This window comes from Paenarthrobacter sp. CCNWLY172, assembly GCF_037402035.1.
Classification (GTDB): domain Bacteria; phylum Actinomycetota; class Actinomycetes; order Actinomycetales; family Micrococcaceae; genus Arthrobacter.
Window position 1 is genome coordinate 1 of record NZ_JBBEGB010000018.1, and the last position, 56,052, is coordinate 56,052.

A 56,052-nucleotide genomic window follows, 5' to 3' on the forward strand; every position below is an offset into this window, starting at 1 on the left:
CAGGAACGCGCTGCACGGCCCGTGCCACCGTAAACCACCAAATCATCAGGACGCTCAGCGACCTCAGGATCCAGATTATTCATCAACATGCGCAGCGGCGCCTCGGTCTGCCAGGACTTGGCAGTCAACTCCGTACCCCGGGCAGCCTTGACCGGGCGGGCTCCAGTAGTGAAATCGGCAGTCATTCTTTACTCCTCTAAAAGCAACCGGCAAAAGCGAACAGCTGGATTAGCCCAGGTTCTTTGTCTTGAGCCATTCCTTGGCGATTTCGCCGATGTCCTCGAACTTGGCCACACGGCCGTTCATCTTGATGAGATCCTCGGTGGTCAAGGCAGCGGAGACCTTATCCAGCGTTTCCTTGATGGTGTCCGTGGACTTCTTCTCGTTGATGACCGGCACGATGTTTTCAGAGAGGAAGAGGTTCTTGTTGTCTTCAAGCGCCACGAGGTTGTTTTCCGCCAGTGCAGGATCGGTGCTGAAGAGGTCGGCTACCTGTACCTGACCGGAAAGGAGAGCGTTCAGCGTGAGCGGACCACCGGCGTCGAGCGCTGAAAATTCCTTGAACTCCAGGTTGTAGACAGACTTAAGGCCGGCAACGCCGTTGAGGCGGGTCTTCCACTCCGGCGGGCCGCCCAAAACGAGTTCCTTGGCAACGGGCTGGAGGTCTTCGATGGTCTTCAGCTTGTACTGTTCGGCGATTTCCTTCTTAACCGTGAGGACATCCTTGTCCTCCGCTTCGGAAGGAGTCAGTACTGTCAGGCCGGCCGGGATCTTGGTGGCCAGTTCCTTGGCGACATCCTCGGATGAAACGGCCTTGGTGGCGGAGTCGAGGTACTGCAGGAGTGCGCCGCCGTATTCCGGCATGAGGTCGATGGAACCGTCCTTCAGTGCGGGGATGGTCACCTCGCGGCTGCCGATGCTCGGCTTCTCGGTAACCTCGACGCCTTTGGCCTTAAGTGCTTCGGCGTAGATCTTGGCGATCAGCTGGCTTTCCGGGAAGTCCGCGGAACCGACGATAATGCTGTCCCCCGAAGCACCCGCTGCGGCGGTATTTGACGAGCTCATGGGGTCCCCGCCGCCACAGGCGCTCAGGGTGATGGCAGCAACGGCTGCCAGGGTGAATCCGGTGAGGTACTTCTTCATGTCAACTCTCCTGGGATGGGTGCTGCAAGGCATGCAGCGGCCAGATGGGGGTGGGGTGGAGGTGAATCCGCGCGGAACCACGCGCGCGGGTGTTGATTAGACCGTGACGGGGGTCTTCACGGGTTCGGCCACAGCGGCCGACTTAATGGTGCGCCGGGTCAATCCGGGTGAGACAACGCGGCGGGTGATGAAAGCGAGAAGCTGGTCGAAAAACAATGCCAGCAGGGCGACAAGGACCGCCCCGGCCACCATTTGGCCGTAATCGTTCTGGGCCTTGCCGTCGATCAGGAGGCGACCCAGGCCGCCAAGTGAAATGTACGCGGCGATGGTTGCCGTTGAGATGATCTGCAACAGCGCGCTGCGGACACCGGACAAAACCAGCGGAAGGGAACACGGCAACTGGACATCCGTCAGGATTTTCATGGTGCGGAAGCCCATGCCCTTTGCGGCGTCGACGGCGGCAGCATCCACTGCGCGGACGCCGGCATAGGTGTTGGTCAGGATTGGCGGAACTGCCAGCAATACCAGCACGATGAGGCTGGGAAGGACGTAGCCCATGCGGGAAGGGAAGGCGGGCGAAATGAGCAGGACCAACAGGATCAGCAGACCCACACTTGGAAGTGCCCGGAGGGCGTTGGCAAGGCCGGCGATCATGAACACACCCTTGCCGGTCACTCCAATGTAGATACCCAAGGGCACCGCGATGATGGCCGCAATGGCCAAGGCAATAAGCGAGTACAGGAGATGCTCAGCGATCAACGTTGGGATGCCGTCTGCGCCGCTCCAGTGCGCGGGGTCGAACAAGTAGTTCACGATGCCACCACCTTGGGGGTCCACGGTGTCAGCCACCGGTTGATGAGGATGATCAGTCCGTCCAGGATCATGGCCAGGACCACGCACAGCACGATGCCGGCGATGATCGGGGTGTAGAAACGGAGCTGGAAGCCCTGCGTGAAGAGCGAACCAAGCTGCGGAATGCCCAGCAGCGCAGCCACGGAGACGAGACTGACGTTGGAGACGGCGGCGACACGCAATCCTGCGCAAATCACCGGGACACCGACGGGAAGTTCAACCTTCAGGAGGCTTTGATAGCCCCGGTAGCCCATGGCTTTGGCTGCCTGGACGGTGTCTTCAGGAACGGAATCCAAGGCATCGGCGACTACGCGAACCAGCAGTGCCACAGTGTAGATGGTCAGTGCAGCCACAATGTTGAGCGGGTCCAGGATTTTGGTACCCAGGACCAGCGGGAGCAGTACAAACAGCGCAAGGGAAGGAACGGTGTACAGCAGACCGGCGACACCCACCAAGAGTGGGTAGATACGCCGGCTTCGGTGCGCCCACCAGCCAAGGGGCAGCGCGATGAGAAGCCCCAGGATCAGCGGGGTGACGGCCAGCAGGACATGCCAGCCGAGCAGGAAAACGATGTTGTCGAACTGGCGGCCCAGCCATTCGAAGTTCATCAGATCGTCTCCAGGTGGGGCTCGGCCTCGATGGCTTTGACCACGTCTGTTGCAGAAACGGTCCCGACCAGTTCGCCATGCTCGTTGACAACCACGCCGCGGCGGCTCGGGGAGGAAAGGGCGGCATCCAGCAGCTGGCGCATGGTGCCCGATGCTGCTGCCGGGATCCCGCTGAGATTCAGGTTCTCCCGCTTCACCTCACCGTTGAGAAGCTGCGGCTGAGCCCAACCTAGAGGCTTCCGGTCGCCGTCGACTACCAACACCCAAGCACCCAGCGCCTTGGCGCGGGCTTCATCCGCGGAAGCACCGAGCTGAACTACAGCTTCCTCGCCAATGGTCACCGTGCCTGCTGTTTTCGTAAATCCGAGCGATCGGTAGCCACGGTCACGGCCTACGAAGTCGGCCACGAACTCGTCAGCGGGGGCGGTCAGCAGTTCGGAGGGGGACGCCATTTGCGCCAGCTTGCCGCCCACGCGCATGACGGCAACCTGATCCCCGAGCTTGAGGGCCTCGTCGATGTCGTGGGTGACCATGATGATGGTCTTGCCGATCTCGCGCTGCAGGCGAAGGAACTCCTCCTGGAGCTGGGCGCGGACTACAGGGTCAACTGCGCTGAAGGGCTCATCCATCAGCATGAACGCAGGGTCCGAGGCGAGCGCCCGGGCAACACCAACGCGCTGCTGCTGTCCGCCGGAGAGCTGCCAGGGATAACGCTTGGCGAAGCTGGCGGGCAATCCAACGCGCTCCATCAATTCGAGCGCCTTGGTGCGGGCCTTTTGGCGGCTTTCCCCTAGAAGGAGCGGCATGGTGGACACATTGTCAACGATGGTCTTGTGCGGGAAGAGTCCGGCGTGCTGGATGACGTAACCGATCCTGCGGCGGAGCAACGCTGCGTCCATGCCGGAAGTCGGCTGATCATCGAGGTAGATGGTGCCGCTGGTGGGTTCGATGAGGCGGTTGATCATCCTCAGGGAAGTGGTCTTGCCGCATCCGGAAGGACCAACAAGAATGGTCAACTTTCCGGTGGGAGCCTCCAGGTTGAGGCCGTCGACTGCCACCGTACCGTCAGGGTACGCCTTGGTGACATTTTCAAATTTGATCATTTCTTTTCCATGCTTTCCTGGGGCACTTCATGGTTTCCGTCGGGTTCCACGAGGATGTTGTCGGCAACCTTCACCAGTTCCTCGCCAAATGTCTGCGCCTTCGCCTCGTCCAAGCGGTAGCTGGGCACCACGATGCTGAGGGCTGCCACTGTTCGGCCGCCGATCACAATGGGTGCGGCGACGGCCGTGATGTCGTCTTCAACGCCGCTCCGCACAATCGCGTAGCCGCGGCCGTTCTGCCCGCCGGTCAGCACCTTGCCGGCGGCGGAGCCCTCCAGCGGGATGCTCCTGCCAACCCAGCTGGTGTGCCGGACAGAGCGGGTACCTTCTACGATGGCGATGTAGATTCCGGTGTCCCCAGCACCGGGAATGCTCAAGTAGCAGGATTCGCCCGTATCAGCCACAAGCCGCTTCATGTGCGGCGTGCAGAGCGACACCAGGGACTCCTGCCCCAAAGCCAGCGCTCCCAACTGAATGACACTTGCTCCCGGGCGGAAATTGCCCCCGGGATCCCGCGTCACGAATCCGCTGCCTTCGAGGGTTCGGAGGAGGCGGAGCGCGGTACTGGCTGACAGATCAACCACTCGCGCTGCGTCACTCAGGCTGATGGAGCCGTCAGTGCAGACTGCACTGAGGAGGGCCAATGCCCTCTCGACTGTTCGGGTGGAAGAATCCGCTGCCACTGCCTGACCTGCTTTCAAGTGGTCTACATCACCATGTCTTGCCACTTAGTAAAAATCAATTTTCATCAAATGGCAAGAGTTTTTTGAAAAATGAGAGACAGGGCCGGTTACATGACGCCGAATGCCCCGCAGGAGGGCGGGGCATGTTTCCGCGGTGTAAATACTCGCGCGAACCCTTGCCATGGGTTGGCATCTGGTTTTTACTTGGTGGCAGTCTTGAATCGGAGGAAAACGTGGAAACCGTCAATCAACTCTTGTCCTCAATCCAGGATGTGGGCCGCGACGCGGTGCGCGGAGGATACTCAAGGGCCGTCTTCACGACGCCTGAACTGGACCTCAGGCAGTGGTTCGTCGAACAAGCACAACACTGCGGCCTCGACGTCGAGACGGACCGCAACGGGATACTGTGGGCCTGGTGGGGCCAACCCCAAGAGGGCGCACTTGTCACTGGAAGCCACCTCGATTCAGTACCCGGCGGCGGAGCATTCGACGGACCTCTCGGCGTCGCCTCCGCATTGGCCGCCATCGATATCCTCAAATCCCGGGGGCTCCAGCCCCCAAGGTCACTGGCAGTCACCGTTTTTCCTGAAGAAGAAGGATCGCGCTTTGGCGTTGCCTGCCTGGGATCGCGACTCCTCACGGGTGCGATAGACACTGACAAGGCCCTGAACCTGCGGGACGTGAACGGTGACACCTTTGCCGACGTCGCCAGCGCCAACGGCTTGGATCCCCGTCACATGGGCCCGGATCCGGACGCCATGGCGCGCATCGGCGACTTCGTCGAACTCCACGTCGAACAGGGAAAGGGGCTGGGGCAGGATGGCCCCGCCATCGCTGTAGGGAGTTCCATCCTGGGGCACGGTCGCTGGAAAATCAGTGTCAGCGGTCAAGGAAACCATGCCGGCACCACGCTTATGACGGACCGCGCCGACCCGATGGTCGCGGCCGCGCAGATCGTTCTCGCCATTCGCGAAACGGCAGCCAGGCAGCCGGACGCCCGAGCCACCGTAGGCCGCTTGACGCCGGTTCCGGGCGGAACCAACGTCATTGCTTCGCGCGTGGATCTTTGGCTGGACGCCCGTCATCCCGACGACGCCGTGACTGCTCAACTCATCGAGGGAATCTACCATGCAGCCCAGGATGTCGCAGCCGCGGAAGGTTGCACCGTAACGCTGACGGAAGAGTCGTACAGCGACACTGTGCACTTTGATGCCGGCCTAAGCCGTCGCATCACCGAGTTACTGCCAGGCGCACCCGTCCTGGCAACCGGCGCGGGGCATGACGCAGGTGTGCTGGCCGGCTACGTTCCCTCCGCCATGGTTTTTGTCCGCAATCCCAGCGGCATTTCGCATTCACCGGAGGAATACGTGGCCGATGAGGACGCCTCAGCCGGCGCCGTCGCGCTCGCTGATGTTTTGGAGGGACTCCTGTGAACGCCTTCTGGTGCGAGACCGCCATCACCACAAGCGACGACGGCAACAGCGACGGCGGCCGTAGACTTCCAGAGGTTGCCACCGGCGTACGTGTCGAAACCAGCAATGGCCGCATCTCTGCCATCCACACCGGCGTTGAGCCCCTGCCCGGTGACACAACTCTGGCGGGCGTCGCCTTTCCCGCAGCAGCCAATGCGCATTCCCACGCCTTCCACAGGATCCTTCGTGGAAGAACCCATGATGGACATGGAGATTTCTGGGTGTGGCGGGAGCAAATGTACCGGAGCGCGTCCGAGCTGACTCCGGAGAAGTACCAGAAGCTTGCCACAGCCGTCTTCGCCGAAATGGTGGTCAGCGGATTCAGCAGCGTGGCCGAATTCCACTACGTTCATCACCAACCCGGAGGCACGCCCTATGCGGAGCCTCATGCCATGGAGCTGGCCCTTGCCCGGGCGGCCGTGTCTGCCGGGATCCGCCTCACCCTTCTGGACACGCTGTATCTGACGGGCGGAATTGGCACCCCCCTGAGTCCCGACCAAGCCAGGTTCGGGGACGCGGATGCACAGGCCTGGCTGGACCGGCTGGCATCCCTTCGGACTGCGATGGCAGAGGAGTTTCCGCCCGACGTGGTGGGCGTCGGCGCTGCCCTGCATTCCGTCCGGGCGGTGCCGGAAGAGGCCTTGAGGATCGTTGCCAAGCATCTGCCCAGGGACATTCCGCTTCACATCCACCTGAGCGAACAACCCGCTGAAAATGACGCATGCATGGCGGCCTATGGCACCACTCCGACCGGACTCTTGGAACGCCACGGCCTCTTGTCCTCCAGACTTTCAGCTGTCCATTCCACGCACTTGACTCAGGAAGACATAACTTTGCTCGGCGGAGCATCCACCACCGTGGTGATGTGTCCGAGCACGGAAGCCGATCTCGCAGATGGGATCGGCCCTGCCCGGGAACTCTGCGACGCCGGAGCCACGATCGCACTGGGCACTGATCAGCATGCAGTGATCGACCCCTGGATTGAAATGCGCACCTTGGAACATGGGGAACGGCTGGGCAGCGGGCAGCGCGGAAGGTTTTCGCCCGGGGAACTGCTGGGCGCGGCCACTGAAGGAGCCACTCGTTCCATGGCCACCCCCGTAGCCCCGCAGGCCCTTCAAGTGGGTGGGGTCTGCGACATCATGGTCATCAACCCCGCCTCCACCCGGACCGCGGGATCCCGGCCCATGCAACTGGCTTTCAGTGCGACGGCGAGTGATGTCACGCAGGTAGTCATCGGTGGCGAACTGATCGCCTCGACCGGGGTGCACGCACGCCTTGGGGCTCCAGGGGCCCTCCTGACTGAAGCACTTAAGGAGTTCTCCTAACGCCGCCGGTACATCCGGAAGGTGGCGACGGCGGGGCGTCATTTAGCCCCATAAGGGGACGGCCCGTCGTCGCGCATTGCGTTCAAGTAGTTCCGCCAATAGCGCCCTTTTTCGGACCAAAGGGCACTCGGAGGAGCCGCCCAGCAAACACACAGCCACCAAACAGGCGCACATACGTTAATAACCTGAATGCATGTCACGTCGGTCACTTGACTGGAACTGGAGCGATATGACGTGCCACACTGTGTAGCGCGAGTGCACCGGCGTCCCCGTCGGAACAGCCGACGACGTCCCGCACCTCGCTCCCACAAAACCATTCCCCAAGGGAGACCCATGTCCAGTTCCAGCACCGAAGGCGCGCCCCCCGTTTCGCGGAAAGTGATCGGCCTGGCCGTCGCCGGCGCGGTGGGCGGTTTCCTCTTCGGCTTCGATTCCTCCGTGGTCAACGGCGCCGTGGACGCGATGGCGGACGAGTTCGTCATGAGCGAGGCACTAACCGGCTTCGCCGTTGCTGTTGCATTGCTGGGGTGCGCCGCCGGCGCCTATTTTGCCGGCAAGATCGCCGACCGCTACGGACGCATCCCGGCCATGAAGATCGGCGCCCTGCTCTTCCTGGTGAGCGCCGTCGGCACGGGCCTCGCCTTCAGCGTATGGGACCTGATTTTCTGGCGGCTCGTCGGCGGTCTGGGCATCGGCCTTGCCTCGGTCATTGCTCCCGCCTACATCTCCGAGATTTCGCCCCGCCACGTGCGCGGGCGTCTGGCTTCGCTCCAGCAGCTCGCCATCACCACAGGCATCTTCGCTGCGCTGCTCTCTGACGCAGTTCTTGCCAACTCGGCAGGCGGCGCCGGCGGCACACTGTGGCTTGGTATCGAGGCGTGGCGTTGGATGTTTATCGCCTGTGCCCTTCCGGCGGCCGTCTACGGCTGGATCGCTTACCGTTTGCCCGAGTCCCCTCACTTCCTGGTGCTCAACGGCAAGGAAGACCAGGCCCGTACCATCTTCAACAAGCTGATCCCCGGCGACGACATCGAGCGGCACATCCGCGAGATCCGCGAATCCATCCAGCAGGAAAAGCTGTCCACCAAGAAGGGCTCCCTGCGCGGCAACAGGTTCGGCCTGCTGCCAGTCGTGTGGATCGGCATCATCCTGTCCGTGCTGCAGCAGTTCGTCGGCATCAACGTCATCTTCTACTACTCCACTACGCTGTGGAAGGCTGTCGGGTTCCAGGAAAAGGACTCCCTCACGATCTCCGTCGCCACATCCGTGACCAACATCCTGGTGACCCTCGTGGCTATCGCTTTGGTGGACCGCATTGGACGACGACCTATCCTGCTCACCGGCTCCATCGGCATGGCTGCTTCCTTGGGCGTGATGGCGCTGGCCTTCTCTTCGGCAACCGGTTCCGGCTCGGAGATTACTCTTCCCGGCGCTTGGGGCCCTGTTGCCCTGGTTGCCGCCAACGTGTTCGTGATCAGCTTCGGCGCCTCGTGGGGTCCGCTCGTGTGGGTGCTGTTGGGTGAGATCTTCCCATCCCGCATCCGCGCCCGCGCCCTCGGCCTTGCTGCCGCCGCTCAGTGGATCGCGAACTTCGCCATTACGCTCAGCTTCCCCATCATGGCAGCAGGTTCACTCCCCCTGACGTACGCCATGTACGCTGCGTTCGCTGCGGCGTCGTTCTTCTTTGTAATGTTCAAGGTTCCTGAGACGAACGGCATGTCGCTGGAGCAGGCCGAAACGTTGTTCGTTCCCAAAGGCGCGCCAGTGGCGCCGTTGCCTGTCGCTTCCGACGAACCCAAATAGACGCACAAAAGGCCCGGCGGATTGATTCCGCCGGGCCTTTCCGTGCCTGGGATTTTCGTTGAGGCGCAGGCCACTACACGAGGTGCGGCTCGTGCGATGTCAGGTACCCGCGACCACTGACGGAGATGACGATCGCGATCACCATGGCCAGCGCGCCGGCAAAGAACGGAACCTGCGGTCCGAAGTGCTCACCGAGCTGCGCAGCCGCGAAGGGAGCCAGTGCACCGCCCATCCAGCGCACAAAGTTGTAGCCCGCGGAAGCAACCGGACGTGGCGAATCAGAAACGCCCATGGCCAGTTCCGTGTAAACCGTATTGTTGATGCCCAGCAGGGCACCCGCCACGATGACAAGCACGACGACGGTTGTCACCGACTGCCCCGCAGCAAGTCCCAGCCCGATCAGGTCAAGCATGAGGACAGCCAGCGTGCCGGTCAGGACCTTCACGGCGCCAAAGCGCTTCTGCAGAACGGGAGCAACGAATACCGAGAATACGGCGACTGCGACACCCCATCCGAAGAACACTCCCCCAATTCCGTAAGCGTCCATGCCCAGGATGAAGGGTGTGAAGGCAAGAATGGTGAAGAACCCGTAGTTGTAGAAGAGCGCACTGGCTGCTGTGGTGCGGAGTCCTTTGTGGCCCAATGCCAGGAGCGGGTCACGCAAGCGGGACTTCTTTGCCGGGGCGGGCGTCTTTGGCAGGAGGGCCAGAAGTGCCACGAAGGCTGCCGCCATGAGGACCGCAGTACCAAAGAACGGGGCGCGCCACTGCCACCCGCCCAGGAGTGCGCCCAACAGTGGGCCGAGCGAGATACCCAGGCCCAGGGCTGCTTCGTAAAGGATGATGGCCGTACCGGTTCCACCACTGGCCACACCGACGATCACGGCAAGGGCTGTCGCAACGAACAGGGCATTACCGAGACCCCAGCCGGCACGGAACCCGACCAATTGTTCAACGCTGCCGGAAAAGCCGGACAACGATGCGAACACCACGATGATAGCCAGGCCGATCAGCAGCGTTTTCTTGCCACCGATCCTTGACGACACGAAACCACTGATCAACATGGCGATGGCCGTCACCAGGAAGTAGCTGGTGAACAGCAGCGACACTTCACTGGTGGACGCCTCAAGGTTTTTGGCAATTGCCGGCAGGATGGGGTCCACCAAGCCGATGCCCATAAAGGCAAAAACGGCGGCGAGCGCGGTGGCCCACACGGCCTTTGGCTGCTTGAGGAAGGAGGCTTTTTCAGCCTCCAGCGTGGTTTCGAGGGTTGTTTCGGCGCTTGCTGAAGCGTCAGCCAACTGGCGTGACATTCAATGGCTCCTTGTCGGTGCTGGTTTTCTGGTGATGCTGGATCTTCTTAGTTCTGGAACGAGCTGTTGAGCTTGGCGATCACGGGCAATGCCGAGGCGAGACGCTCGATTTCCTCACTGCTGAGGTCCTGAAGCAGTTCGGCCACCATGGCGTTGCGCCGCTGATTGGCAGACTCGACGGCGGACGCCCCGGCTTCGGTGATGACCACCTGGACTGCTCGCGAATCGTCCGGATCCTGCTGGCGGGTGACCAGGCCGGTTCGCTCAAGCTTGATGATTTGCTCGGTGGCGCTGGGGACCTTGATGCCCAGGTTCTTGGCGACGTCGCCCACTCGGAGGCCACCGTCGGAGATCATGGACAGCAGGCTGAGCTGCGCGGCGGTAAGGTCGCCTTCAGGATCGAGGCGGCGGAACATGTAGACGCCGAGTCGTAGTGACTCGCGAAATTCCTGTGCGAGATCAAGTAACCGGGAATCAAAAGAACTCATATTTAGGTATCCTAATAGTTAGGTAACCTAAGAGTCAATATAGTGGTCTGCTTGAGCCAAATTCTCCCGCCCAGCCCCGGATTCGAGGTCCGGCAACTTCACTGATCGGCTGTGCCCTGGGAGGGGCGGCGCTGTTGATCGGTAGCTATGGCCTGTTGGCGTGCTGATTTCCAACGTGTGGACGTCGCCAGGCAACTGCTGCGCCGCCCAGCCAGGGTTTTCCTTGGTGTGGTTGCAGGCTTCGCAGAGTCCCGCACTGTTGGTCACGGTGGTAGTGCCACCGGATTGCCAAGGGACGATGTGATCGATATGCCTAATGGGCGCGTCGCAGTAGGGCGTGCGGCAGGTATCGTCCCGGACTTCGATGAAACGCCTCAACCTAGGGGGAAAGAGCCGCGCCTTGGAGTCCATGGTGATGAGCTCCCCTGTGGACGGCACCGTGTAGAGGCGGCGAAGCCAGACAGTGAACTCCGGATCCTTCGTTGGCGGCGGACTATCGCCCGTTGCAGACGGCCACCCCCCACGGGACTCGTCCGACGCGGCTGTTCCGGCGCCAACCAAGGCTCTCGCCCATGCCGCCGGGACGATTCCGTAGCCCTTGAGACGGGCTGGCTCACTGTCCCCCTGCAAAAGCGTGCGGTCCGTCATGATGATCTCGAGGTCGACTCCACTGATTCCGCCGCGCCTGCCGGTAATGCGTTCGACGAGGGTATCTGCCATGACTTGGCCTCTGTTCCGTGATTCACCAGCGGAACGCACAGAATCTGCCTTCCGGGTGAGCGCAGCATAGACGGCAACCCCATGGGCGACCGGAAGCAGGGCGGTCAAATACGTCATGGCATCCGGCGCGGGGCGCAGGCTGACGTTCCGCTCCGTGGCAGCCTGGCTGGCGCGCTGGGCAACAGTTCGGGGATCGCGCCGATAAGCGGCGGCTTTCGCTGCGGCGATGAGGGTTTTGTCGCCGACACCGTCGAAGGTGCCTGCGTCAGGTGCGAGTTCCTCGTCCACGGCGCGCCGATCTTCCAAGGAGAGGCAGGCCGTCTCTTTCACGAGCAAAGTGGCGCGCCATTCATTGAGCTGTCCGGATTCCAACGCAGCCATGGTGCGCGGCATCTCCGTCACCAACGCTTTCGCCAACCCAAGGAGACGTGAGCCCCGGCTTGGTGATTCGCGACGCGCCAACGCTACCTGCGCCCCTACGCCCTGCCCTTGCTCGGAGATGGGAATGCCGGCCGACGCTTGCTCGCGGCGCTGCGCGAGGTCGAAGGCTACGGCCGCCCTGGCCTGGACACTTGCGATAGCGGACTTCATATCCTCCAAACCACGCAGTTGGTCAATCAGCTCACCGCTGCTCGACCCGAGGCAAAGAGCCTTCAGCAGCCCCGTGAGGGCAGAGACACTGGGCACGGAGCCGTCAGAGCGAAACCCCAACAGCAGGGCATGTGCGTCCGAATCAATCGCTGGCCGCTCCCGAATCTTCTCCATGGCCCAACTCTTCCAGCGGGCTACGGGCGCCATAAGGCCGAAATCTCCCTATGTGGAAAACAAACGCATCCCGGGTCCAGCAAACTACCGCAGGCGCGCGCGTCTCCCCTCAGAGCGTCAGCTTCATGCCCTCATGGCTGGCTACAAAGCCGAGCCGCTCGTAGAAACGGTGCGCTGCCGTACGGGATTTGTCGGTGGTGAGCTGCACCAGGGAGCAACCCCGCTCCCGGGCCTGCTCAAGTGCCCACTCGATCATCAGCGCCCCCACACCTTGGCCACGCAGCACGTCGGACACCCGAACCGCCTCGATCTGGGCACGCCAGGAACCCTTACGGGACAAGCCGGGCAGGTAGCTGAGCTGGAACGTGGCCACCACTTCGCCCGCGAGCTCGCCCACCACCAGGAGGTGGGCCGGGTCGGCGTCGATCGCGTCAAAAGCCTTCTGGTAGGGCACTAAATCGGCGGCATCTTCGCGGGTGGCACCCAGCTGATCATCTGCGAGCAGCGCGAGGATCCGCGGCAGGTCGGCTTTGGTGGCGCGTCGAAGGCTGAAGGTACCAAGCCCGACGTCGGCGGTCATCAACGTGGGCGAGGTACCAGATTCTGCAGTCACCACCCCAGCATGCCATTTAGACCAGAACTCAGTATTGCTAAGTACCGGTACTTAGTTCTACTATGTAGTGGTAGCTAGTAATACTGAGTACTGAAGGAGGTGTCCAATGGGCAAGCAGATGACGGAGATGCTCAAAGGCACACTGGAGGGCATTGTGCTGGCCCTCCTGACCGGAAAGGCAGCGTATGGATACGAGATCACCACGTTGCTCCGGGAGCAGGGCTTCACCGAGATTGCTGAGGGCACCGTTTACGCGCTGCTGGTCAGGATCGAACAAAAGGGGTTGGTGGACGTTGAAAAGCGGCCTTCCGAAAAAGGACCACCCCGCAAGGTGTACACGCTCAACCCCCAGGGCCAAAAAGAACTGAATGAATTCTGGAACACCTGGAGCTTCTTGTCCGAACGGCTTGAACAGCTCCGCAAGGAAGGAAATTAACATGGCAGCAAAATGGATCGAACTGGTCACTGGATCACTCGAACAGAAGAAGCAGTACAAGCAAGCCAAGGCGCGGTTGGATTCCTTGCCCGAGCCCTACCTGACCGTGGCCGCCGCCTTCAACCGGTACTTGATGTACTACGGCGGCGTCACCGAGGGCGACACCATGGTTCAGATGTTCACGGACCTCGCAGACCTTTGGGAACGCGCCGCAATCGACGGCACGCCCGTCAGCGAAATCGTGGGCGAAGACCCCATCGAATTCGCTGAAAGCTTTGCCCAGGCCTACGGCGGAAAGCGCTGGATCGACAAGGAACGCGATCGCCTTAACAAGGCCATCAACACAGCGAAGGAGGCGGAATCATGACCGCTGCAGCAATCAGGGTGGAGGGCATTGAGAAGTCCTACAAGGATCTCCACGTCCTGCGTGGCGTTGACTTCGAGGTGGCGTCGGGCAGCATTTTTGCCCTTCTCGGCTCGAATGGCGCCGGCAAGACCACCATGGTGAAGATCCTCTCCACGCTGCTCACAGCGGATGGCGGGCATGCCGCCGTCGAGGGCTTTGATGTTGCCACCGAGTCGCTCCAGGTGAGGCAGTCCATCAGTCTGACCGGACAGTTCGCCGCAGTGGATGAGGTCCTGTCCGGGAAGGAGAACCTGATCCTGGTGGCGAAGCTGCGCCATCTCAAGGACCCGGCACAGATCGCGGACGAGCTGTTGGCCCGGTTCAGCCTCACCGACGCCGGGGCACGCAAGGTAGCAACCTACTCAGGCGGCATGCGTCGCCGGCTGGACATCGCCATGAGCCTGATCGGCAACCCCAAGGTGATCTTCCTGGACGAGCCGACCACGGGCCTCGATCCGGAGGCGCGGCTTGAGGTGTGGCAGATCGTCAAGAACCTCGCCCATCAGGGGACCACGGTCCTGCTGACGACGCAGTACCTCGATGAGGCCGAGCAACTGGCAGACCGGATCGCCATCCTTCATGAGGGCCGCATCATCGCCAACGGCACGCTGGCCGAGCTGAAGCAACTCCTGCCGCCGGCCAAGATCGAATACGTCGAGAAACAACCGAGCCTGGAGGACATTTTCCTGACCTTGGTTGGCACCGGCACCGGCTCCCAAAAGGCTGGTAACGAGTCAGTAAAGGACAAGTCATGAATACCCATTTCTTCGCAGACACGTCCGTGCTGCTGGGCCGTTCCATGCGGCACATCTTCCGCAGCGTGGACACCATCATCACCACGGCCATCACACCGATCGCGCTCATGCTGCTGTTCGTCTACGTTTTCGGCGGCGCCATCAAGACCGGCACTGAAAACTACGTGAACTACCTACTGCCCGGCATCATGCTGATCGCCATCGCTTCGGGCATCGCCTACACGGCAGTCCGGTTGTTCACGGATATGCAGAGTGGCATCTTTGAGCGGTTCCAGTCCATGCCGATTGCACGCTCCTCGGTTCTGTGGGCACATGTGCTGACGTCCTTGGTAGCCAACGGACTTTCGCTGGTGATCATTGTGCTGGTGGCGCTCCTCATGGGGTTCCGGACGTCAGCCAACATATTTGATTGGCTGGCCATCGCGGGAATTCTGGCGTTGTTCACCCTGGCCCTGACATGGATTGCCATTATCGCGGGGCTTTCGGCAAAGTCCGTGGATGGCGCCGGCGGGTTCTCCTACCCGCTGATCTTCCTGCCATTCATCAGCTCGGCCTTCGTCCCGACGGAGACCATGCCGGGCCCGGTCCGCTGGTTCGCAGAGAACCAACCGGTCACCTCCATTGTGAACACCATCCAGGATCTCTTCGCGCAGCGTCCGGTGGGCGGCGACATCTGGGTAGCCCTCGCATGGTGCTTGGGGATCCTGGTTGTCTCCTACGCCTTTGCCACTGCCGCCTACAAGCGCCAGATCGCCTAGTCACCGCAGCATAAGGACCAGCGCCCAACAAAGGCCCAAGCTCCCCCTTCATCAGGGCGGGAGCTTTCGCCATTCAGACCGATTCGCCATTCGTCAGGCATTAGCTATAGCTTTATCGAACAGATTTGTAACGGCCGTCACTATTATGGCGGATCCTTCGAAGGGTTCTTGAACTAATGTCCGACCAGACAACACAGGGGCAGCTCCGCGCCTCCAGCAGGGACAGCGAGCCCCACCTGTCACGCTCGCTCAGCAACCGCCACATCCAACTCCTGGCCATCGGCGGCGCCATCGGAACCGGCCTCTTCATGGGCTCCGGCAAAACCATTTCCGTCGCCGGGCCCTCTGTGATCTTCGTGTACATGATCATCGGCTTCATGCTCTTCTTCGTCATGCGGGCCATGGGACAGTTGCTGCTTTCCAACCTGAACTACAAGTCCTTCAGCGACTTCGCAGGCGACCTCCTTGGCCCCTGGGCCGGCTTCTTCACGGGCTGGACCTACTGGTTCTGCTGGGTAGTCACCGGCGTGGCAGACGTCATCGCGATCGCGGGCTACGCCAACGAACTCTGGCCGGGAATCCAACTCTGGATCCCGGGCATCGCCACCATCATCATCCTGCTCCTCCTGAACCTGCCCACCGTTAAGGCGTTCGGCGAGACCGAATTCTGGTTCGCCCTCATCAAGATCATCGCCATCGTGGCGCTGATCGTTGTGGGCCTGGTGATGATCTTCACTGGTTTCCAGTCCAACGCAGGCACGGCCAGCTTCACCAACCTGTGGAGTCATGGCGGATTCTTCCCCAAGGAATTCATGGGCTTCGTGGCCGGCTTCCAGATTGCCGTGTTCGCGTTCGTGGGCATCGAGCTTGTTGGCACCGCAGCAGCCGAAACCAAGAACCCGGAGCACAACCTGCCCCGCGCCATCAACGCCATCCCCTTGCGCGTGATGCTCTTCTACGTAGGCGCACTCATCATCCTCATGTCCGTCACGCCGTGGACCGAATTCAAGGCAGGCCAGAGCCCGTTCATTGCCATGTTCTCCTTGGCCGGTTTGGGCATGGCAGCCACCGTGGTGAACCTCGTAGTGCTCACCTCGGCCATGTCATCGGCCAACTCGGGCATCTACTCGACGTCCCGCATGGTCTACGGCCTGGCCAACGACGGCGACGCACCCAAGCTCTTCGGCCGCTTGTCCACCCGCAAAGTACCCCAGAACGCACTGTTCCTCTCCTGCGTCCTGCTGCTGGCCGGCGTCGCGCTTCTCTACGCGGGCAAGGACGTTGGCGTGGCGTTCGACATGGTGACCACCGTATCCGCCGTCTGCTTCATGTTCGTCTGGTCCATCATCCTGGCCAGCTACCTCGTGTACCGCAAGCGCCGGCCCGGGCAGCACGCGGCCTCGCCGTTCAAGATGCCCGGCGGCATCCCGATGGTGTGGGTTGTCTTCGCGTTCTTCGCGTTCCTCGTCTGGGCGCTCACCACGCAGCCGGACACGCTCACCGCGCTTATGGTGACGCCCATCTGGTTCGCGATCCTCGGTATCGCCTACGCCGTGGTCCGCAAGTCCCCGCTCCACCAGGCCCGCGTGGCCGAATGGAAGGCCATGTCAGAGGCCGAAACCGCGGAAGCGCGCTAACGCTTCAAAAGTAAAGCCCGACGTCGGCACCCACCCTGGGTGCCGACGTCGGGCTTTCTTGATGCAAGCGAGAGAGCGTCCGGCCCCACCACGCGAAAGGTGAGCGAGCGTCAGGCGAAGTACACGCCGATCCGGTTCCCGTCGATTTCCTCAATGCGGATGTCGATGTCGTAAACGTCGTGCAGCATCCCGGCGCGCATGATCTCCGAGGGCGTGCCCTGATGGATGAGCCGGCCGTCCTTCATGGCCAGGATGGTGTCCGAGTAGCAGGACGCGAAGTTGATGTCATGGACCACCAGGACAATCGTCTTTCCGAGCTCGTCGGCCAGCCGGCGCAGCAGCCGCATCATTTCCACGGAGTGCTTCATGTCCAGGTTGTTGAGCGGTTCATCGAGCAGCAAGTATTCGGTGTCCTGCGCCAGGACCATTGCGATGTACGCGCGCTGGCGCTGCCCGCCGGACAGCTCATCCACGAACTTGTCAGACATGGACGTCAGATCCAACTGCCGGATGGCCTCGTCCACGTGCTCAAGATCTTCCACCGTGGGCCGGCCGCCGCTGTGCGGGAAGCGGCCGAAAGCCACGAGGTCGCGGACCGTGAGCCGCATGGTCAGGTGGTTTTCCTGCCGCAGGATGGCCATGGTCTTGGCCAGTTCCTTGCTGGGCGTCGCTGTGACATCCAAGCCAGCCACCGACACTCCCCCGCCGTCCATGGGCTGGAGGCGGCTGATCAGGGAGAGCAGAGTGGACTTGCCCGCACCGTTGGGTCCAATGATGGACGTGATGCCGCCGCGGGGGATCTCGCAGGTGACGTCGTCCAGCACGGTGGTGCCGCCGTAGCGCTTGGTCACGTTCCGGACGGTAATCATGGGCACTTCCCAATCATTTCAGTGAGCCTTTCAGCAACAGGTAAAGGAAGAGGATGCCGCCGGTGAACTCGATGATCACGCTGAGGGCAGTGGCGAACCCGAACACGCGTTCCAGCAGCAACTGGCCACCTACCAAGGCGATGGCGCCAATCAGGACCACCATGGGGAGCAGCCAAGCGTGCCGGAAACCGCGGCAGAGCTGGTAACCGAGGCTGACCACCAGCAGCCCGAAGAACGTCACCGGCCCCACCAGGGCGGTGGAAACCGCCACCAGCAGCGAGCACGCGAGCAGCACCCGCATCACCACGCGCTTGTGGTCGACGCCCACGTTGATGGCCACTTCCCGGCCCAGCGCCAGCACGTCCAGCGTGTGCCGCATCCGCCACACCCCAACGCACACCAAGGCGATCAGCACCGCAGAAACACCCAGGAGTCCCGGGTCTACGTTGTTGAAACTGGCGAAGAACAGATCCTGGAGGATGATGAATTCGCTGGGCTCCATGAGCCGCTGCAGCAGGGAGGAGAAGCCACGGAACAGCGTCCCCAGGACGATGCCCACCAGCAACAGCAAATGCAGTGATCGCGTGGCCCCAGTGAACATCCACCGGTAAAGGAGCACGCTGAACCCCACCATCAGTACGATTTCCAGCCCGAACTTGAGCGTGGACGGAGCCGTGGCCAGCGTCGCAGCACCCGCCACGAACGCCAGCGCCGTCTGCACCAGGATGTACAGCGAATCGAAGCCCATAATGGACGGCGTCAGGATCCGGTTGGCCGTGACGGTCTGGAACAGCAGCGTGGAAACACCCACCGCCGCGGCCACCGAGAGCATTGCCGAAACCTTGATAACCCGCCGCGGCAGGACGTAGGCGATGTTGCCCTTGAGGTCGATGGTCAGGAAAACGGCAACAAGCACGACGGCGGCAATCGCCAACACGGCGATCACCAGTCCCGGCGGGGTGCTTCGGATGGCGTCGCGCCAACGGGTGCGGGCGGACAGGCGGGGTGCGGTCAGGAGTGTTTCAGGCATTGCGTTTCCTCAACAGCAGGAAGAGGAACAGGATGGCGCCCAGGACCGACATGACCATGCCCACCGGCACTTCGTAGGGGAACCGGATGGTCCGGCCGATGATGTCGCAGACCAGCACGAACGCTGCTCCGAACAACGCCGTCCAGGGAACAGCCCGGCGGAGGTTGTCGCCGAAGAGCAGGGACACAATGTTGGGCACTACCAAGCCGAGGAACGGCACGGCACCCACCGTGGTAACCACAACGGCCGAGATCAACGAAACGATCATCAGCCCCAACCGCATGGTGCGCGCGTAGTTCAGACCAAGGTTGGTGGTGAAGTCCTGCCCCATGCCGGCCACGGTGAAGCGGTCGGCAGCAAAGAGGCCCACCAACACCAGGACAGCCACGATCCACAGCAGTTCATACCGCCCGCGGAGCACGCCGGAGAAGTCTCCGATCATCCAGTTACTCAGGGTCTGGAGGAGATCGAAGCGGTAAGCGAAGAATGTGGTGACGGCTGCGATGATGCCACCCAGCATGATGCCTACCAGCGGAATCAGCAGGGTGTTACGGGCAGGAAGGCGCCGCAGGATCGCCAGGAAGAGGGCTGTGCCCAGAACGGCGAACACAGAAGCCACCAGCATCTTGGTGGGAATCGGAGAGTCGGGAGCCAGCACGGTGACCACCAGGATGCCGAGTGTCGCCGACTCCACGGTGCCCACAGTGGACGGCTCAACAAATCGGTTCCGGGCCATGAGCTGCATGATCAACCCGGCAACGGCGACGGCCATGCCGGCCAGGACCACGGCCACGGTGCGCGGCACCCGCGAGACCCAGAAGATTTCCCAGGCACCGGCGTCGTTCGCCAACAGAGCGGGCAGTGAAACATCGCTGACACCCACAAAAATGCTGGCCACGGCGATCACCACCACAACGGCAGCGGCCGCAACCAGGCGGGCAGTTTCGCCAGTCCGGTTGCGGCTTGCTGGCACCCTGGGGCGCACGGCGGTAGTTGTCACGTCAGGATTTCAGGTGGAGCGGTTGTCAGGCGACCGAGTCGGCCACTGCGGTGACCATGGCCTGGACGTTGTTCAGGCCGTAGCCCACGATGTACCAGCCTGCGGGATCCAGGTTGATGATCTTGTTGTTCTTGGCGGCGTTGGTGGACTTCACGAGCTCGTTATCCAGGATGGGGTTGGCGGTGGAGCCTGCGGTGCCGATCGCGGTGTCGCGGTTGATGACGTAGAGGATGTCCGGGTTGGTTTCCTTGATGTATTCGAAGGAGACAGCCTCGCCGTGGGATCCCTCGGACTTGACGTCAGCGGCCGTCGGAACGCCCAGGACATCGTGGATGATGCCGAAGCGTGAGCCCGCGCCGTATGCGGTGACTTCGCCACCGGAGGTCAAAACGATAAGGCCCTTGCCGGCCGAAGCGGCTTTGGTCTTGGTGTCGGCAACGGTCTTGTCCACTTCTGCGAGCTTGGACGCGACCTCGTCTTCCTTCTTGAAGATCTTGCCGAGCTTCTCGGTCTGTGCCTTGAAGCTTTCCATGGGCTTGGCCGCATCAACGGAGAGGTCGATGGTGGGGGCGATCTTGCTCAGTTCCCCATAGGCGCCGGCAGTTCGGCCGGAGACGATGATGAGGTCCGGGGCTGCGGAGCTGACGGCTTCGAAGTCGGGTTCCTTAAGCGAACCCACCTTGGCGTACTTGGCCTCGGAGAACTTCTTGAGGGCCTCCGGGTAGCTGGCCTCGGGAACACCGGTGGGCTCGACGCCGAGCGCGTTCATGGTGTCCAGGACGCCGAGATCGAAGGTGACAACCTTGGCCGGATTCACGGGAACGTTGGTGGTTGAACCCTGGGCGTGCTCGATGGTGATGGTGCTGGCCTCCTCGGGCTGCGAAGACGCCGTTGCCCCGCCTCCACAGGCCGTAACGGCCAGCAAAGCAGTGCCTGCAGCCAATGCCCCAATGTAGCTCGACAGCCTCTTTTTCACGCCAGTACTCCACTCACTAATAAGTCATAGATGTGTTGCCTAATTGCCTTTTGACTCTATTAGTAAGGTGAGGCTAACTTCAAAACCGAAAGGCTCTCCAGCGGGATTTTGTGACTGAAGTCACCCTTTTTTCTCCCGCTGGAGAGCCTTTGTTACTTTCGGGTGGCGCTTACGCCTCGGCCTGCCGATCCTCCACGAGCTTTTGGACCGCCGGGAAGAGCGGGTGCGACGGCGTCAGTTCCGTGATGCGTTCGACGGCGGCAGCCGCGTCCAGTTCGGACAGCAGCGTGGCAAGTTCCACGGCTTCGTCATCGTTGCCGTCGTCGAAACGCAGCGCTGCGGACATCGCCTCAAGGAGTGCCACTGGGGTGACACCGCGCTCAGCGAGCTCCGCGGCAGGACCAACGAACCGCTCATGCCGGCCCAGTTTCCGCAGCGGGGCACGGCCGACGCGGACCACCGTGTCCGGCAGGTGCGGGTTCGTAAAGCGGGACAGGATCTTCTGCACGTACGCTTCCTGCTCGGCCTCGACAAAGCCGTGCTTGGCCACCAACAGTTCCTTGGTTTCCTCCAGAACCGCCCGGACCTTCGCGGCCACGGACGGATCGGCCATGGCATCGGAGATCTTCTCCAGCCCGGCTTGGTAACCAAAATACGCTGCCGACGCATGGCCGGTATTGACCGTGAACAGCTTGCGCTCAATGTACGGGCCCAGTTCGTCTACGAACGTGGCGCCGGGGATCGTGGGCACCTTGTCACCGAACGGCGTGCGGTCAATGACCCACTCGTAGAAGGTCTCCACCGTGACGTCAAGGCCCTGGCCCGGAGCCTGGTTGGGGACAATGCGGTCCACAGCCGTGTTGGCAAAAACCGCGATGGCGTCCAAATCACCTGCGGAATTGTCCCAAGCCGACAGGATCGCCGTGTGCAGGAGGTCCGTGGCGTTGATGGCGTTCTCGCAGGCCATCACGTGGAGAGGCGGCAGGTCTGTGGGACGGGCCGCCAGCCCACGGGCGATCACCGGTGCCACGAACTTCAGGATGTGCGGCCCCACCGCCGTGGTGACCACATCCGCCGTCGAGATTTCCTCCACAACAGCGGCTTCCTGCGACGCGGAGTTGAAAGCTCGGAAACCAGTGACGGTCTTGACCGCTGGATTCTCACCAACCTCATGGACGTCGTAGCTGCCGGCCACCGCGAGCTGGCTGATCAGCGCGTCCGCGACATCCGCGAACACCACCTCATAGCCGGCTTCATGAAGCAGCAGCCCCACGAAGCCGCGCCCGATGTTTCCTGCCCCAAAATGGACTGCCTTCACTATGCATTGACCTTTCTGAACAGCTCCAGGACCTCGTCAACCGTGGTGGCCTCCTCCAACTGGGCAACTTGTGCCTTGTTGGTGAAGATCTTGGCGATGGAAGACAGGATGTGGAGGTGCTCATTGTTGACGCCGGCGACACCGACCACGAACTTCACTTGCTTGCCGCCCCAGTCGATGCCCTCTGGGTAGCGGATGATGGACACGGCCGAGTGGTTGATGTGTTCCTTGGCATCGTTGGTGCCGTGCGGGATGGCCAGGAAGCTGCCCATGTAGGTGGATACGGATTCCTCGCGCTCGTGCATCGCGTGGACGTAGCTGACATCCACGGCGCCGCGGTCCAGCAGGAGCTTTCCGGCCTCGTCGATCGCCGCGTCACGGTCAGTGGCCGTGCCGTTCAGGACCACACTTTCGCGGAGGAGGACACCTTTGCCCCCGGCTGCCTGACCATCGACGGCGGGGGCCGGTTCAGCGGCATGCGCACCGTGGGTGGCGGCTGCTGCGGCCGCGGGCTGTGCGCTGGCTGCGGGGGTAGTGCTGTTGCTGCTCCGCACCAGTTCAACGATCTCTTCGTACTTGGGGCTGTTCATGAAGTTGTCCACCGAGTAGTGCACTGCGCTGGACGTGCGCGGCTGGGCGCGTTCTGTGAGGTCCTGGTGCGTGACCACCACATCGTAGTTGTCGTTGAGGTTGGCGATGGCCGAGTTGGTGACCTTGACGTCCGGGAAGCCGGCGGCCTTGATCTTGTTGCGGAGGACCGAGGCACCCATGGCGCTGGAACCCATGCCTGCGTCGCAGGCGAACACGATGTTCTGGACCGGGCGGGTGAGCACGGTACCGGGCTGGGAGCCTGCCGGTTCGCCGGCGCGGTCACCAACAAGCGCGGAGGAGACGGAGCTCTTCTTGCCCTTCATGGCTTCCATGCGGGATGTCGCTGCCGAGAGATCATCCTCGCCCTTGTTCTTGGACGTGCGCAGGATGACCGCGGCAATCAGGAAGGAAACGGCAGTGGCCAAGACAACCGCCAGGATGACGCCAAGGTAGCTGTCGCGGGCAGTCTGTGCCAGCACGGCGATGATGGATCCTGGCGCGGCCGGAGCAACGAGGCCGGAGTTGGTGATGGCCAGGGTAGCGATGCCGGTCATGCCGCCACCGATGGCAGCCAGGATGAGGATGGGCTTCATCAGGACGTACGGGAAGTAGATCTCGTGGATGCCACCGAGGAAGTGGATGATCGCTGCACCGGGGGCCGAAGCCCTGGCCGCACCGCGTCCGAAGAACATGTACGCCAGCAGGATGCCCATGCCCGGGCCCGGGTTGGCTTCCAGCAGGAACAGGATGGACTTGCCCTGTTCCAGGGACTGCTGAATACCCAGCGGAGTCAGCACGCCGTGGTTGATGGCGTTGTTGAGGAAGAGGACCTTGGCCGGCTCAATGAAGATGCTGGTCAGAGGCAGCAGGCCGTTGTTGACCAGGAACCCGACCACGGCCCCGGCGCCGTCAGTGAAGCGCTGGACCACCCAGGAAAGGCCGTAGAAGCCCCCCAAAGCCAACAGCGCACCCCAGATACCCGCGGAGAAGTTGTTGACCAGCATTTCGAAACCGGGGCGGATCTTGCCGTCCCACAGGGCGTCGATCTTCTTCATGGTCCAAGCACCCAGCGGGCCCATGATCATGGCCCCGATGAACATTGGCGCGTCCGTACCTGCGATGACGCCCATGGTTGCGATGGCGCCGACCACGCCGCCGCGGACGTCATAGACCATGCGGCCGCCCGTGTAGGCAATCAGGATTGGCAGGAGGTACGTGACCATAGGGCCAACGATGCCGACGTTGGGATCGCCCTCGGCGTTGGTACCGAACCCACCCAGTTCAGCGACTGGAATCCAGCCCTTCTCGATAAAGAGGGCTGTGATGAGGCCCCAGGCGATGAAGGCGCCGATGTTGGGCATGATCATGCCGGACAGGAATGTTCCGAACTTCTGAACACCAACGCGCACGCTGGTGCGGGGCTTCGCAACTGTCTCTGTTGCCATGTGAATTCCTAACGTGTGTCCCGCGGCGGCGCGGGGTCAGTCGATAAAGATCGAGAGAACGCAGCCTTAGGAGCTGCTGGAAATGCGGTGAAGCCATTCAAGGAAAAGCTTCAGTTCGGAGCTGGAAAGTTGGTCCGAATGTGAGGCCTGCAGTGCCGCATTCAGGGCGATTGCCGCAACAACCACGGACGATTTACCGGAGTCGTCCGCTGCGGCGCCACGGGCGGTGTCCGTGGAGACGGCAAAAATCATGGAATCCCGGGTCATCGTTGAGAGCTCGAGGTTCCTTTCTTCCACCGGTTCTGCGATCAGCATGAGCGTGACGCCCACGTTGGCCGCCAGGATGCTACGGGCCGCTTCGCGGGGCGGCACGTTGATCTGACCGGAAATTGCGGCCTTGTTCAGCATTTCCTCCAGAAGCGCTTCAGCATCGGCCACGATTGCAGGGCGGCTTTCCGGCCTGATGTTGCCGAACATCACCAGGTACAGATGCGGCTGGCTCAGCCCGAACTGGACATGGTTATCCCACATCCGCCGGACGTCTTCCAAAGGCTCCCCGGACGGCGCAAAATCCCGCTCCCCCGCCACATACTCTTCAAATCCGGCTGAAACGACGGCGTCGAACAGGCCTTCCTTGTCGCCAAAGTGGTGGTAAAGCGTTGGTGCGGTGACCCCGGCCAGCTTGGTGATCTGGCGCGTTGAGACCGCTGACCCCTCCGAATTCGCCAGCAACTCGGCAGCTGCGCGAAGCAACCGAATTTTAGGCGGAAGCTGGTCATCGAAACTCATAACCGCTACCCTAGCACCTATAGCGCTGCTATATGAAGTGGCTCACAAAGGAATTTTGTAGGCTAGTTTTCGAGGCTCCCGGTGCCGTCGCCGGCGGGTCTGAACCAACAAGCAGGAACAGAGGATTCAGTGCAGAATTTCCAAGGAGTAGGGGTAAGCCCTGGCCGCATCATTGGTTCCGTCCGCCAGATGCCCAAGCCGGTGAGCGAACCGCCGTCGGGAGAACGGTTGGCTGCGGACGTTGCCCCGGAAGACGCCGTCGCAGGCTTGAAGGCTGCCGCGCAGTCCGTCCATGACGAGCTCAAGGGACGTGCGGAGAGCGCTTCGGGCGACGGCAAGGCCGTGCTCGAAGCCACCGCCCTCATGGCCAAGGACACCATGCTCCTGAAGTCGGCGGCGAAGCTGATCAACGCCGGCTCCTCTGCTGAGCGTGCCATCTGGGAAGCCGGCGCGTCCGTCTCCGAGATGCTGCACAACCTGGGCGGCTACATGGCCGAACGCGCAACTGACGTCCTGGATGTGCGCGCCCGCATCGTGGCTGAACTTCGCGGGGTGCCCGCACCCGGCATTCCCGCTTCGGACACGCCCTTCATCCTGGTGGCCGAGGACCTCGCGCCGGCAGACACCGCAACACTGAATCCCGCGGTGGTGCAGGCGCTGGTGACTTCCGGTGGAGGACCGCAGTCCCACACGGCCATCATCGCGCGCTCGCTCGGCCTGCCTGCAGTGGTCGCGGCTCACGGCGTTGACGACATCGCCGACGGAACCGAGATCTACGTCGATGGTGCGGCCGGCTTCGTGGCGGCTTCGCCCTCTGACGAGCACCGGGCTTCTGCCATCGCATGGGCCGAAACGTCAGCCACCCTCGCCGAATTCGACGGAAACGGCACGACGGCGGACGGGCACTTGGTGCCGCTCCTCGCCAACGTTGGTGGAGCCAAGGATGCCGTGGCGGCCGCCGCTTTGGGCGCCCAGGGCGTTGGCCTGTTCCGTACCGAGTTCTGCTTCCTGGAACGTGACACCGAACCCTCCGTGGACGAGCAAGCCGCAGCATACAAGGCCGTGTTTGACGCGTTCCCGGGCAAGAAAGTTGTCCTCCGCACGCTGGACGCCGGCGCCGACAAGCCCCTGCCGTTCCTCACGGACGCCACCGAACCCAACCCTGCGCTGGGTGTCCGCGGCTACCGCACCGACTTCACCACGCCGGGGGTCCTGGAGCGCCAGCTTGAAGCCATCGCCCGGGCTGCCTCCGATTCCGACGCTGATGTGTGGGTCATGGCACCCATGATCTCCACGGCTGCTGAAGCCGGACGCTTCGCTTCACTGTGTGCAGCTGCCGGAATCCGGACGCCCGGCGTGATGGTGGAAGTTCCCTCTGCCGCCCTGACCGCCGCCACCGTGCTGCGCGAGGTGGGGTTTGCTTCCCTGGGCACCAACGACCTCACCCAGTACGCCATGGCCGCCGACCGCCAGCTCGGCCCCCTCGCCGAACTCAATACCCCTTGGCAGCCCGCCGTACTGCGGCTCGTGCAGCTCACCGTGGAAGGCGCGGCGCAGGAAAGCTCGGGCCGTGAAGGTGACGCCAAACCCGTGGGTGTTTGTGGTGAAGCAGCTGCCGACCCGGCCCTCGCCGTCGTTCTTACCGGGCTGGGCGTCACCACGCTGTCCATGACCGCCCGGTCGCTGGCCGCCGTCGGGACTGTCCTGAAGACCGTGACCCTGGAGCAGGCGCAGGAACTCGCCCGCCTGGCCCTTTCCGCGCCCAGCGCCACCGAGGCCCGCGACTGGGTCCGCGCCAAGCTCCCCGTGCTCGAAGAGCTCGGCCTCTAATTTTCACTTCCGACCTTAGGAGAAACCATGCCCGAACGCACAGCCACCATCGCCAGCCGCTCCGGCCTCCACGCCCGCCCCGCCGCGCTGTTCGCCGAGGCCGCAGGCGAGCAGCCGGTTGAGGTCACCATTGCCATGCAGGGTGACCCTGCCGATGACGCGCTCGACGCCGCCAGCATCCTTTCGCTCATGACGCTCGGCGCTGCGAAGGGCGACGTCGTAGTGCTTCGGGCGGAGGGTGACGGTGCCGACGCTGCGCTGGACGCACTGGTGAAGCTGCTGGAGACGGACCTGGACGCGGAGTAGTTTTAGCTGGGCTGTCCCGGTTAGATGGTTTGCTGCGTGTTGGACGGCAGGAGTCGCCCAACGCGCAGCGAACCATCGAAATGGGTAGCGCTTTCAAACGCACGGCTCACGCTAGGCTTCTGCCATGGCATTGATAGCTCCCCGCGTCACCGCAGGACTCCCCGCCGACGACGCCCGGAATCTGGCGCGCTCCCTCCAGGACAGCGACGACATCACCGTGTTCGTGGACGGCACAGTCCACCGCCTGCCTGATGAGGCGAGGGATGCCGTCGTCGACCTCCTCGCACGGCTGGGCCGCGGCGAAACCGTGACGGTCAGCAGCGTGGAGGAAATGCTTACCACCTCGCAGGCCGCCGAGCTCGCCGGGATCTCGCACACCTATCTGCGCAATATGACCGACCGCGGCGAGATCCCCGTGGAATACCGCGGAACACATCGTCGGATCCGGCAAGCTGCCATCATCGCTTGGCTGGAATCCCAGAAGAAGAAACAGGCTGCTGCGGCGGAGGGCCAAGCCGGCGAAAGTGACGCCGACGCCGACTCATAGGGTCGACAGTGATAAGGATCAAGCAACGATCCCAGCCAACAGGCGGGCACCCCTTAAAGCCGGGGTTACGCTTGATCGGTGGGCAATTTCAAAGGGTGGCATATCGTGGCCGGGTTGGCCGCAATGGCCCTTGCCGCACCCTTGGGCTCTGCCATGGGATTGAACTTTGTGGCAACCTTCATGTTCGCGTGCACAGTGTTCGTGGCCGTTGCGATGTGGACGGAATCAAAAATTGCACGACGCCGGGACGCGGCTGAGGCGTCCGCCGCCGCCGAATCGGCACGCCCGGCAGGCGAACCCAACGAATCCGATGACGCCACAAGGTCCGACGACGCCACAAGGGAGTAGGCATGGGGTTCAATAGCGGTATGGCTTCGACTTCCCCCTCCGTTGTGTGGCCCGTGGTGCATGAGGAACGTCGCGCCCTGATCCGGGACCTTGAACCACTTCAGCCCTCCCAATGGAGGACCCCGTCACTGTGCCCTGGCTGGGACGTCCATGATGTCCTGGCGCACGTGATCGACAGCGCCAAAACCACACGCCTTAATTTCATTCGCCGGATGATTGCCTCCCGGCTGAACTTTGACCGCGACAACGCCGTAGGTGTTGAGCGCGAAAGGACCCCTGACCCGGCTACGACCCTGAGTCAGTTGAAAGCCGTGCTCTCCCGGAGATCCGGGCCGCCTGCAGGCCTGGGGACCCGATTGGTGGAGGCGTTCGTCCACGGCGAGGACATCCGCCGCCCGCTGGGGATGCGCCGCGACTACCCCGCCGCGCACGTGGCCACTGCCCTGCACTATCAGGTGCGGACCAGCACCAAGATGGGCGGAGGCAAGGAGGTGGCAGGAGGCTGGCGCCTGGTGGCCACCGATGCATCCTTCGATTACGGGGATGGCCCTGCTGTGGAAGGGCCATCCATTGCCCTGCTGCTGGCGGTGTCCGGCCGACCAATAGCAGAGGACGAGCTGAGTGGCCCCGGGGCTCCGGTGTTCTTGCGGCGGACACCATCATGAGGGCGCGGAGCAGGCCGGCAGCAATGCTGTCTGCAGACGTAGAAGTTCTGGGATTGAAGGGGCGGATCTTGTGGGCTGAGGGCACGCCTGAGCCTGCCGCTGTCCCCGCCGCCGTCCCCGCTGCCGATCCCACCGGGCCCGTCTATGTCCTGGTTCACGGCATCGGAGTCTCACACCGCTATTTGGCCCGGCTGCACACAGTCCTTGCAGCGAGCGCACCCACCTACTCCTTGGACCTCCCGGGGTTTGGAGGGACTCCGAAGCCTGATCGACAGCTCTCGGTGGAGGACTACGGCGCCTTCATTGCGGAGGCCCTCGCTTCCCGCGGCATCGGTTCGTACGTTTTGGTGGGCCATTCGATGGGTGCGCAGTTTGTTATCGAGGCGGCTTTGCATTCACCGGATCGGGTCCGCCAGGTGGTGCTGATGGGGCCAGTGGTTGATTCGCGGCACAAAAACGTGAGGCGCCAGTCCGTGGCTCTTCTCCTTGACGGGATGCTCCGGGAAAGCCCCTCCTCCAATTTGATCGTCACGTCGGACTATCTCCGCTGCGGTCCGCGCTGGTACCTTACTGAACTGCCGGTGATGATGACGTACCCCACCGAGAAACGCTTGGCTGGCATCAAGGTCCCTGTGCTGGTCCTGAGGGGAAGCCGCGACAACGTGGCCGGCCCGGACTGGTCGCTTCGGCTTTCGAGGGCGGTTGACCAGGGGCGCTTGGTGGAGATCCCCGGCGTCGGGCATGTAGCGCAACACATGCGGCCCCAGGCCGTGGCGGACGCCATCCGGAGTTTCGTTGCAGCGACAGCGCTTCACGGCCAGGCGCCTTGATGCGTCCACGCGTCCCGGCTAGGCTGGCGAAGCCACCGCATTAGTAAGTTTGCTTATGAAAGGGCTGATCGTGACCACTGGAGATAACAAGGACGAGCAAGGCTTCGGCGCAACCGGCGCCACTGGCCCCTACGGTGCCGCAACGCCCCCGGCCACCACCAAGGATGACGTCAACGCCGACCCCGAATTGCGCCAGGACGAAGACGAGGACCCCGCCGCATCCTCCAACCCCGATCCCCTCGACGGAAACGTCACGGGCTTGGAACCCGGCGGAGGAGTGCCTCCGGGAGAAACCCCGCCGGCCGAGGGCAGCATGAGCAGCGACCAAGGACACGAGGAGTAAGCAACTGCGGGCGCCAAGCTAGGGCAGCCCCAGGAGCTCCCCAAGATCATAATCCGCCGGCTCTTCCAACTGGGAGTAAGTGCAGCTCTCCGGCGTTCGGTCCGGCCGCCACCGCCTGAACTGCGTGGTGTGCCGGAACCGCTCGCCCTCCATGTAGTCGTAGGCCACCTCGATGACCAGCTCGGGACGCAGGGGTACAAACGAGAAATCCTTGCCCGCGCTCCACCGGCTTTGGGCACCTGGCATCCTGGAACCGCCGGCTCCGTCGCCCTGGCTGGCCCACTCACCCCAGGGATGCTCGCCCAGTTCAACCTGATACGGCTCGAGCTCAGCTACCAGGCTTTCCCTGCGGGCCATGGGGAAGGAGGCCACCACCCCCACATGCTGGAGCCGGCCGGCGTCGTTATAAAGACCCAACAGCATGGACCCCACAACTTTCGCGGTCTTGTGCCAGCGGAAGCCGGCCACCACGCAGTCCGCAGTGCGCTCGTGCTTGGTCTTGAACATCACGCGCTTGTTGGGCAAATACGTCCCATCCAGGGGCTTGGACAGCACACCGTCCAGGCCTGCGCCTTCCAACTGCACGAACCATTCCTTTGCACGCTCAAGGTCCGTGACTGCAGGGGTGACGTAAACGGGCGGCTCCGCCTTGGCGAGCGCACGTTCCAGGATGGCCCGACGCTCCGAAAAGGGAGTGCCCATCAGGTCGTCATCGCCGAGGGCAAGGATATCGAACGCGATCATGGACGCCGGAGTCTTCTCGGCGAGCATCCGGACCCGGCTGTCCGCGGGGTGGATCCGCTGCTGCAGCACCTCGAACTCCAGCCGGTTGCCCTCGATCAGGACAATCTCGCCGTCGATCACGCATTTGTCCGGAAGGTTCTTCCGCAGCGCCTCCACCAGTTCGGGAAAGTAGCGGGTCATGGGTTTCTCGTTGCGACTGCCCAGAATGATCTCATCGCCGTCCTTGAAGACTATGGTCCGGAAGCCGTCCCACTTGGGCTCGTAGTGCCCAACATCGGGGATGGCCGGAACGGATTTGGCGAGCATGGGCGAGACGGGTGGCATCACAGGCAGGTCCATAGACAATGTCTACCTGCCGGTGCACGCGGAAGCTAGTCCCAGGCGATGGATATCTTGGCCGTGGTGGCTGCCGCACCGGGAGCTCCCAGCGCCGGCCCCGAAGCCTAAGCGCCAGGACCCTCTCATCCGGGGAGGCCTACCGTCCGTTATATTAATGTGACTTTACTTTCCGGCTCATGTACCGTCGTAGGGCGACCCGTATCTCCGCTGGGCCGCTTCCGGAATGACGCCGAGCTCTGCCGCATTCCGGAATCCGCCAGACCCGCGGCAGAGGCGGGGGACCCAAAAGTTCCCGGACTTTCCCAAGTCCTTGGGGTGAAGCCGCTACGGCGGCCGGACGGCCTCGTCCGAACCCGACAGCTAACCTCGAAGGCGTTGAGAGGCAACCACCATGTCCCCAACCATGGATCAGCCGCGCCGCGCCGAGACTGAACGCGGGCGCACCAAGCCAACCGGACGCCGTCGGGCCCACCCCAGCGGATCCCCCCTCAGCGCGCAGCCAGACACTGTGGCCGCACCCGGAACGACAAGCACGACGCCGGAGGCCGCCACTGCGGCTATCCCCGCCGTCGCAACACCCACCACGCGTGCAGCCGCGCGCGCGGCCGAGCGGGAGCGTGCGGCACGGGCCGTGATCGCGCCTGAAGCATCGGCCTCGCAGCCGGCACCGGAAACGGCCGCACAGGAGGAACCCGCAACTGCGGCGATTCCCGCCGTGGAGGCAGCACAGGCTGCAGCTCCGGCCTCCACTACGCCAGGTCCTCCTACCGCGGCCATTCCCATCGTGCAGCAGGCCGCCCCGAACCACGGTTCTCAGGAACCCGACACCCCGGAGCCCGTAACTGCCGCCATTCCGGTGGTGGCCGAGTCCGCCCGCACTGAGCCACCGCGGGGCAAGTCCCCTGCCCAGGTCGCGGCGGCCGCAACGGCCTCGGCAGCACTGGCGAGCCGCAAGGACCTACGCAAACCGGCAGCTGCGCCCACGGCCGCCAAGTCGGGTTTTGGCGGCTCTTCGCCAGGCCGGGAACCCCATACGGTCCTGCGGAAAGCTGCATCCGTCAAACACATGAGCCAGCGCATGGCCGTGGTGGCCGGCGCCCTCGGGTTGGTCCTGACAGCCGGTACCCTGGGGCAGGCCCTCGAGCTGCCATTCTTCGGCCAGGAGACCCCCTCCCAGGAAGCCAGCGGCGCCGACCGGAATTCAGGCTCCGCGGCTCCCGCGCCCAGCGCCTCCTACTCAAGGGCATCATCGCCCTCCGCGTCAGCTGCTGCGACGTCGGCAGGCGGCCAGCCGGCCACGGTTCCGGAGGCACCCGCACCAGGGTCGCCGTCGTCGGTTCCCACCCCGAAAGTTTCCTTGGCCGACCCCGTATGGGTCCCGTCCGCAGTGCCGTCAACCATCGCCGCGGACCCGGCCACCGCCAGCCCGATCCCCACCCAGCCGGCGCCGGCACCCAGCGAGGTGCCGTCGGACACGATCACCACGCCACCCACGACGCCGACGCCCACAACCACACCGACGGTCACACCCACGCCGGCTCCTACCCCCACGCCGACGGGGACTCCCACGCAGACCACCAAACCCAAGCCCTCGGGCAAGCCCAGTGCGGCCACCGCGCCGCAGCCCTCCGGGACGGCACTTGAAGAAATCCTTGACGCGGCAAAGGACACCCTCAAATGAGCACCCGCTTGCCACGCACCACCACGCATGTGGGATGGCACAGCCGGTACTGCAGCAGCAGCCGGACGGCCACGTTCCGGCGTCGATTGGGCCGCTGGAGCTGCCAGCGGCTGAGGCGCCCGTAAAGCAAGACCATACCAATGAGCAGGCGCCCGCACCGGGCGCCTGCTCATTGTTCTTGACAACCTCAGATCCGCGGCCGGCCGGCCCAGCGGCGGGCTTTCAAGGCAGCGTGCAATTCGACGCGGATCACTCCGCTCAACGGGTCAGCGCCGATGAGCTGCCGGATCCGGCCGAGCCTGTTGTAGATGCTGCTCCTGTGGAGATGGAGTTTGGCCGCGACGTCCTGCACTGAACCATCATTGTCATAGAGGAGTTCCAGGACGGGCAGGAGTTCGCCGTTCTTGTCCTGGTCCTCCAGCGTTCGGAAGTGCACGGAACCGGTGTCGTCCCAACCTCCGGGTGCCAGCAAGCGGTCGAAGAGCTGATAGACGCCTACGGACCGGCTGTCCACGAGCTCGCCGAGGGGTTGATCGACGGCGGCAGCCTGCGCTGCAACCTTGGACTGCCGGTACGCTCCTGCGAGCTGCCGGATCACCTGGAACGGCTCGCTGATGCCCAGGATCACCCGGTCCACCGCCCTGCCGGAGCGCTTGGCGAGTTCCAGTTGATAGTGGACCAGCACCTGGGCGTGGTCCGCCCGACCACCGGACTCTCGAAACAGGACCACGGAATGCGTCTCCGTTCCGGCGCTGAACAACGCAGCGTTGACGCCGATGGTGGACTGCAGTGCAGCTGTTCGGTGCGTCAGGGTTGCGGCGAGGGGATCGACGTCGGACCTCGCGCCGTCCGCATCCAGGATGGTCACCAGTTGCCATGGACCGCGGCCTTGGATCTCCTTCCACCCGGCCACGGCCGCCACGGCATTCGATTCGCCACTGCAGGCCGAGAGGAACTCCTGCTCACGCCTGCGCCGGAATTCCGACTCTGCAGTGTTGGAATCAAGGAGCAAACCCGCCAACAGGTCCAACTCATCACGCACGCCGGGCAACTCGGCGAGTATCGCCGTCGGACTTTGCTCTTCAACGTCCAGCTGGACCCACAAGTAGCCCACGCGGAAGCCGCGCACCAGGAGCGGCACGCAGACGCGGCCCAACATTCCGAGTTCCTCGTTGGCGGGAACGACGACGGGACGCACCGCCGTGGCGATGCCGTGGGACAGTTGCCACGCGCTGACGTCGCTGGGGACACGCTTGCTGAGGAGGAAGTTCACGCGGACGCGGTCGGCGTGCGACTGGTTGGAGCTGTACGCGAGGAGGACGCCGTCGAGGTCTTCGAGGGACAGGCCGCGGCCCAGCTTCAACGCCACGCGTTCAACGATCTGTTCCACGTCCTGCTGCATCAGGAAAGCCTACCAACAGCAGGCGACACCTGACGCTCCAGGGCTCGACAAATGTCGAGCTGCAGAGGTGAAGATCCTTGAGTTTCCGGGGCGCCTCCGCCTGTCCGCGGCAAAACCCATGTCGCCTGCCTCACAGCCGGATTTATTCTGGAATCACAGCCCGCAACACATTTTCGGCCGAAAAGGCCGCTAACGATGGAGCCCACAGATGATCATCGGCGTCCCCAAAGAAATCAAGAACAACGAGTTCCGCGTAGCCATCACGGCCGCAGGTGTCCACGAATTCCGCACCCACGGACACACCGTTCTGGTTGAGCGTGGCGCAGGCCTCGGCTCGGGCATCACCGACGAGGAATACTCGATCGCCGGCGCCGAAATCGTCAACGAAGCTGACGACGTCTGGGGCCGTGCGGACATGGTCATGAAGGTCAAGGAGCCCATCGCGGCCGAGTACCACCGCTTCCGCAAGGGCCTCATCCTCTTCACCTACCTGCACCTCGCCGCAGAACCGGAGCTCACCGCCGAGCTCATCAACTCCGGCGTCACGGCCATCGCTTACGAAACCGTGCAGGAAGGCCGCACCCTTCCGCTGCTCGCTCCGATGTCCGAGGTAGCAGGCCGCCTGTCCGTCGTGGTGGGCGCTTCCTCGCTGATGGCTCCCGCCGGTGGCAAGGGCGTCCTCCTGGGCGGCGTACCGGGTGTCCGCCCGGCCAAGGTTGTTGTCCTCGGCGCCGGCGTTGCAGGAACCAACGCCGCTGCCATGGCGCTGGGCCTTGGTGCTGATGTCACCATCATGGACATCAACATCAACCGGCTGCGTGAACTCGACGCCCTCTACCAGGGCCGCCTGAAGACCGTTGCCTCCAACGCCTACGAGATCGAGAAGTCAGTCATCGATGCAGATCTCGTCATCGGTTCCGTCCTGATCCCGGGCGCCAAGGCTCCCAAGCTGGTCACCAACGAGCTCGTTGCCCGCATGAAGCCGGGCTCGGTCCTGGTGGACATCGCTGTTGACCAGGGCGGCTGCTTCGAGGACACGCACCCCACCACCCACCAGGAACCGACGTACAAGGTCCACAACTCGATCTTCTACTGCGTTGCCAACATGCCTGGCGCTGTTCCCAACACCTCCACGTACGCACTGACGAACGTCACCCTGCGCTACGCCGTGGCACTGGCCAACCTGGGCGTCAAGGCTGCCTTCGACCGCGACCCCGCGCTGGCTGCCGGCCTCAATATCGCCGCCGGCCACGTGGCACACCACTCCGTTTCCGAGGCGCACAACCTGCCCCTCGTCAACGACTGGCACACCCTGGTCTCCGCGTAGTTCCAAGGCCTGACAAACACGACGGCGGGGTGCGGCTTCCACACGAAGCCGCACCCCGCCGTCGCGGTTTAACCCGCACCGTTATCCACCCCGGTAGTTCTCCCCATGGCAGCCCTGTTCCGCAGTAGTTATGCTCGGGAGACGCCTGGTGCCACGACTGGTCCGCAGGTTTTTACCAATGTCGCTACGTTCAGGGGATGCGTGATGGGGCTGAGTACATAATGGGGCAGGGACTGGTAGGCGCCGACGTCGGTGATCTCCGCCGACTCTCGGCAGTGATGGACTCCGAAGCTGAGAAGATCACCACACTTCAACAGCAGCTCAATGTGCTCATCCAGAATGGCCACTATTGGCGGGGAAACGATGCCGAGCAATTCCGCAGCAACTGGCACAGCCAGCTGTACGGACGGCTCGGTGCGGCAGCGGTTTGCCTCAAGGACAACGCCCGCGCCCTGAAACTCAATGCCGACCAGCAGGAGCAAGCCTCGCTGGGCGGGGCGGGACGGGGGCTTGGCGACGGAAAGGGCAGAGGCCCCTCAGGGCCGCTGGGATTCACTTTTGATCCCACCACCTTCGGTCCGGTCACTGTGGAAGGCAATGGCGGATTCGACAGTCAGGCATCGGGCGAAACGCACGGATCCATGGGGCCGGGCGGAATCGCGATTGGTGGCTCCGGTGATGCGTCCACTGGCGGTGAGATGACGTGGACAGTGAAATCCGGATACGGGCCGGTGGACACCACTGTCACCAACGAAACATTCATCGGAGCGCGCGCCAACGGCGAGTTCGATGCAAGCGTGCCCTCCGGGCTGCGACTCCCCCATGCCAGCGCCACCGGCGAAGCTTTTGCAGGGGCCGAGAACACCACCACCGTGCGGTCCGACTTCTTCGATGGCTGGGTCACCAACACCTCTACCACGCGAATGATGACCGGAGTAGAGGCCAGCGCACACGCCGAAGCGACCAGCCCATTCCTGTTTTCTGCGGGCGGTGAGGGTTTTGCCGGTCAGAAGGTCACCATGGATAACAAGACCGACTTCGCCGGAGGGCTGTTCTCCCTGGGGCAGGGCGGAGAACTGCGCGCCGGTGCCTGGGCAAGCGCCGGCGAAGGCGAGCTGAGCGTCAAGGGCAGCGAGACAACCGGTACAGCCTTCAGCGCAGGTGCCGGAGCGGAACTGACCGGAAGCCGGTACGTCGAAGTTTTGGGCCAGACGCTGACCCTCAACGCAACAGTTGCCGCCGGAGCCGGGGAGGGTCACTTCTTTACGGCTTCCATGGACGAAGACGGACTGACCCTCGGCGCGGGTGCCAAGATCACTGCGGAGCTGGGACTGGGAGCAGGTGGCCAGATCACCATCAGCCCGTCCGGGTTCGTTGATTCAGTGACCGGGTTCGTCGACTTCCTCAGCAGATAGCTTCCTGCACTGACAGCGCTCCGAAAGGGCTCCCATGACATCGCACCAGGTTTTCCCATCCGCCGAGTTCCCCGCCTACCCCTCCATCAAACTCAACGCGCCCGCGGGATGGTCCCAGCAAGTTGTCCCCGATGCGGTGGGCGCCCTGATGGCACCCGCTGCGGAAGGACGCTACACGGCGAATGTGGTGATTTCCGTGTCGCGCCGCTTGCCCGGCTATCAGCTCCAGGACATCGCCGCGTCCGTGGACTCGTTCCTGGACGCCTTGCCGGATGCAGTTCTGCTGGGCACGGAGCCGGTGGTGATCAATGGCCGGGATTGGCACGTACGCGAAGCACGCTACACGCATCCGCAGGCCGGCTCGCTGGCCCAGTTCACCGCCGTCACGGTAGTTCACCACGAGACCGCAGCGGATATTGTCCAGCTGACGGGCAGTTGCCAGCCCACTGAAGGCAACGACGACCTCAAGGCCATCTACTCGCTGGTTGCCAGCGCGGACGTTACGCCAGCGTCCTAGCCTGCTCAATCAGCTTCAGCACCGCAACGGAGCCGTCCGGATCAACAGGCAAGGGAAGCGCCGAGGCTGTGCCGCCGTCGTCGAGCTTTTCCGCCAGAATCCGGTAGAACTCGGGGTAGGCGCCACGCTCTGTGGGGACCTGGATGCGCTGCCCGTTCAGTTCCAGCGTGCCATGGTTTTCTGCGGGTTCGACGCCGTACCGCGCGTCCGTAGGGAGCCCGCCTCCCAGCACGTAGGGCTCCTGGGGGTCGGTGCCGAACTTCACGAAGCCACCCTCGGTGCCGAGGACGCGGAAGCGCGGGCCGTGCAGGTGGCTGGTCAGGTTGATGGTGACATGGCTGACCACGCCGGACTGGTGCCGGAGTGCCAGGAAGACATCGTCATCGACGCTTTCCTGGGGACGGCGCGCCTGGATTTCCGCGTAGGTGACGGTGGCTGGACCAAAGAACTGCAGGCACAGGTCCAGAACGTGGGTGCCGAGGTCGAACAGGACACCGCCGCCGTCTTCCGCAGTAGCACTGGCCTTCCAGGCTTTGGCGATCTCCGGCGCCCAACGCTCCATTCCCACCTCGAACCTGGTCACTGTCCCCAGCGTTCCGGCGTCGAGCAATTTCCTGACGGTGAGCGAGTCGCCGTCCCAGCGCCGGTTTTGGTACACGGTGAGGACACGGCCCAATTTCGCCGCCAGTCGGATCAGTTCCTCGCCCTCGGCGCTGCGGACCGTGAACGGTTTGTCCACGACGACGTCGAGCCCGGCTTCCAGCGCGGCTTTCGCGAGCGGGAAATGGGTTGCGGGCGGTGTGCCCAGAACGATGAGGTCCAGCTGGTCAGCCAGCGCCAGGATGTCCTCCGGCGTGCTGACAATGGTGGCCTGCGGGTAGCGGTCCTTGGCCTTGGCTTGGCGCGACTCGTCCGAGGTGGAGATGACGGCAAGCTCATATGCAGGGTTGCTGGCAATGAAGGGCGCGTGAAAGACGCTGCCCGACAGGCCAAACCCTGCCACGGCGGTACGGATCGGCTGGGAAGTCATGACCCTAGGCTACCGACCCTCTCTCACATAACAGCCCTTTCACGCCAACCCTCTATCACCGGGTGAGAGAGCGTCCGACCCAAGCACGCGGGACGTGAGAGAGCGTGGGGACGGCGAAGGCCGGGAACCTCCCCGACCCGATGAACAGGTTGGGGATGTTCCCGGCCTTCTGGAAACTACATCTTGGACAACTACAGCGGGGAGGCTACTTCTTGGTGCCCTTTTCCCAGCCGATGGTGGTCCAGTCCGGAACGTTGGAGTTGCTCTTGAACAGGGACGGACCGTAGTTGGCCAGGCCCGTGCGCACAAACTGGATCTCCGGGCCGTTCAGCAGGGTACCCATGGAGAAGTACTTCGCCATGTGCTTTTTCTCTACCTCCATGGCGGCCTTGTTGCGCTCTTTGTCATCAGCAATGGTTGCCAAGCGCTTGATTTCAGCGTCCAGCTCAGCATCGCCGAGTTTGTTTTCGTTGGTGGTTGACTCGTAGAACTGCTTGACGCCGCTGGTTGCATCCGCGCCAACCGTGTAGCCCGAAATCGTCAGGTCAAACTCCCGCGACCCCAGAACCTTCTGGAAGTCCGCGTCACCGCGCTGCTCAACCGCGACATCCATGCCCGCTGCCTGAAGCTGCTTCTGCAGGGTCTGTGAGACGGCCGCCCGTGTGGGATCCTCTCCAAAATAGGTCACCTTGAAAGTTACGGGGACGCCGTCCTTGGCCATGATGCCCTTGTCATTGGCAGTGTAACCCGCGTCAGCGAGGACCTTCTTGGCGGCCTCAGCGTCCGAGTCCTTGACGGGGTAGTTGTCCTGGTAGTACTCGGAGAACGGCATGAGCATCATGGAGCCCGAGCTTTCCTCGGACCAGTTCAGTCCGTTGAACTGAACATCTCGGAGAGCTTTTCGGTCCACGGCCGTGAAGATCGCCTTGCGGACGGCCACATCGGCGAGGGCAGGGCGCTCGGCATTGAGGTTGAGACCACCGGCGAACAGTCGCTGACCGCGGCGGACCTCAGCATTTTTGGTTCCCTCAAGCTGCTTGTAGCGGCTCAGGGAGCGAGCGTCAGTAGCATCAATTTCGCCGTTCTTGAACGCGGCGATGGTTGCGCTCGGTTCCATCTGGCGCCAAATGATCTTGTCCAGGACAGGCTTCTGGCCCCACCACTTGTCGTTGGGAACCATAGTGACCGTCTTGGCGGTGGTGTCGTAGTTCTCCACCTTGAACGGGCCAGCCATCCATTCAGGATGCATGTTGCCAGCAAAGCCATTGTTGAAGATTTCCGCCGTATTGACGGCAGGGTGGATCAGTCCGAAGAAGAGATCCTCAAGCGGATAGACCGGCTGCGTAGTGGTGACAATGACTTCCTTGTCGTTGGCACCGGCTTTGACTGAGTCTACAAACGGATATGCCCCCGGGTTGACGATGTCAATCGCCTTATCTTCGCCGCGGGACATCTTCCAGGTGTTCTCGAACGTCTTGACGTCGATAGGCGTACCGTCGTTCCAGGTTGCCTTGTCGTTGACCTTAATGGTGATGGTCTGCTTGCCATCCTTGACTTCGCTCTTCACCTCTTCGCAGAAGTCCTTGTTCGGCTCAGCCTTGCCGTCAAAGTCCAGCTTCCAGCAACCGCCGATCCCGCCGCTGCTAAGGCCTGCCGGATTGACTGGAGTCAACACAGCTGCAGTGGGGCCGCTGTTCCCGACGTTGGAATTATTGTTGAAGTCCGGCCCGAGATCCACGGTAGGCAGGGTGACGGTGCCGCCCTGCTCAAGGTCTTTTGCTTCCTTGGCGTTGACGCTGATCAGCTTGCTGATGTCACCGCCGGCTGCTTCGGCCTTCTGCGAGGCCGGACCCGACGGCGTTCCCCCGCCGCAAGCGGTCAGCATGAGCGTTGCTACGAGCGCTACGCCGCCAATCGTCGTGTACTTCTTCATGGTTTGCCCTTCGTGTTTACGACTGAAATATCTTTGCGAGTTGAGACCAGGGATGTATTCAATGCTTCATATGTCGTCAGGCATGCACCACCAGCATGTCGGCATCCAGCTCTCCGTCCGGGAAGAAGCAGGCGAAGTCCTGCGCGCCTTCCTTCTCAGAAGCCAATGGCGGCTCCAGAGTAAGGCACTTCTCCTGCTTTGCGGCAGGTAGTGCGGCGAACACGGGACAACGGGTGGCGAAATTGCATCCCTTGGGAGCATCAAGCGGGCTGGGAAGGTCACCCTGCAGGATGATGCGTTCGCGGGTACGTTCCAGGTTCGGGTCGGGCACCGGGATGGCGGACAAAAGCGCCCGGGTGTAAGGGTGGCGCGGATTGTCGAAGACATCGTCTACGTCGCCGGTCTCCACGATCTTGCCCAGATACATCACGGCAACCCGGTCTGAAATGTGGCGGACCACGGAGAGGTCGTGGGCCACCATCAGGTAGCTCAGCCCCAACTCGGCCCGGAGCTTGTCCAACAGGTTGATAACTCCGGCTTGGACGGAGACGTCCAAGGCAGAAACCGGCTCGTCCAGGACCACGAGCTTGGGATTGACCGCCAGAGCCCGGGCTATGCCGATACGCTGGCGCTGACCGCCGGAGAACTGGTTGGGGAAGCGGTTCACGTGGTCAGGCTGCAGGCCCACCAGCTTCATGAGTTCCATGATGCGTTTCTTGATGGCGGCCTTGGGCATCCCGAGGTTTTCCAAGGGCTCAGCCAGGACTTCATACACGGTGAAGCGTGGATCCAGGGCGCCGGTGGGGTCCTGGAAAACCATCTGCATTTCCTTGCGCATGGCCATCTTGGTCTTGTGGTCGGTAGCCACTTTGTTGCTGACGCCCCCGATGATGACTTCGCCCATCTGATCCGGGTGGAATTCCATGATCTCCAGGAGCGTGGTGGTCTTACCGCAACCGGACTCGCCCACGATGGAGACGCACTCGCCCTCGCGGATGTCGAAGCTCAGCCCGTCCACGGCCTTGACCGTGCCGATCCGCCGCTTGATCAGGGCACCCTTGAGCAGCGGGAAGTGCTTTTTTACATCCTTGAGTTCCAGGACCTTGTCGCGCTCGACGCGGGCAACGCCGTCGAACTTTGACACCGGCTTGGGCGGCGCGTGGAAAATCTTGTGGGCGTCAGCGTCGCCGCTGAGCTGGTCTGCCTTAATGCAGGCTGCCTTGTGACCCAAAGTCTGACCTTCAACTCCGGGCACCGGGAACAGTTCCGGTTCGCCCTGAAGGCAGGCATCGCTCACCATCGGGCACCGAGCGGCGAAGGAGCATCCAGTGACGGGCAACGCCAGGTTGGGCGGGGTCCCTTCGATGGGCACCAGCGACTGCTTGCCCGAGGTATCCACACGCGGCACGGCCCCGAGCAGGCCCAAGGTATATGGCATCCGGGGGTTGTAGTAGATGTCCTCCACAGTGCCGGTCTCCACCGGCTTGCCCGCGTACATCACCATGATGTCGTCGGCCATGCCCGCTACGACACCGAGGTCGTGGGTGATCATGACAACGGCGGCGCCGGTCTCCTCCTGCGCCGTGTGCAGGACTTCCAGCACCTGCGCCTGGATGGTAACGTCCAACGCCGTCGTGGGTTCATCAGCGATGAGCACCCGAGGATCGTTGGCAATCGCGATGGCGATCATGACGCGCTGGCGCATGCCACCGGAAAACTCATGCGGGAAGGCCTTCAGCCTGTCCTTAGGGCTCGGGATGCCCACCATGCGTAGAAGGTCGACGGCGCGAGCTTCTTTGGCCTGCTTACTCATGGTGGGGTTGTGGACCGTCAGCGCCTCGATGATCTGGTTGCCCACCGTGTAGACGGGCGTCAGCGAGGACAGCGGATCCTGGAACACCATGGCAATGTCACTGCCGCGGTGCTTGCACATGGCTTTGTCAGACAGGCCAAGGAGCTCCTTGCCTTTGAAGCGCACGGAGCCGGTGATGTCCGCGGTTTCGGGGAGCAGCCCCATGACGGCCATGGACGTCACGGACTTGCCGGAGCCGGACTCACCCACGATGCCCAGGGTCTTCCCGGGCATGAGATCGAAATCCACTCCGCGGACAGCATGGACCACACCGTTTTCGGAGTTGAAGCGGACGTTGAGGTCGCGAACGCTGAGGACGGCGTCGCCGGGAGCGTAAAGTCCAGCGTCGCGGAGGCGTTCGGCCGGCGTGTGGGAGATGTTGGTGCTCATTTGTTGACCTTCTTTGCGGTCTTGGTCTTCGCCCGGCCGATGGAGCTGGAGCTGGGATCGAAGGCGTCGCGGAGGCCGTCGTTCATCATGGCCAGCGAACCGGTCAGCAGGAACATGACAGTCAGCGGTACCCAGAACATCCACGGGAAGGAGGACACCTGGCCCGTGGCCTGCCCAATCAGGACGCCGAGGCTGACGTCGGGAACCTTGATACCGATGCCGATGAAGGAGAATGCAACTTCGGCCAGGATTGCGCCGGTGATGCCGCGAGTGAAGTCGAGCACCAGCAGCGAGCCGATGTTCGGAACCAGGTGACGCCAGACGATGCGGCGTGACGGCACGCCCATGTATTTGGCTGCTTTGACGTAATCGCGCTGCATCAGGGACATGGACAGTGAGCGCACCAAACGGGCAGTGCCCATCCAGCTGAAGAAGAGCAGCACGACCACCAGGAGGAGCCAACTGGGGAGGTCCTTGAGTCCACCGCCGCCGCTGGTTGCCACGGCCACCACCAGGATGGCCGGCATCATGATGAGTGCTTCGAGGATGAACAGCATGGTGGCATCCACTTTGCCCCCGAAGAAGGCCATGGTGCAGCCGTACACCGCGGAGATCAGGACGGACAGGCCACCCACAATGAGGCCGATGAGAATCGAGGTTCGTGTGCCATCCACAATCAACGCCATGAGGTCGATGCCGGCCTGCGTTGTACCGAGCAGGTGGTCCGGTGACGGAGGCATGCCGATATTCAACGGATCGATGGTGTCCTTGTCCCACGACGTCAGGAACCCGCCGAAAATCGAGAAGAGGAACAACGCGAGGAAGATGAACAACCCGGCGACGGCGGTACGGTTCCGCATGAAGCGACGGAAGATGATGCGGGACTTGCCGATGACGACGTCCTGGTCGCCGACCCGGGATTCGTCGATTTCCGCAATGGGATCGATGATGTTGGTCATTACTGGACCCTCACTCGTGGATCGACCAGCGTGGTGGCGAAGTCGGCAAGGATGGCCCCGATCGCGAAGATCACGGAGCCGTAGGCCAGCGTGGCGGTGGCGACGTTGACATCCTGCAGGCTGATGGCCTGGATGCTCCAGAGGCCAATGCCCGGCCACGCGAAGATGGCCTCGGCGAAGAAGCCGCCGGTGAAGATCGCCGGGATGGTGAACGCGATGCTCTGGGCGACCGGGATGAAGGAGACGCGCAGGGCGTGCTTTCGGATGGCCTGGTTGCGGGTGAGCCCCTTGGCCCGTGCTGTGCGGACAAAGTCGGCATTGACGTTGTCCAGGAGGTACTGCCGCTGGGCGATCTGGTAACCGGCCCAACCAAAGATGGTCATCGCGAAGGTGGGCACGGCGTAGTGGGCAACCAGGTCCACGAAAGCCGGCCAGCCAGGGTCGATGCCCGGCGTCGAAATTCCCGTCACGAAGAAGATGCGCTCCCCAACGGCCTCGTTGATGCTGATGGCGCCGAGCTGCACCAGGAAGTAGGCGATGGGCGCTGGGAGGATGTGGACCAGGTAGCTGTAGGACGTGATGACACGGTCTTGGAACTTGTACTGGCGTGCGGCGGAATAGACACCGAGTGCGACGCCGATGACCAGGGTCAGGATGATGGAGGCGATGAACAGCCGGGTGGAGACCATCACGCGGTCCGCGAACTCGGCGTTGACGAAGGCGCCGTTCGGACTGCGTCCCCAGTCCCAGCGGGTGACGATGCCGCCAAGCCACTGAATGTACCGTTCCCAGGGGTTTAACTCCGGGTCAAGTCCCAGTCCACGGAATGACGCTGCTACCTGTTCCGGGGTTGGCCGCGGAATTTTCTCTTGCTCCAGAACCGCCGGCTTGAGCGAGGAGACTGCCAGGAAATACCCGGCGCTGGTGGTCAGGAAGATCATGATCAGGTAGATGCCCGACCGCTTCATCAGATATTTCAGCATGTCGGGCGGCTGCCCCGAATCGTGGCAAAACTCAATGCTCGTCCTTCCGCGGTTCCCGGCTGTGGCCGGCGTCAGCTACGAATTGATGCAGCGGGTTCTTGGGTCCCCCACACCCCTTCAGTGATCACCAGCCCTGTATGGCATGCGTCACATTCAAGAGGAAACTACCACAATAACTGCTTCACGTTTTGCTTCCTCGCGTCCAGTTTCCCGCCTGCAGCCAGATTGTTATGTGCAGACTGCGTCACGTTACCGACGCCAATGGCACTTATGCGCCTGAAGTAGCGGCAATGGGGGCGCTAACAGGGCGGGGCGGCGGGTTGCGCGGCCGGCAGTGGCGGAGCGCGGCCCACCCGCGGGCAGTCAGGTGGCGGGCAGCAGCCGCGTGATCAGTTCGCGCCAGGAGTCCGTGAGGCGCGTGGGTGAAATGCCGCGCACTCGGACGTCATCCACAATGCGCTCAGGGTCCAGGGCATAGGTCAGGGACATGGCCATTACCCAGGGATCAGCAATCCCGGCCTCGCGGAGCAAGATCTCCATGTGGCGGTGGGAGAGCTTGGTTGCGGGGACATCGAACCTGTTGCGGGTGGCAGCACCCGCCGCCTTCAGGAGTTCGCCGTTTTCCAGGACGAAGAAGATCCGCCCTTCGCCGAACGCAATCAGTCGTTCCTTTGCGGCGGCGCCTGGGCCCAGCGGTGGTGGCCCGAACATGAAGCCGTGTTGGAACTCGGATTCAGAATCGCTCAACAGAGTCATCATGAGCCCCGCCCTGCTGCCGAACCGGCGGAAGACAGTGCCCTTGCCTACATGGGCCTTACAGGCGAGCGCGTCCATAGTGAGTGCTTCCGCGCCGAACTCGGCCACCAGGTCCCGGGCAGCGTTGAGAAGGCGCTCACGATTTCGGGCGGCATCGCTGCGCTCGTGGGGCGCGCCCAGGGGCACGTCCGGCCGAAGAGGGATGGAGCTCACAGAAATATTCTAGACCCCGGGAATAGAAAGCGGACCATAGTCCGTTTAGTATCGATGAAGGCTCCAAAGCCCAGATACCGCAGGGCGGGTTCCGCAAGGTACCCGGCCAGACACAAGGAGACACTATGTCCAAGAGCACCGTTCTTACCCTCGTCGGCAGCCTCCGCGCCGATTCCCACAACAAGAAGCTCGCCGAAGCCATCCAGCTGAACGCGCCTGAGAATGTTGATGTGCAGATCCACGGCTCGCTGGGCAACATCCCGTTCTACAACGAGGACATCGACGTCGAAGGTCAGGTCCCCGCCGAAGCCGCCGCACTCCGCGCCGCAGCAGCCGACGCCGACACCATCCTGCTGGTCACCCCCGAGCACAACGGCACCATGCCCGCCTCGCTGAAGAACGCCATTGACTGGCTGTCCCGCCCGTTCGGCGCCGGCGCCCTCTCCGGCAAGCCGACCGCCGTCGTCGGAACCGCCTTTGGCCAGTTCGGTGGCGTGTGGGCCCAGGACGAGGCCCGCAAAGCAGCCGGCATCGCAGGTGCCAAGGTCCTGGAAGACGTCAAGCTGGCCGTCCCGGGTTCGATGATCCGCTTCGCCGAACTGCACCCGAAGGACGACGCCGAGGTCGTAGAGCAGATCAAGGGCATCTTCGAGCCGCTGACCGCCGCCCAGGACGAAGAAGCAGCAGCCTAGTCTTTCGCCTTCAACGCCCCCGTTCCGCTTTTGTGCGGGGCGGGGGCGTTCGCGTTCCTGCCGACTGTCGGCCTGCCGGACAGCCCCAGCGTGACCAACTCTTGTCCGAACCGTCACCGTAGCGGCATGTTGTGTTCCGTCCACCCGGCCTAACGTTGGAGATACAGGTGGACAGGAGCGCGGGGCTGTCATGTATGCCGGACGGGGACTAAAAAGTACGACGGCGATCACGGCTGCCTGCCTCTTCTTCAGCCTGGGAGTGGCTGGCTGCACCACTGTCCCCGCAGATCCCGCTGTCCCCGAAGGCGCAGCCCCTTTGCCGACCGTCTCCGTGACGCCGACGGCACCCTCACAGAGTGCAACGCCTTCTGCGTCGCGCCCTGTTGCCTCGGCTTCTGCCCCCGTAGTCCCCGGCACGCCGTCCGTTTCCGTATCCGCCGCGCCGCCCTCGCCGGCAACACCAACACCGCCGGCACCTTCATCCGCTCCCCCGGGCACCCCGGACGTTTCCGCAGCCGCACCTACCCAGCCGCGTGCCGCCGTCGAGCCTTCACCCGAACCGGGCACCAGCGCTCCGGAGCCTGCAGAAACCGGCACGGTAATGACCGTGGATGCCTCCGGTCCGGCGGTGTACTACGTGGCAATCGACGACGGCGGCGCCCGCGGCGTGCGCTTCGGCTGCAACGACAGCCTTGTACCCGTCCGCGGCATGGCCGTTCCCGGGGATCCGCTGACCGTGGCGCTGGGCCGGCTGCTGGAGGCAGGAATGCCGGTGGACAGCGATGCAGCCCTCTACGATGCCCTGGCCGGTTCCTCCCTGCGCTACCTGTCCGGCTACATGAGCGGGGCCACCGTGGTGGTGAACCTCAGCGGGTCACTGCGGCCCGGGGGTGTATGCGACATTCCACGCATCCAGGCGCAACTGACGCAGACCATCGTGGCGGCCAGCGGTGCGTCGCGGGCCGAGATCTATGTGAACGGCAGGACGTTGACGGAGGCCCTCAGCGTACGGTGAGCAGCGGTACGGTGAGCAGAGTCTTTGGAGAGCAACTCTTTGGGGAAAACGCTTGATGACATGTCCTGACGAACAGGTCTGGCCCGCAGCTGCGACGGGCTACCGCCGCTCGGAGATCACTGCGGTGATATCTCCGAGCACGGGAGCCAATGGTGTTTGGGAACGCGCCACGGAGCAGGTGCTGCGGTGGGGAGTGAAGACCGCAAGCGGATTCTCCGTCGATTCACCGAATCCCGTGTCTCGTGGTGATCGGGTGCTGGTTACCGCACATTTCTTCAGTTTCAGGGTGCTCGAACCCGTGAGGTGGTCGCGGCGGTAAAGGAGCCGGACCGGTCCTCGAAGAATCGGCCACCTTCATCACGCAGTCGCGATCGCCAGCACCCTCCGGAGGGCCCAGGCCACCCGCAACAAAGCCAAGGCAGAAGCGAACGCCAGTACGAACACCACACCCTCAGGAATCCACAAGCCAGTGGGCGCGCCTCCTTCCAGCACCATGGTGACCAGCGCAGCGATCAGCAGCAGGCCAAGCCCGGGGATGGCGAACAGGAACACCTCACCGATCTGGCGGCGATGGGTTGCCGATAATTTCTCCAGGGGAAGTTCCCGCTGGCCCGGCGCGGCTTTCTTGCCCAGCACGTTGATAAGCATGGAAACACTGGTGAGTGTCAGCCCGGCCGTGGCGCCGGCCAAGGTGGCGAGCGTTTGGAAGAGGGTTCGCCGGGTTCCGGCATCAACCCCTTCCAGCAACAACGGCTGACGCGCCAGCAATGTAATGCCCCACCAGATCAGGACGGCAAGAACCGCCCACAGGTAGTCGGCAGTGGGATGCAGCAGGAACCACCGCCACAGGGTCCGTCGCCTTCCGGAGCGTTCGATATCAACCTCGTACAAGCTCATGGCCGGCACCGCCTGCCGCGGCTTCATCAGCGAGTGCCGCGGCGGCGAGAGCATCGCGCACAGCAGTCATTCCGCCCGCAACGATGTCCGGCACCAGGCTCGAGTCAGCAGGGCCCTTGACGTCCGGCAGGGTCCTGGCAAAGAAGGCCTCGTTGTCCCGGGCTTGTTTGTTGAGGATGGCAATGGCCTCGGCCACTGACTTCTGAGGATCGTTGAACACGTCCGGGTCAACCTCGATGTGTGAAACGAACCGTTCCTTCAGGAGATCCACCACCTCCCGGTCACCTGTCAGCGAGTCCTTGCCCTCCGCCACCACGTAGTCAAAGTGCTCCACGGACCCAGCCCGGCGGAAGAGGTCGATGAGTTGCTGAATACGATCCCGGATCCGCTGCTTATCCTCCGCCCTCCCGGAACGGCCCACGCTCAGGGAAATGCGGAACGTTCCTTCGTTCATGAGGCGCGAGGCGCTCTCCAGGACGTCGGCCCATTCACCTTCCATCAGCTTCCCTGAAAGGCGCTCCGCGGGAAGCGCAAACTCGAAACGGCTTACTTCAAGCCGGGTGAGGATTTCCTCGATGTCCTCCCTCACCACAGGAACCAGGGCGGGTTCCAGTCCCAGCATCCCTCCGAGGTACTCCCCCATCCGGGATGCCCGGGGCCCGTTACCGCTGGTGAGCACGGCGATGACGTTCCTTTTTAGGAAAGCGAAATAGGTGGTCTCCAGGAGGTGGTCGCCGGGAGCCAGCGGGAGTGGTTTACGCCGGCCAAGGGCGTCGCCGACACTCGGTAGGTTGGTATCCCGGACACGGTCCAGCAACAGCACAGGATGAGGCGAGGATGCCACCGCCTGCGCGAGCAACACAGTCCCGTCCACACTGGTGAAATGCCGGTCCGTCGCGGAATCCTGGGCTTTCTTTAGGACCTCCACTACCCGGCGCGCCGGAAAGGGACGGCTGAGCTCATCACCGTTCAGCTGTTCGATCCGCCAAAACTGCACACTGCGTCGTGCCATCCGTACTCCCCTGCCGTGGTGGCCTTTGCTACAGATCCCAAGCTATCGGTGAGGTCCGACATTAAAGGCGGGCTCCGCCGTCCTGCGTTGCATCAGTTCACAAGCTGTACTTGGGCCCCTCCGCAAAGAGTGCATCCATCTCGTCGTGGCTGCGCGTGCCGGCGAGGCCGGCCCAGTTGCCGTCGCCCAGGATCTCCTTCGCAACCCGGGCCACCTTGGCGTAGGCAGCCTTCGCGGTGTTGCCGCCGATACTGACGCGACGGACGCCGGCGTCGTGCAGTTCCAGCGGCGACGGCGCCCCTACGCCCGCCAGCGCGTTCAGCGGCGCCGGTATGCGGCTGGATAGTTCATGGAGGACATGCAGATCCAGGACGCCGGGCACGAAGACGCCATCGGCACCGGCAGTGAGGTAGGCCTCGGCACGCCGCAGCGTCTCGTCGAAAGCCTCATCCGGAAACCGTCCGGACAGATAAGTGTCCGTGCGGGCATTGATGAACAGTGGGATCCTGCGGTCATCGGCCACGGCGCGGATGAGGGCTATGCGACGCGATTGCTCGGCGATGTCGGTGAGCGGTTCGGCCGCGGAGTCCTCGATGTTGATGCCCACAGCACCCTCGTCCAGGACGGCGTGGACGGTTGCCCGCAGTTCATCATCAGTGCGTCCGTAGCCCGTCTCGATGTCCGCGGTCACCGGCAGGGTGGTGGCGCCAACAACGCGACCCAACGCGGCCATGGCCAGCCCCCACGGCACATGGTCCCCGTCCCGGAAGCCCAGGCTCCAGGAGACGGCCGAGCTTGAAGTGGCAATCGCCGTCGCCCCTGCTTCCTGGACAACGCGGGCGGAAGCGGCGTCCCACACGTTCACCAGCACCAGCGGCACAGGCCCTGCATCATGGAGTTTGTGGAACTGTTCGGCCTTGGTCACGGATCCCCGGTGCGCTGTCATAGCTACATTCCAGCCCTTCCCGATCGCCACGTAAAGCGGGGACTGCCAAACTGGGAGAGATCCGAAAACAACTGTTGCCTCATTAGCAACATCGAGGAGTATCCTGTCACTGTGACCCACGAAACATTGGATGCCGGCGCAACGCTGCCCGCTGAAGCCATCGACGCCATTGAGCGGGCCGCCACGGCCGCCCACCCGCACGAGGAACTGTTCTCCGCGCGGGCCGCCAACATCAAGCAATCCGCCGTCCGCGATGTCTTCGACATCTCGATGCGGCCCGGCCTTGTCTCACTCGCCGGGGGCAACCCCTACCTGCAGTCGCTGCCGTTGGAGAAGCTCGGCCAGACCGCAGCCCGCATCATCGCCGAGGAAGGCATGACGGCCCTGCAGTACGGCGGCGGCCAGGGCACCGAAGAGCTCCGTGCCCAGATCTGCGACATCATGGCGGCAGAGGGCATCACCGACGCTGATCCCGGCAATGTGGTCATCACCGCCGGCTCACAGTCGGCGCAGGATGTGGCCACCAAGGTCTTCTGCAACCCCGGCGATGTGGTCCTGGTGGAAAACCCCACCTACGTGGGGGCCTTGAACACGTTCGAGGCATACCAAGTCGAGGTGGCACCGATCGACATGGACGACGACGGCCTGGTACCTGAGCTTCTTGAGGCCAGGATCGCAGCGCTCCAGTCAGAGGGAAAGAACATCAAATTCCTCTACACGATCCCCAACTTCAACAACCCCTCCGGGATCACCCTGGCCGCCGAACGCAGGCAACGGATCGTCGATATATGCCGGGACGCGAACATCATTGTCCTGGAGGACAACCCCTACGGACTCCTGCGTTTCGATGGCCATCCCATCGCCCCGATGCGCGCGGCCAACCCGGACGATGTCATCTACCTCGGCTCCTTCTCCAAGATCTTCGCTCCCGGCCTCCGGATCGGCTGGGCACTGGTTCCCGCGCACCTGCAGCGCCGCTTCTACCTGGCCTCCGAAGCCGTGACGCTCTGCCCGCCGCCACTGAACCAGATGATCGTCTCGGCATATCTCCGCGACTATGACTGGAAAAGCCAGATCGATACGTACCGCACGCTGTACGCGGAGCGGTGCGAGGCCCTGCTCTCAGCGCTGGATGAGTACATGCCCGCCGGGCTTACATGGACCCGCCCGGACGGCGGCTTCTTCGTCTGGGTCACCCTCCCCCACGGCGTGGACACGTACCCCTTGCTCGCAAAAGCCATCGACGCCGGCGTCGTCTTCATCCCCGGCGCAGCCTTCTCCCCCGCCGACGGCCCCTCCAACAAGCTCCGCCTGGCCTTCAGCGCAGTGCCGCCCGATACGATTGCCGAAGGCGTCCGCCGCCTGGCCCCAGTTTTGGCAGAAGCCATCACAGCCACCAATGAAGGAGCAGCACAATGACCGGAGTTGTGATTGTCGGAGTAGACGGCAGCGAGACGGCAATGAGGGCAGCTCAGGCCGCCCAGCAGCTGGCCATCGGACTCGGAGCCAGCCTGCGCGTTGTCAGCGCTTTCGACAGCAACCGTACTGAGGTGGTTGAGATCGGCACCGACAAGTGGATCGTGTCAGACGCCGCCGAAGCGGAGACCGTAGCCCGCACCGTGGCGGAGCGACTGACCCATGAGGGCCTGGACATCACCTACTCCGCGGCGCGTGGCAAGCCCGGCGAAGCCTTGGTGAAGGAAGCCGAAATGCAGGATGCCCGGCTGATCGTGGTGGGCAACCGGCGCATGCAGGGCCTGGGCAGGGTTCTGGGCAGTGTGGCCAACACCGTGGCCCACACGGCACCCTGCGATGTCTACATCGCCAAGACCGACCAGCCGTAAAGCGAGCTGAATCACGCCGCCGGGTGGGGAGCCTCACCCGGCGTTTGGCGTCTTTCGAGCCATTTCCCTGAAGTCATCGTTATAAAATCGAGATGCCCCCAATGGCGCGTGCCGCCTCCACCATCCGACTTCAGGGGATCATTTTCTTGCTTACTTTGCAGCCGCGCCAGCGCGTGGGACACGACATTCTGCTTGCCCGCCACGGCAACAACATCAGCACCATGCGCTACGACCGCAGTAACGATCGCATCATCGCGATGCTCGACGACGGCTCCTGGGACAGCGCCCCCAACATGATCACTCCGGGACTTGATATGCCGGAGACTTTCGCCAGCGTGTTCCGTAAGGACTGGCGCTTCCTGTCCGTGGCATGCGTTGCCATGCTCACCGTCGCCGCTGTTGCCATGGGCATCAGCGTCGACATGGCCAACCACATGTCCACCACCGAACTCCAGGCGCTGCTGGTCAGCTACCCGGCGTTTTAGCTGAGACGGGATGCGGCTCCTCAAGAGGGGTCGCGTCGTCGAAATCCAGGGCGATATTGCCTCCGGCCCTCCTGCGGCTCACCACGTAGATGGTTGCACCCACCGCAAGCCACGCTGCTCCCAGCAGATACGTGAACCAGGCGAGTGACGTCCACAGCCACGCGATGAAGGCGAATCCCAGCAGCGGCATGATCAGGTTCCGCAGCGCGCTTTGGGGACCGCGCTTACGCACGTCAAAGAACAGCACCTTGATGGTGGCCAGGTTGACCGCGGCGAAGGCAATCAAAGCCCCGAAGTTGATCATGTAGACCGCCTGTTCCAAGGTGATGAACAAAGCAACCAGTGAGACTGCGGATACCAGCAGCGCCGCCACATGCGGCGTGCGAAAGCGCAGGTTCAGCGTGGAGAAGGCCCCGGGCAGGATGTTGTCCCGCCCCATGGCATAGATGACCCGGCTGACACTCATCTGGGCCGCCGTGCCGCAGAGAACAAGTCCGCCGAGGTTAACCACCACGAAGACCACCATCAGGACATCGCCGCCGGCACGTTGCATGAGCTCCGTTCCTGCTGCATCAAGGTTCTCAATGGCCCTCCACTCGGGAGCGATGAGGCTGCCGGCTACGGAAAACAGCGCGTAACCAACACCTGCGAACAGCGTGGACAAGATAATGCCCCGCGGCACGTCCCTCTTCGGGTTGCGCGCTTCCTCGGACAGCGTGGAGACGCCGTCGAACCCCAGGAACGCAAAGGACACCATTGCAGCGGCGGCCATGACCGGCGCCAGCCCACCCTCCCCAAGAGTGAGGGGCCGGATGAGGTTCTCCACAGTCAGGTCCGGAGCGTTGCGGACCGCCAGCACGAGGAAGACAAGAATGACGACGACGGACGCCGCCACCACTACAAAGTTCATCTTCTTGATCCACGCAACACCGATCACACTGAAGAGGCCCACCACCAGCAGACAAGCCAGGACTGCGAGCTGTGATGGTATGGCAGGCAGCAGGCTGTTGAGATAGAGGCCGAAGAGCAGGAAGTTGACCATGGGCAGGAACAGGTAGTCCAACATCATGGCCCAACCCACCATGAAGCCCACAGGCTTGCCAAAAGCCCTTGACGCGTAGGCGTACGCGCCACCGGTGACAGGAACATTGCGTGCCATTTGTCCGTAGCTATGAGCTGTAAAGAGCATGGCTACCAGGGCAGCTATGTAGGCTGCTGGAAGATGTCCATCACTGATCTCCGTACCGGGTCCGTAGACCGCCACCACGGACAAGATACCCATGGACGTTAACCCGAAGGCGACCAATGACGGCAAGCCAAGGACCCTCTTGAGCGTTGGCCCAGAGGGCGGGATTTGGGTAGCACTTGCTGGGGTGGTGTCCATGGGCTTCTCCTCGATGCGATTCACATCACATAAATGAATGGTGATCATTAGAGTAGGCGCTCGATCGAGTTCTGTATAGATTTGGTATTCCAAAAGGCTTGTCTCGCTCTTTCTTAAGCTGGTTTTCAGGCGTTGTTCCTGCAAAACTCCCTCGCGGTGGCGCTTTGGTATACCGTTGAGACATTACTTGGGAGGCCTTATGACAACACATTCACCAACCCGCGAAGTAGGCCAAAGTCATTGGTCCGGCGGCCCGGCTCTCCTCACGACGCGGGGCTTCGTGGACGCACACATTCACCCGGACAAGACCACAGTGGGTTCTGCATGGTTGCCCCGCCGATCCGCCCCCACGCTGGCCGACCTCATCGGAAACGATCTCCGTGCACAGCTCTCGTTCCAGGACAGCGTGGAGAAACGTTCCTTCGCATTGATGAGGCAAGCTGTCCTCCAGGGGACCATGGCGATGCGGGCGCACGTTGACGTCGGTACCCAGATCGGGCTCAGGAACATTCACGGCGTCAGGGCGGCCGCGGAACGCCTTGCACCCTTCCTCGACGTCCAAATCGTCGCTTTCCCGCAGTTCGGCCTCCTCAGTAATCCGGGGACGCTCAACCTCATGGAAGCGTCATTGGCTGAGGGGGCAGACCTGGTGGGCGGCCTTGACCCTGCTTCGCTGGACGGCGATCTGGATGGCCATCTGAAGGCGGTCTTCGGACTGGCGAACAAGCATGGCAGGGACGTGGACATCCACCTCCACGACGCCGGACCGGACGGACTGGCACAATTGCGGGACATCGCACAGCGCACGCGGGCGGAAGGCATGCAGGGCCGCGTCACCATTGGACATGCTTTTGCTCTTTGTGACCCTGCGCAACCCGGGCTCGAAGCCACCCTTGATGCCATGGCCGAGGCCGGAATGTGGATGGCGACGTGTGCCCTGGGTGCCGATCCGGTCCCTGTTCTGGACGTCGTGGAAAGGCACGGGGTCAAAGTTGCGCTCGGCTCCGACGGAGTCCGGGACGCGTGGTCACCCTTTGGTACGGGGAGCATGATGGACCGCGCGCATCTGCTCGGATACCGCACTGGTGCTTCCACCGATGCTGAGCTGGAACGTTGCTTCAGGATCGCTACGGTTGCAGGCGCAGAGCTTGTGGGATCGGCGGCTGTGAGCGATTTTTCCGGTGCGGAATCAGGTGACCGTCTCGAATTCGCAGCAAACTCAATCCCCGAATTGGTGGTCGACCGGCCATCACCGCTGAGGGTTATCCGGGATGGGCAACAAGTGGTGATCTAGGCGGCAAGCCAGCAGTGCTAGAGCATCATGTCCTGCAACAACCACCACAGGCCGGCGATCACCACGCCACCAAACAGCGAGCCGACGATGACCTGGCCCAAGGTGTGGGCACGCAGGACCAGCCGTGACCAGCCCACTGCTGGCACCAGGAGAAGTACAGGCAGCCATGCAGGCCCAAACATGGCGACCACAATGACGGCCGCCGCGGCAAGGGCAGACGCATGCCCGCTCATCTTCCAGAAGGCGCTGACCACCGCCAGGATCCCGATACCACCGATGAGCGCGATGATCATTACCAAGACGCTGACCGGACCATTCATCAGGTGCAGCACCACCAGGCCAACCACTACCGACACCAAGGCCATCAGCAGCAGGGCCGGCCGTTGGCGCCGGTCGCTGACATGGTGGTCCGTGATCCTGCCCAATTTGACCATCACCAGCACATAGGCCAGCGGGAGGACACAAACGAACAACGCGGCCAGGAGGCCGAACCACATGGTTCCAGGAAATCCGGGCTCTATCGCGGGGCTGATCAATAACAGCCCAAACACCACAACCGGCGGCTGGAACACCTCCGTCAGGACACGGGCAACCGTGCGCCACGGCCCCGACACCAGTTGAGGGGGCACGTGGCCTGGGACGTTGGCGGACACCTCAGCGACAGGCGCCGCGTCGGGGTAGGGCGCGGCGTCCGGGTAGGGCGCTGCAGCGTCCGCTTGAGACGCTGCACCCGGACGCGGTGAGGCGTGCCTGTCAGTCAAGCAGCAGCGCCGGTTCTTCGAGAATGGCTGCAACATCGGCCATGAACCGCGCCGACAGGTCGCCGTCCACCACGCGGTGGTCGAACGAACCGCCCAGCGTGGTGATCCAGCGGGGAATGACTTCGCCGTCCAAGACCCAGGGCTTCTGCTTGATGGTTCCGAACGCGATGATGGCAACCTCGCCCGGGTTGATGATGGGCGTTCCGGTATCAATGCCCAGTGCACCGATGTTGGTGATGGTCAGGCTTCCGCCCTGCATCTCCGCCGGCTGGGTCTTGCCTGCACGTGCCTTGGTGGCCAACTCGTTGAGCGCCAAGGCCAATTCCTTGAGCGAGAGGTCCTGGGCGTCCTTGATGTTGGGGACCATGAGGCCGCGCGGGGTGGCGGCTGCAATGCCCAGGTTCATGTAGTG

The 56,052-nt window shown here is 63.0% G+C and carries 56 protein-coding genes, 1 pseudogene and 1 riboswitch (1 of these 58 only partly in view); of the genes and pseudogenes, 26 read left to right on the forward strand and 31 right to left on the reverse strand.

Translation table 11 applies throughout. The features are described 5' to 3' along the window. The 6 genes and pseudogenes from WBN73_RS19960 to WBN73_RS19985 all read right to left on the reverse strand — a co-directional run. A pseudogene (locus WBN73_RS19960) lies at window positions 1-185 on the reverse strand (urocanate hydratase); the annotation flags it as partial. Between the two features lie 43 nt (window positions 186-228). Then, window positions 229-1,143 (reverse strand): ABC transporter substrate-binding protein, encoded by a 915-nt coding sequence (locus tag WBN73_RS19965; RefSeq protein ID WP_280624328.1) that lies wholly within the window; start codon window positions 1,141-1,143, stop codon window positions 229-231. A gap of 96 nt (window positions 1,144-1,239) precedes the next feature. Next, window positions 1,240-1,992, reverse strand: a complete 753-nt coding sequence (locus WBN73_RS19970; protein WP_017198652.1) for an ABC transporter permease — start codon at window positions 1,990-1,992, stop codon at window positions 1,240-1,242. Beyond that, a complete protein-coding gene (locus WBN73_RS19975) occupies window positions 1,953-2,603 on the reverse strand; it encodes an ABC transporter permease (protein ID WP_014923069.1) in 651 nt (216 codons plus the stop codon). The genes WBN73_RS19970 and WBN73_RS19975 overlap by 40 nt, the downstream gene beginning before the upstream one ends. Continuing rightward, window positions 2,603-3,706 carry an ATP-binding cassette domain-containing protein gene (locus WBN73_RS19980; protein WP_337341125.1) on the reverse strand — a complete coding sequence of 368 codons (1,104 nt, stop codon included), beginning with the start codon at window positions 3,704-3,706 and terminating at the stop codon, window positions 2,603-2,605. The genes WBN73_RS19975 and WBN73_RS19980 overlap by 1 nt, the downstream gene beginning before the upstream one ends. Further along, window positions 3,703-4,434: an IclR family transcriptional regulator gene (locus tag WBN73_RS19985; protein WP_280624339.1), complete on the reverse strand. Its 732-nt coding sequence runs from the start codon at window positions 4,432-4,434 to the stop codon at window positions 3,703-3,705. The genes WBN73_RS19980 and WBN73_RS19985 overlap by 4 nt, the downstream gene beginning before the upstream one ends. A gap of 188 nt (window positions 4,435-4,622) precedes the next feature. Here WBN73_RS19985 and WBN73_RS19990 point away from each other — a divergent pair, with 188 nt between their 5' ends. The 3 genes from WBN73_RS19990 to WBN73_RS20000 all read left to right on the forward strand — a co-directional run bounded on the left by WBN73_RS19990 (window position 4,623) and on the right by WBN73_RS20000 (window position 8,992). After that, window positions 4,623-5,822, forward strand: coding sequence for an allantoate amidohydrolase (locus WBN73_RS19990; protein ID WP_337341123.1), 1,200 nt, complete (start codon window positions 4,623-4,625; stop codon window positions 5,820-5,822). After that, a complete protein-coding gene (locus tag WBN73_RS19995) occupies window positions 5,819-7,189 on the forward strand; it encodes a formimidoylglutamate deiminase (RefSeq protein ID WP_337341122.1) in 1,371 nt (456 codons plus the stop codon). Before WBN73_RS19990 ends, WBN73_RS19995 begins: the two co-directional genes overlap by 4 nt. A 333-nt stretch (window positions 7,190-7,522) precedes the next feature. Next, window positions 7,523-8,992: a sugar porter family MFS transporter gene (locus WBN73_RS20000; protein ID WP_280624345.1), complete on the forward strand. Its 1,470-nt coding sequence runs from the start codon at window positions 7,523-7,525 to the stop codon at window positions 8,990-8,992. 73 nt (window positions 8,993-9,065) lie between these two features. On the opposite strand, the gene WBN73_RS20005 is transcribed toward WBN73_RS20000, so the two are convergent. The 4 genes from WBN73_RS20005 to WBN73_RS20020 form a co-directional block, all read right to left on the reverse strand. Further along, window positions 9,066-10,304 (reverse strand): MFS transporter, encoded by a 1,239-nt coding sequence (locus WBN73_RS20005; RefSeq protein ID WP_337341121.1) that lies wholly within the window; start codon window positions 10,302-10,304, stop codon window positions 9,066-9,068. A 47-nt stretch (window positions 10,305-10,351) separates the two neighbouring features. Further along, the gene (locus WBN73_RS20010; RefSeq protein ID WP_337341120.1) at window positions 10,352-10,792 is read right to left on the reverse strand and encodes a MarR family winged helix-turn-helix transcriptional regulator; all 441 of its coding nucleotides are present in this window, start codon (window positions 10,790-10,792) and stop codon (window positions 10,352-10,354) included. Between the two features lie 27 nt (window positions 10,793-10,819). Next, window positions 10,820-12,277 (reverse strand): HNH endonuclease, encoded by a 1,458-nt coding sequence (locus WBN73_RS20015; protein ID WP_337341119.1) that lies wholly within the window; start codon window positions 12,275-12,277, stop codon window positions 10,820-10,822. Window positions 12,278-12,386: 109 nt separating this feature from the next. Beyond that, window positions 12,387-12,857: a GNAT family N-acetyltransferase gene (locus WBN73_RS20020; protein WP_207597671.1), complete on the reverse strand. Its 471-nt coding sequence runs from the start codon at window positions 12,855-12,857 to the stop codon at window positions 12,387-12,389. A gap of 139 nt (window positions 12,858-12,996) precedes the next feature. Between WBN73_RS20020 and WBN73_RS20025 the strand changes: the two genes are divergently transcribed. The 5 genes from WBN73_RS20025 (at window position 12,997) to cycA (ending at window position 16,882) form a co-directional block, all read left to right on the forward strand. Next, the gene (locus WBN73_RS20025; RefSeq protein ID WP_089596554.1) at window positions 12,997-13,326 is read left to right on the forward strand and encodes a PadR family transcriptional regulator; all 330 of its coding nucleotides are present in this window, start codon (window positions 12,997-12,999) and stop codon (window positions 13,324-13,326) included. 1 nt (window position 13,327) lies between these two features. Continuing rightward, on the forward strand, window positions 13,328-13,693 hold the full coding sequence (locus WBN73_RS20030; protein WP_207595314.1) for a DUF1048 domain-containing protein: 366 nt from the start codon (window positions 13,328-13,330) through the stop codon (window positions 13,691-13,693). Continuing rightward, window positions 13,690-14,487, forward strand: a complete 798-nt coding sequence (locus tag WBN73_RS20035; RefSeq protein WP_337341118.1) for an ABC transporter ATP-binding protein — start codon at window positions 13,690-13,692, stop codon at window positions 14,485-14,487. The genes WBN73_RS20030 and WBN73_RS20035 overlap by 4 nt, the downstream gene beginning before the upstream one ends. After that, on the forward strand, window positions 14,484-15,245 hold the full coding sequence (locus WBN73_RS20040) for an ABC transporter permease (protein WP_207595316.1): 762 nt from the start codon (window positions 14,484-14,486) through the stop codon (window positions 15,243-15,245). Before WBN73_RS20035 ends, WBN73_RS20040 begins: the two co-directional genes overlap by 4 nt. 176 nt (window positions 15,246-15,421) lie before the next feature. Beyond that, window positions 15,422-16,882 (forward strand): D-serine/D-alanine/glycine transporter, encoded by a 1,461-nt coding sequence (gene cycA, locus WBN73_RS20045; protein WP_207595317.1) that lies wholly within the window; start codon window positions 15,422-15,424, stop codon window positions 16,880-16,882. Between the two features lie 110 nt (window positions 16,883-16,992). On the opposite strand, the gene WBN73_RS20050 is transcribed toward cycA, so the two are convergent. From WBN73_RS20050 to WBN73_RS20080, 7 genes are all read right to left on the reverse strand, one after another. Continuing rightward, window positions 16,993-17,751, reverse strand: coding sequence for an iron ABC transporter ATP-binding protein (locus WBN73_RS20050; protein ID WP_337341117.1), 759 nt, complete (start codon window positions 17,749-17,751; stop codon window positions 16,993-16,995). Window positions 17,752-17,764: 13 nt separating this feature from the next. Continuing rightward, the gene (locus WBN73_RS20055; protein WP_337341116.1) at window positions 17,765-18,781 is read right to left on the reverse strand and encodes an iron chelate uptake ABC transporter family permease subunit; all 1,017 of its coding nucleotides are present in this window, start codon (window positions 18,779-18,781) and stop codon (window positions 17,765-17,767) included. Then, complete coding sequence (locus WBN73_RS20060; RefSeq protein WP_337341115.1) at window positions 18,774-19,781, reverse strand: ABC transporter permease; 1,008 nt, start codon at window positions 19,779-19,781, stop codon at window positions 18,774-18,776. The genes WBN73_RS20055 and WBN73_RS20060 overlap by 8 nt, the downstream gene beginning before the upstream one ends. 25 nt (window positions 19,782-19,806) lie before the next feature. Next, window positions 19,807-20,757: a siderophore ABC transporter substrate-binding protein gene (locus tag WBN73_RS20065; protein WP_337341114.1), complete on the reverse strand. Its 951-nt coding sequence runs from the start codon at window positions 20,755-20,757 to the stop codon at window positions 19,807-19,809. A gap of 169 nt (window positions 20,758-20,926) precedes the next feature. Beyond that, the gene (locus WBN73_RS20070; protein WP_207595321.1) at window positions 20,927-22,075 is read right to left on the reverse strand and encodes a mannitol-1-phosphate 5-dehydrogenase; all 1,149 of its coding nucleotides are present in this window, start codon (window positions 22,073-22,075) and stop codon (window positions 20,927-20,929) included. Further along, window positions 22,075-24,111: a PTS mannitol transporter subunit IICBA gene (locus WBN73_RS20075; protein WP_280624370.1), complete on the reverse strand. Its 2,037-nt coding sequence runs from the start codon at window positions 24,109-24,111 to the stop codon at window positions 22,075-22,077. The genes WBN73_RS20070 and WBN73_RS20075 overlap by 1 nt, the downstream gene beginning before the upstream one ends. 66 nt (window positions 24,112-24,177) lie before the next feature. Further along, complete coding sequence (locus WBN73_RS20080; RefSeq protein ID WP_014923084.1) at window positions 24,178-24,900, reverse strand: TetR/AcrR family transcriptional regulator; 723 nt, start codon at window positions 24,898-24,900, stop codon at window positions 24,178-24,180. A 129-nt stretch (window positions 24,901-25,029) separates the two neighbouring features. Between WBN73_RS20080 and ptsP the strand changes: the two genes are divergently transcribed. The 7 genes from ptsP to WBN73_RS20115 all read left to right on the forward strand — a co-directional run bounded on the left by ptsP (window position 25,030) and on the right by WBN73_RS20115 (window position 29,769). After that, a complete protein-coding gene (gene ptsP / locus WBN73_RS20085; RefSeq protein ID WP_207595323.1) occupies window positions 25,030-26,730 on the forward strand; it encodes a phosphoenolpyruvate--protein phosphotransferase in 1,701 nt (566 codons plus the stop codon). 27 nt (window positions 26,731-26,757) lie between these two features. Further along, window positions 26,758-27,036 (forward strand): HPr family phosphocarrier protein, encoded by a 279-nt coding sequence (locus tag WBN73_RS20090; RefSeq protein ID WP_011776464.1) that lies wholly within the window; start codon window positions 26,758-26,760, stop codon window positions 27,034-27,036. 124 nt (window positions 27,037-27,160) lie between these two features. Then, window positions 27,161-27,583 carry a helix-turn-helix domain-containing protein gene (locus WBN73_RS20095; RefSeq protein WP_207595324.1) on the forward strand — a complete coding sequence of 141 codons (423 nt, stop codon included), beginning with the start codon at window positions 27,161-27,163 and terminating at the stop codon, window positions 27,581-27,583. 78 nt (window positions 27,584-27,661) lie between these two features. Further along, window positions 27,662-27,931 (forward strand): hypothetical protein, encoded by a 270-nt coding sequence (locus WBN73_RS20100; RefSeq protein ID WP_337341113.1) that lies wholly within the window; start codon window positions 27,662-27,664, stop codon window positions 27,929-27,931. A gap of 2 nt (window positions 27,932-27,933) precedes the next feature. Beyond that, the gene (locus WBN73_RS20105; RefSeq protein ID WP_337341112.1) at window positions 27,934-28,596 is read left to right on the forward strand and encodes a maleylpyruvate isomerase family mycothiol-dependent enzyme; all 663 of its coding nucleotides are present in this window, start codon (window positions 27,934-27,936) and stop codon (window positions 28,594-28,596) included. A gap of 23 nt (window positions 28,597-28,619) precedes the next feature. Continuing rightward, the gene (locus WBN73_RS20110) at window positions 28,620-29,426 is read left to right on the forward strand and encodes an alpha/beta fold hydrolase (RefSeq protein WP_443193276.1); all 807 of its coding nucleotides are present in this window, start codon (window positions 28,620-28,622) and stop codon (window positions 29,424-29,426) included. 70 nt (window positions 29,427-29,496) lie between these two features. Then, window positions 29,497-29,769, forward strand: a complete 273-nt coding sequence (locus WBN73_RS20115) for a DUF6480 family protein (RefSeq protein ID WP_207595328.1) — start codon at window positions 29,497-29,499, stop codon at window positions 29,767-29,769. An 18-nt stretch (window positions 29,770-29,787) separates the two neighbouring features. Here WBN73_RS20115 and WBN73_RS20120 read toward each other — a convergent pair whose 3' ends face one another. Further along, window positions 29,788-30,852, reverse strand: a complete 1,065-nt coding sequence (locus WBN73_RS20120; RefSeq protein ID WP_337341110.1) for an ATP-dependent DNA ligase — start codon at window positions 30,850-30,852, stop codon at window positions 29,788-29,790. Window positions 30,853-31,096: 244 nt separating this feature from the next. Next, window positions 31,097-31,241: riboswitch (cyclic di-AMP (ydaO/yuaA leader) on the forward strand. A 2-nt stretch (window positions 31,242-31,243) separates the two neighbouring features. Between WBN73_RS20120 and WBN73_RS20125 the strand changes: the two genes are divergently transcribed. Then, on the forward strand, window positions 31,244-32,533 hold the full coding sequence (locus WBN73_RS20125; protein ID WP_337341109.1) for a hypothetical protein: 1,290 nt from the start codon (window positions 31,244-31,246) through the stop codon (window positions 32,531-32,533). Between the two features lie 187 nt (window positions 32,534-32,720). Here WBN73_RS20125 and WBN73_RS20130 read toward each other — a convergent pair whose 3' ends face one another. Continuing rightward, a complete protein-coding gene (locus WBN73_RS20130; RefSeq protein WP_337341128.1) occupies window positions 32,721-33,938 on the reverse strand; it encodes a PucR family transcriptional regulator in 1,218 nt (405 codons plus the stop codon). Window positions 33,939-34,143: 205 nt separating this feature from the next. Here WBN73_RS20130 and ald point away from each other — a divergent pair, with 205 nt between their 5' ends. The 3 genes from ald (at window position 34,144) to WBN73_RS20145 (ending at window position 37,194) form a co-directional block, all read left to right on the forward strand. Further along, on the forward strand, window positions 34,144-35,262 hold the full coding sequence (gene ald / locus WBN73_RS20135) for an alanine dehydrogenase (protein ID WP_091463716.1): 1,119 nt from the start codon (window positions 34,144-34,146) through the stop codon (window positions 35,260-35,262). A gap of 197 nt (window positions 35,263-35,459) precedes the next feature. Next, entirely contained in the window at window positions 35,460-36,677 is a 1,218-nt protein-coding gene (locus WBN73_RS20140) for a hypothetical protein (protein ID WP_337341108.1), read from the forward strand. A 34-nt stretch (window positions 36,678-36,711) separates the two neighbouring features. Further along, entirely contained in the window at window positions 36,712-37,194 is a 483-nt protein-coding gene (locus tag WBN73_RS20145) for a hypothetical protein (protein ID WP_089596573.1), read from the forward strand. On the opposite strand, the gene WBN73_RS20150 is transcribed toward WBN73_RS20145, so the two are convergent. The 6 genes from WBN73_RS20150 to WBN73_RS20175 form a co-directional block, all read right to left on the reverse strand. After that, window positions 37,178-38,224 carry a Gfo/Idh/MocA family protein gene (locus WBN73_RS20150; protein WP_207595333.1) on the reverse strand — a complete coding sequence of 349 codons (1,047 nt, stop codon included), beginning with the start codon at window positions 38,222-38,224 and terminating at the stop codon, window positions 37,178-37,180. The genes WBN73_RS20145 and WBN73_RS20150 overlap by 17 nt on opposite strands. 205 nt (window positions 38,225-38,429) lie before the next feature. Further along, the gene (locus WBN73_RS20155; RefSeq protein ID WP_337341107.1) at window positions 38,430-40,157 is read right to left on the reverse strand and encodes an ABC transporter family substrate-binding protein; all 1,728 of its coding nucleotides are present in this window, start codon (window positions 40,155-40,157) and stop codon (window positions 38,430-38,432) included. A 76-nt stretch (window positions 40,158-40,233) separates the two neighbouring features. Then, window positions 40,234-42,399, reverse strand: coding sequence for an ABC transporter ATP-binding protein (locus tag WBN73_RS20160; protein WP_280624400.1), 2,166 nt, complete (start codon window positions 42,397-42,399; stop codon window positions 40,234-40,236). Beyond that, on the reverse strand, window positions 42,396-43,358 hold the full coding sequence (locus WBN73_RS20165) for an ABC transporter permease (protein WP_337341106.1): 963 nt from the start codon (window positions 43,356-43,358) through the stop codon (window positions 42,396-42,398). The genes WBN73_RS20160 and WBN73_RS20165 overlap by 4 nt, the downstream gene beginning before the upstream one ends. Further along, window positions 43,358-44,341 carry an ABC transporter permease gene (locus tag WBN73_RS20170; protein WP_207595337.1) on the reverse strand — a complete coding sequence of 328 codons (984 nt, stop codon included), beginning with the start codon at window positions 44,339-44,341 and terminating at the stop codon, window positions 43,358-43,360. Before WBN73_RS20170 ends, WBN73_RS20165 begins: the two co-directional genes overlap by 1 nt. 363 nt (window positions 44,342-44,704) lie before the next feature. Beyond that, the gene (locus WBN73_RS20175) at window positions 44,705-45,310 is read right to left on the reverse strand and encodes a TetR/AcrR family transcriptional regulator (RefSeq protein ID WP_207595338.1); all 606 of its coding nucleotides are present in this window, start codon (window positions 45,308-45,310) and stop codon (window positions 44,705-44,707) included. A gap of 125 nt (window positions 45,311-45,435) precedes the next feature. Here WBN73_RS20175 and WBN73_RS20180 point away from each other — a divergent pair, with 125 nt between their 5' ends. From WBN73_RS20180 to WBN73_RS21470, 3 genes are all read left to right on the forward strand, one after another. Then, window positions 45,436-46,002 (forward strand): NAD(P)H-dependent oxidoreductase, encoded by a 567-nt coding sequence (locus WBN73_RS20180; RefSeq protein ID WP_207595339.1) that lies wholly within the window; start codon window positions 45,436-45,438, stop codon window positions 46,000-46,002. Window positions 46,003-46,192: 190 nt separating this feature from the next. Further along, on the forward strand, window positions 46,193-47,017 hold the full coding sequence (locus WBN73_RS20185) for a GerMN domain-containing protein (RefSeq protein ID WP_337341105.1): 825 nt from the start codon (window positions 46,193-46,195) through the stop codon (window positions 47,015-47,017). 55 nt (window positions 47,018-47,072) lie between these two features. After that, a complete protein-coding gene (locus WBN73_RS21470) occupies window positions 47,073-47,336 on the forward strand; it encodes a DUF1990 family protein (protein ID WP_443193275.1) in 264 nt (87 codons plus the stop codon). A gap of 38 nt (window positions 47,337-47,374) precedes the next feature. Here the strand turns inward: WBN73_RS21470 and WBN73_RS20190 are convergent, their stop codons facing one another. The 3 genes from WBN73_RS20190 to WBN73_RS20200 all read right to left on the reverse strand — a co-directional run bounded on the left by WBN73_RS20190 (window position 47,375) and on the right by WBN73_RS20200 (window position 49,872). Beyond that, a complete protein-coding gene (locus WBN73_RS20190) occupies window positions 47,375-47,914 on the reverse strand; it encodes a hypothetical protein (protein ID WP_280624409.1) in 540 nt (179 codons plus the stop codon). Next, complete coding sequence (locus WBN73_RS20195) at window positions 47,895-48,926, reverse strand: hypothetical protein (protein ID WP_337341104.1); 1,032 nt, start codon at window positions 48,924-48,926, stop codon at window positions 47,895-47,897. The genes WBN73_RS20190 and WBN73_RS20195 overlap by 20 nt, the downstream gene beginning before the upstream one ends. A gap of 97 nt (window positions 48,927-49,023) precedes the next feature. Further along, entirely contained in the window at window positions 49,024-49,872 is an 849-nt protein-coding gene (locus WBN73_RS20200) for an isocitrate lyase/PEP mutase family protein (RefSeq protein ID WP_280624411.1), read from the reverse strand. A 111-nt stretch (window positions 49,873-49,983) separates the two neighbouring features. Between WBN73_RS20200 and WBN73_RS20205 the strand changes: the two genes are divergently transcribed. The 3 genes from WBN73_RS20205 (at window position 49,984) to WBN73_RS20215 (ending at window position 52,201) form a co-directional block, all read left to right on the forward strand. Next, complete coding sequence (locus WBN73_RS20205; RefSeq protein ID WP_337341103.1) at window positions 49,984-51,291, forward strand: aminotransferase-like domain-containing protein; 1,308 nt, start codon at window positions 49,984-49,986, stop codon at window positions 51,289-51,291. Then, on the forward strand, window positions 51,288-51,716 hold the full coding sequence (locus WBN73_RS20210; protein WP_207595346.1) for a universal stress protein: 429 nt from the start codon (window positions 51,288-51,290) through the stop codon (window positions 51,714-51,716). The genes WBN73_RS20205 and WBN73_RS20210 overlap by 4 nt, the downstream gene beginning before the upstream one ends. A 173-nt stretch (window positions 51,717-51,889) precedes the next feature. Beyond that, on the forward strand, window positions 51,890-52,201 hold the full coding sequence (locus WBN73_RS20215) for a hypothetical protein (protein ID WP_337341127.1): 312 nt from the start codon (window positions 51,890-51,892) through the stop codon (window positions 52,199-52,201). On the opposite strand, the gene WBN73_RS20220 is transcribed toward WBN73_RS20215, so the two are convergent. Further along, on the reverse strand, window positions 52,182-53,585 hold the full coding sequence (locus WBN73_RS20220; RefSeq protein ID WP_337341102.1) for an APC family permease: 1,404 nt from the start codon (window positions 53,583-53,585) through the stop codon (window positions 52,182-52,184). The genes WBN73_RS20215 and WBN73_RS20220 overlap by 20 nt on opposite strands. A 199-nt stretch (window positions 53,586-53,784) precedes the next feature. On the opposite strand from WBN73_RS20220, the gene WBN73_RS20225 reads away from it, so the two are divergent. Next, window positions 53,785-54,879 carry an amidohydrolase family protein gene (locus WBN73_RS20225; RefSeq protein ID WP_337341101.1) on the forward strand — a complete coding sequence of 365 codons (1,095 nt, stop codon included), beginning with the start codon at window positions 53,785-53,787 and terminating at the stop codon, window positions 54,877-54,879. Between the two features lie 17 nt (window positions 54,880-54,896). On the opposite strand, the gene WBN73_RS20230 is transcribed toward WBN73_RS20225, so the two are convergent. Continuing rightward, entirely contained in the window at window positions 54,897-55,493 is a 597-nt protein-coding gene (locus WBN73_RS20230; protein ID WP_337341126.1) for a phosphatidic acid phosphatase, read from the reverse strand. 139 nt (window positions 55,494-55,632) lie between these two features. Continuing rightward, on the reverse strand, window positions 55,633-56,052 hold the final stretch of the coding sequence (locus WBN73_RS20235; RefSeq protein ID WP_337341100.1) for a 2-oxo acid dehydrogenase subunit E2. Its footprint extends 1,164 nt past the window's final position; the window shows 420 of its 1,584 coding nt (coding positions 1,165-1,584); its start codon lies beyond the right edge, outside the window — the gene reads right to left on this strand; the stop codon is at window positions 55,633-55,635.

What these genes read in the sequence shown, in the direction of transcription:
- WBN73_RS20075 (WP_280624370.1), bottom strand. Translation starts at nt 24,111, where the DNA reads ATGGCAACAGAGACAGTTGCGAAGCCCCGCACCAGCGTGCGCGTTGGT.
- WBN73_RS20105 (WP_337341112.1), top strand. Translation starts at nt 27,934, where the DNA reads ATGGGGTTCAATAGCGGTATGGCTTCGACTTCCCCCTCCGTTGTGTGG.
- WBN73_RS20125 (WP_337341109.1), top strand. Translation starts at nt 31,244, where the DNA reads ATGTCCCCAACCATGGATCAGCCGCGCCGCGCCGAGACTGAACGCGGG.
- WBN73_RS20000 (WP_280624345.1), top strand. Translation starts at nt 7,523, where the DNA reads ATGTCCAGTTCCAGCACCGAAGGCGCGCCCCCCGTTTCGCGGAAAGTG.
- WBN73_RS19975 (WP_014923069.1), bottom strand. Translation starts at nt 2,603, where the DNA reads ATGAACTTCGAATGGCTGGGCCGCCAGTTCGACAACATCGTTTTCCTG.
- WBN73_RS20080 (WP_014923084.1), bottom strand. Translation starts at nt 24,900, where the DNA reads ATGAGTTTCGATGACCAGCTTCCGCCTAAAATTCGGTTGCTTCGCGCA.
- WBN73_RS19980 (WP_337341125.1), bottom strand. Translation starts at nt 3,706, where the DNA reads ATGATCAAATTTGAAAATGTCACCAAGGCGTACCCTGACGGTACGGTG.
- WBN73_RS20015 (WP_337341119.1), bottom strand. Translation starts at nt 12,277, where the DNA reads ATGGAGAAGATTCGGGAGCGGCCAGCGATTGATTCGGACGCACATGCC.
- WBN73_RS20110 (WP_443193276.1), top strand. Translation starts at nt 28,620, where the DNA reads ATGCTGTCTGCAGACGTAGAAGTTCTGGGATTGAAGGGGCGGATCTTG.
- WBN73_RS20090 (WP_011776464.1), top strand. Translation starts at nt 26,758, where the DNA reads ATGCCCGAACGCACAGCCACCATCGCCAGCCGCTCCGGCCTCCACGCC.
- WBN73_RS19965 (WP_280624328.1), bottom strand. Translation starts at nt 1,143, where the DNA reads ATGAAGAAGTACCTCACCGGATTCACCCTGGCAGCCGTTGCTGCCATC.
- ald (WP_091463716.1), top strand. Translation starts at nt 34,144, where the DNA reads ATGATCATCGGCGTCCCCAAAGAAATCAAGAACAACGAGTTCCGCGTA.
- WBN73_RS20005 (WP_337341121.1), bottom strand. Translation starts at nt 10,304, where the DNA reads ATGTCACGCCAGTTGGCTGACGCTTCAGCAAGCGCCGAAACAACCCTC.
- WBN73_RS20150 (WP_207595333.1), bottom strand. Translation starts at nt 38,224, where the DNA reads ATGACTTCCCAGCCGATCCGTACCGCCGTGGCAGGGTTTGGCCTGTCG.
- cycA (WP_207595317.1), top strand. Translation starts at nt 15,422, where the DNA reads ATGTCCGACCAGACAACACAGGGGCAGCTCCGCGCCTCCAGCAGGGAC.
- WBN73_RS20145 (WP_089596573.1), top strand. Translation starts at nt 36,712, where the DNA reads ATGACATCGCACCAGGTTTTCCCATCCGCCGAGTTCCCCGCCTACCCC.
- WBN73_RS20020 (WP_207597671.1), bottom strand. Translation starts at nt 12,857, where the DNA reads ATGACCGCCGACGTCGGGCTTGGTACCTTCAGCCTTCGACGCGCCACC.
- WBN73_RS20040 (WP_207595316.1), top strand. Translation starts at nt 14,484, where the DNA reads ATGAATACCCATTTCTTCGCAGACACGTCCGTGCTGCTGGGCCGTTCC.
- WBN73_RS20050 (WP_337341117.1), bottom strand. Translation starts at nt 17,751, where the DNA reads ATGATTACCGTCCGGAACGTGACCAAGCGCTACGGCGGCACCACCGTG.
- WBN73_RS20210 (WP_207595346.1), top strand. Translation starts at nt 51,288, where the DNA reads ATGACCGGAGTTGTGATTGTCGGAGTAGACGGCAGCGAGACGGCAATG.
- WBN73_RS20025 (WP_089596554.1), top strand. Translation starts at nt 12,997, where the DNA reads ATGGGCAAGCAGATGACGGAGATGCTCAAAGGCACACTGGAGGGCATT.
- WBN73_RS20220 (WP_337341102.1), bottom strand. Translation starts at nt 53,585, where the DNA reads ATGGACACCACCCCAGCAAGTGCTACCCAAATCCCGCCCTCTGGGCCA.
- WBN73_RS20170 (WP_207595337.1), bottom strand. Translation starts at nt 44,341, where the DNA reads ATGCTGAAATATCTGATGAAGCGGTCGGGCATCTACCTGATCATGATC.
- WBN73_RS20120 (WP_337341110.1), bottom strand. Translation starts at nt 30,852, where the DNA reads ATGGACCTGCCTGTGATGCCACCCGTCTCGCCCATGCTCGCCAAATCC.
- WBN73_RS20190 (WP_280624409.1), bottom strand. Translation starts at nt 47,914, where the DNA reads ATGAGCTTGTACGAGGTTGATATCGAACGCTCCGGAAGGCGACGGACC.
- WBN73_RS21470 (WP_443193275.1), top strand. Translation starts at nt 47,073, where the DNA reads ATGACATGTCCTGACGAACAGGTCTGGCCCGCAGCTGCGACGGGCTAC.
- WBN73_RS20095 (WP_207595324.1), top strand. Translation starts at nt 27,161, where the DNA reads ATGGCATTGATAGCTCCCCGCGTCACCGCAGGACTCCCCGCCGACGAC.
- WBN73_RS20030 (WP_207595314.1), top strand. Translation starts at nt 13,328, where the DNA reads ATGGCAGCAAAATGGATCGAACTGGTCACTGGATCACTCGAACAGAAG.
- WBN73_RS20185 (WP_337341105.1), top strand. Translation starts at nt 46,193, where the DNA reads ATGTATGCCGGACGGGGACTAAAAAGTACGACGGCGATCACGGCTGCC.
- WBN73_RS20165 (WP_337341106.1), bottom strand. Translation starts at nt 43,358, where the DNA reads ATGACCAACATCATCGATCCCATTGCGGAAATCGACGAATCCCGGGTC.
- WBN73_RS20180 (WP_207595339.1), top strand. Translation starts at nt 45,436, where the DNA reads ATGTCCAAGAGCACCGTTCTTACCCTCGTCGGCAGCCTCCGCGCCGAT.
- WBN73_RS20035 (WP_337341118.1), top strand. Translation starts at nt 13,690, where the DNA reads ATGACCGCTGCAGCAATCAGGGTGGAGGGCATTGAGAAGTCCTACAAG.
- WBN73_RS20055 (WP_337341116.1), bottom strand. Translation starts at nt 18,781, where the DNA reads ATGCCTGAAACACTCCTGACCGCACCCCGCCTGTCCGCCCGCACCCGT.
- WBN73_RS20195 (WP_337341104.1), bottom strand. Translation starts at nt 48,926, where the DNA reads ATGGCACGACGCAGTGTGCAGTTTTGGCGGATCGAACAGCTGAACGGT.
- WBN73_RS20200 (WP_280624411.1), bottom strand. Translation starts at nt 49,872, where the DNA reads ATGACAGCGCACCGGGGATCCGTGACCAAGGCCGAACAGTTCCACAAA.
- WBN73_RS20140 (WP_337341108.1), top strand. Translation starts at nt 35,460, where the DNA reads ATGCGTGATGGGGCTGAGTACATAATGGGGCAGGGACTGGTAGGCGCC.
- WBN73_RS20155 (WP_337341107.1), bottom strand. Translation starts at nt 40,157, where the DNA reads ATGAAGAAGTACACGACGATTGGCGGCGTAGCGCTCGTAGCAACGCTC.
- WBN73_RS20160 (WP_280624400.1), bottom strand. Translation starts at nt 42,399, where the DNA reads ATGAGCACCAACATCTCCCACACGCCGGCCGAACGCCTCCGCGACGCT.
- WBN73_RS20010 (WP_337341120.1), bottom strand. Translation starts at nt 10,792, where the DNA reads ATGAGTTCTTTTGATTCCCGGTTACTTGATCTCGCACAGGAATTTCGC.
- WBN73_RS20225 (WP_337341101.1), top strand. Translation starts at nt 53,785, where the DNA reads ATGACAACACATTCACCAACCCGCGAAGTAGGCCAAAGTCATTGGTCC.